The 57481-nt window shown below is 72.3% G+C and carries 49 protein-coding genes (2 of these 49 running past the window's edge); 18 read left to right on the forward strand and 31 right to left on the reverse strand.

What is annotated here, in order from left to right; genetic code table 11:
• From MNZ27_RS23825 to MNZ27_RS00285, 5 genes are all read left to right on the forward strand, one after another.
• Positions 1–586, forward strand: partial view of a two-component system sensor histidine kinase NtrB gene (locus MNZ27_RS23825; protein ID WP_242392008.1) — the 3' portion only. The gene continues 473 nt to the left of window position 1, outside the view; only the last 586 of its 1059 coding nucleotides appear in the window; its start codon lies beyond the left edge, outside the window; it ends in the stop codon at positions 584–586.
• A 126-nt stretch (positions 587–712) separates the two neighbouring features.
• Positions 713–2182 carry a sigma-54-dependent transcriptional regulator gene (locus tag MNZ27_RS00270; protein WP_242392009.1) on the forward strand — a complete coding sequence of 490 codons (1470 nt, stop codon included), beginning with the start codon at positions 713–715 and terminating at the stop codon, positions 2180–2182.
• 547 nt (positions 2183–2729) lie between these two features.
• On the forward strand, positions 2730–4154 hold the full coding sequence (glnA, locus tag MNZ27_RS00275; RefSeq protein WP_242392010.1) for a type I glutamate--ammonia ligase: 1425 nt from the start codon (positions 2730–2732) through the stop codon (positions 4152–4154).
• Positions 4155–4315: 161 nt separating this feature from the next.
• On the forward strand, positions 4316–5608 hold the full coding sequence (locus MNZ27_RS00280; RefSeq protein WP_242392011.1) for an MDR family MFS transporter: 1293 nt from the start codon (positions 4316–4318) through the stop codon (positions 5606–5608).
• A 227-nt stretch (positions 5609–5835) separates the two neighbouring features.
• Positions 5836–6945, forward strand: coding sequence for a DUF2332 family protein (locus MNZ27_RS00285; protein ID WP_242392012.1), 1110 nt, complete (start codon positions 5836–5838; stop codon positions 6943–6945).
• A 243-nt stretch (positions 6946–7188) separates the two neighbouring features.
• On the opposite strand, the gene MNZ27_RS00290 is transcribed toward MNZ27_RS00285, so the two are convergent.
• A complete protein-coding gene (locus tag MNZ27_RS00290; RefSeq protein WP_242392013.1) occupies positions 7189–7935 on the reverse strand; it encodes an SDR family oxidoreductase in 747 nt (248 codons plus the stop codon).
• 409 nt (positions 7936–8344) lie between these two features.
• Here MNZ27_RS00290 and MNZ27_RS00295 point away from each other — a divergent pair, with 409 nt between their 5' ends.
• Positions 8345–9685, forward strand: coding sequence for a response regulator (locus tag MNZ27_RS00295; RefSeq protein ID WP_242392014.1), 1341 nt, complete (start codon positions 8345–8347; stop codon positions 9683–9685).
• A 289-nt stretch (positions 9686–9974) separates the two neighbouring features.
• On the opposite strand, the gene MNZ27_RS00300 is transcribed toward MNZ27_RS00295, so the two are convergent.
• From MNZ27_RS00300 to MNZ27_RS00335, 8 genes are all read right to left on the reverse strand, one after another.
• Positions 9975–10274 carry a hypothetical protein gene (locus MNZ27_RS00300; RefSeq protein WP_242392015.1) on the reverse strand — a complete coding sequence of 100 codons (300 nt, stop codon included), beginning with the start codon at positions 10272–10274 and terminating at the stop codon, positions 9975–9977.
• 85 nt (positions 10275–10359) lie between these two features.
• Entirely contained in the window at positions 10360–11460 is a 1101-nt protein-coding gene (gene nagZ, locus MNZ27_RS00305) for a beta-N-acetylhexosaminidase (RefSeq protein ID WP_242392016.1), read from the reverse strand.
• 66 nt (positions 11461–11526) lie between these two features.
• A complete protein-coding gene (locus tag MNZ27_RS00310; RefSeq protein ID WP_242392017.1) occupies positions 11527–13674 on the reverse strand; it encodes a BatA domain-containing protein in 2148 nt (715 codons plus the stop codon).
• A gap of 43 nt (positions 13675–13717) precedes the next feature.
• A complete protein-coding gene (locus MNZ27_RS00315) occupies positions 13718–14623 on the reverse strand; it encodes a DUF58 domain-containing protein (RefSeq protein WP_242392018.1) in 906 nt (301 codons plus the stop codon).
• Positions 14616–15266 carry a GIY-YIG nuclease family protein gene (locus MNZ27_RS00320; RefSeq protein ID WP_242392019.1) on the reverse strand — a complete coding sequence of 217 codons (651 nt, stop codon included), beginning with the start codon at positions 15264–15266 and terminating at the stop codon, positions 14616–14618. Before MNZ27_RS00320 ends, MNZ27_RS00315 begins: the two co-directional genes overlap by 8 nt.
• A 210-nt stretch (positions 15267–15476) precedes the next feature.
• Positions 15477–16502 carry an AAA family ATPase gene (locus MNZ27_RS00325; protein ID WP_242392020.1) on the reverse strand — a complete coding sequence of 342 codons (1026 nt, stop codon included), beginning with the start codon at positions 16500–16502 and terminating at the stop codon, positions 15477–15479.
• 19 nt (positions 16503–16521) lie between these two features.
• Complete coding sequence (locus MNZ27_RS00330; protein ID WP_242392021.1) at positions 16522–18105, reverse strand: peptidase MA family metallohydrolase; 1584 nt, start codon at positions 18103–18105, stop codon at positions 16522–16524.
• 164 nt (positions 18106–18269) lie between these two features.
• Positions 18270–21770 carry a DUF4175 family protein gene (locus MNZ27_RS00335; protein WP_242392022.1) on the reverse strand — a complete coding sequence of 1167 codons (3501 nt, stop codon included), beginning with the start codon at positions 21768–21770 and terminating at the stop codon, positions 18270–18272.
• 193 nt (positions 21771–21963) lie between these two features.
• On the opposite strand from MNZ27_RS00335, the gene MNZ27_RS00340 reads away from it, so the two are divergent.
• The 3 genes from MNZ27_RS00340 to MNZ27_RS00350 are packed head-to-tail and all read left to right on the forward strand — an operon-like array spanning position 21964 to position 23505.
• Positions 21964–22581: a sigma-70 family RNA polymerase sigma factor gene (locus tag MNZ27_RS00340; protein ID WP_242392023.1), complete on the forward strand. Its 618-nt coding sequence runs from the start codon at positions 21964–21966 to the stop codon at positions 22579–22581.
• The gene (locus MNZ27_RS00345) at positions 22578–23051 is read left to right on the forward strand and encodes an anti-sigma factor family protein (protein ID WP_242392024.1); all 474 of its coding nucleotides are present in this window, start codon (positions 22578–22580) and stop codon (positions 23049–23051) included. The genes MNZ27_RS00340 and MNZ27_RS00345 overlap by 4 nt, the downstream gene beginning before the upstream one ends.
• Positions 23052–23067: 16 nt before the next feature.
• On the forward strand, positions 23068–23505 hold the full coding sequence (locus tag MNZ27_RS00350) for a hypothetical protein (RefSeq protein WP_242392025.1): 438 nt from the start codon (positions 23068–23070) through the stop codon (positions 23503–23505).
• A gap of 75 nt (positions 23506–23580) precedes the next feature.
• Here MNZ27_RS00350 and MNZ27_RS00355 read toward each other — a convergent pair whose 3' ends face one another.
• A complete protein-coding gene (locus MNZ27_RS00355; protein WP_242392026.1) occupies positions 23581–24210 on the reverse strand; it encodes a TetR/AcrR family transcriptional regulator in 630 nt (209 codons plus the stop codon).
• Positions 24211–24316: 106 nt separating this feature from the next.
• On the opposite strand from MNZ27_RS00355, the gene MNZ27_RS00360 reads away from it, so the two are divergent.
• The 4 genes from MNZ27_RS00360 to MNZ27_RS00375 all read left to right on the forward strand — a co-directional run bounded on the left by MNZ27_RS00360 (position 24317) and on the right by MNZ27_RS00375 (position 26888).
• A complete protein-coding gene (locus tag MNZ27_RS00360) occupies positions 24317–25009 on the forward strand; it encodes a haloacid dehalogenase type II (RefSeq protein ID WP_242392027.1) in 693 nt (230 codons plus the stop codon).
• Positions 25009–25683 (forward strand): RNA polymerase sigma factor, encoded by a 675-nt coding sequence (locus tag MNZ27_RS00365; RefSeq protein ID WP_242392028.1) that lies wholly within the window; start codon positions 25009–25011, stop codon positions 25681–25683. Before MNZ27_RS00360 ends, MNZ27_RS00365 begins: the two co-directional genes overlap by 1 nt.
• A gap of 69 nt (positions 25684–25752) precedes the next feature.
• On the forward strand, positions 25753–26109 hold the full coding sequence (locus MNZ27_RS00370; RefSeq protein ID WP_242392029.1) for a hypothetical protein: 357 nt from the start codon (positions 25753–25755) through the stop codon (positions 26107–26109).
• 29 nt (positions 26110–26138) lie between these two features.
• Positions 26139–26888 carry a peroxiredoxin-like family protein gene (locus tag MNZ27_RS00375; protein WP_242392030.1) on the forward strand — a complete coding sequence of 250 codons (750 nt, stop codon included), beginning with the start codon at positions 26139–26141 and terminating at the stop codon, positions 26886–26888.
• Between the two features lie 45 nt (positions 26889–26933).
• Here the strand turns inward: MNZ27_RS00375 and MNZ27_RS00380 are convergent, their stop codons facing one another.
• From MNZ27_RS00380 to MNZ27_RS00415, 8 genes are all read right to left on the reverse strand, one after another.
• Positions 26934–27968 carry an SDR family oxidoreductase gene (locus tag MNZ27_RS00380; RefSeq protein ID WP_242392031.1) on the reverse strand — a complete coding sequence of 345 codons (1035 nt, stop codon included), beginning with the start codon at positions 27966–27968 and terminating at the stop codon, positions 26934–26936.
• On the reverse strand, positions 27965–28978 hold the full coding sequence (gene rfbB / locus MNZ27_RS00385) for a dTDP-glucose 4,6-dehydratase (protein ID WP_242392032.1): 1014 nt from the start codon (positions 28976–28978) through the stop codon (positions 27965–27967). The genes MNZ27_RS00380 and rfbB overlap by 4 nt, the downstream gene beginning before the upstream one ends.
• On the reverse strand, positions 28975–29541 hold the full coding sequence (gene rfbC, locus MNZ27_RS00390) for a dTDP-4-dehydrorhamnose 3,5-epimerase (RefSeq protein WP_242392033.1): 567 nt from the start codon (positions 29539–29541) through the stop codon (positions 28975–28977). Before rfbC ends, rfbB begins: the two co-directional genes overlap by 4 nt.
• Positions 29542–30438 carry a glucose-1-phosphate thymidylyltransferase RfbA gene (rfbA, locus tag MNZ27_RS00395; protein ID WP_242392034.1) on the reverse strand — a complete coding sequence of 299 codons (897 nt, stop codon included), beginning with the start codon at positions 30436–30438 and terminating at the stop codon, positions 29542–29544. It abuts the gene before it with no gap.
• Between the two features lie 213 nt (positions 30439–30651).
• Positions 30652–31212 (reverse strand): hypothetical protein, encoded by a 561-nt coding sequence (locus MNZ27_RS00400; RefSeq protein ID WP_242392035.1) that lies wholly within the window; start codon positions 31210–31212, stop codon positions 30652–30654.
• A 499-nt stretch (positions 31213–31711) separates the two neighbouring features.
• Entirely contained in the window at positions 31712–32158 is a 447-nt protein-coding gene (locus MNZ27_RS00405; protein WP_242392036.1) for a low molecular weight protein-tyrosine-phosphatase, read from the reverse strand.
• A gap of 466 nt (positions 32159–32624) precedes the next feature.
• The gene (locus MNZ27_RS00410; RefSeq protein ID WP_242392037.1) at positions 32625–34478 is read right to left on the reverse strand and encodes a polysaccharide biosynthesis protein; all 1854 of its coding nucleotides are present in this window, start codon (positions 34476–34478) and stop codon (positions 32625–32627) included.
• Positions 34479–34602: 124 nt separating this feature from the next.
• A complete protein-coding gene (locus MNZ27_RS00415; RefSeq protein ID WP_242392038.1) occupies positions 34603–35643 on the reverse strand; it encodes an MraY family glycosyltransferase in 1041 nt (346 codons plus the stop codon).
• A gap of 167 nt (positions 35644–35810) precedes the next feature.
• On the opposite strand from MNZ27_RS00415, the gene MNZ27_RS00420 reads away from it, so the two are divergent.
• On the forward strand, positions 35811–37061 hold the full coding sequence (locus tag MNZ27_RS00420; protein ID WP_242392039.1) for a glycosyltransferase family 4 protein: 1251 nt from the start codon (positions 35811–35813) through the stop codon (positions 37059–37061).
• A gap of 41 nt (positions 37062–37102) precedes the next feature.
• On the opposite strand, the gene wecB is transcribed toward MNZ27_RS00420, so the two are convergent.
• From wecB to MNZ27_RS00460, 8 genes are all read right to left on the reverse strand, one after another.
• Positions 37103–38224, reverse strand: coding sequence for a non-hydrolyzing UDP-N-acetylglucosamine 2-epimerase (gene wecB / locus MNZ27_RS00425; protein ID WP_242392040.1), 1122 nt, complete (start codon positions 38222–38224; stop codon positions 37103–37105).
• Entirely contained in the window at positions 38221–39354 is a 1134-nt protein-coding gene (locus MNZ27_RS00430) for a polysaccharide biosynthesis C-terminal domain-containing protein (RefSeq protein WP_242392097.1), read from the reverse strand. Before MNZ27_RS00430 ends, wecB begins: the two co-directional genes overlap by 4 nt.
• Before the next feature lie 2 nt (positions 39355–39356).
• Positions 39357–40379, reverse strand: coding sequence for a polysaccharide biosynthesis protein (locus MNZ27_RS00435; protein ID WP_242392041.1), 1023 nt, complete (start codon positions 40377–40379; stop codon positions 39357–39359).
• A gap of 229 nt (positions 40380–40608) precedes the next feature.
• Entirely contained in the window at positions 40609–40803 is a 195-nt protein-coding gene (locus MNZ27_RS00440; RefSeq protein ID WP_242392042.1) for a hypothetical protein, read from the reverse strand.
• Between the two features lie 133 nt (positions 40804–40936).
• The gene (locus MNZ27_RS00445) at positions 40937–41644 is read right to left on the reverse strand and encodes a CatB-related O-acetyltransferase (RefSeq protein WP_242392043.1); all 708 of its coding nucleotides are present in this window, start codon (positions 41642–41644) and stop codon (positions 40937–40939) included.
• Positions 41644–42819: a glycosyltransferase family protein gene (locus tag MNZ27_RS00450; RefSeq protein ID WP_242392044.1), complete on the reverse strand. Its 1176-nt coding sequence runs from the start codon at positions 42817–42819 to the stop codon at positions 41644–41646. Before MNZ27_RS00450 ends, MNZ27_RS00445 begins: the two co-directional genes overlap by 1 nt.
• A complete protein-coding gene (locus MNZ27_RS00455; protein WP_242392045.1) occupies positions 42803–44254 on the reverse strand; it encodes an O-antigen ligase family protein in 1452 nt (483 codons plus the stop codon). Before MNZ27_RS00455 ends, MNZ27_RS00450 begins: the two co-directional genes overlap by 17 nt.
• Positions 44251–45570, reverse strand: coding sequence for a lipopolysaccharide biosynthesis protein (locus MNZ27_RS00460; protein WP_242392046.1), 1320 nt, complete (start codon positions 45568–45570; stop codon positions 44251–44253). The genes MNZ27_RS00455 and MNZ27_RS00460 overlap by 4 nt, the downstream gene beginning before the upstream one ends.
• Positions 45571–45776: 206 nt before the next feature.
• Here MNZ27_RS00460 and MNZ27_RS23830 point away from each other — a divergent pair, with 206 nt between their 5' ends.
• The gene (locus MNZ27_RS23830; protein ID WP_242392047.1) at positions 45777–47033 is read left to right on the forward strand and encodes a glycosyltransferase; all 1257 of its coding nucleotides are present in this window, start codon (positions 45777–45779) and stop codon (positions 47031–47033) included.
• 52 nt (positions 47034–47085) lie between these two features.
• Here the strand turns inward: MNZ27_RS23830 and MNZ27_RS00470 are convergent, their stop codons facing one another.
• From MNZ27_RS00470 to MNZ27_RS00480, 3 genes are all read right to left on the reverse strand, one after another.
• Positions 47086–47301, reverse strand: a complete 216-nt coding sequence (locus MNZ27_RS00470) for a hypothetical protein (RefSeq protein WP_242392048.1) — start codon at positions 47299–47301, stop codon at positions 47086–47088.
• A 257-nt stretch (positions 47302–47558) separates the two neighbouring features.
• Positions 47559–50069 (reverse strand): hypothetical protein, encoded by a 2511-nt coding sequence (locus MNZ27_RS00475; protein WP_242392049.1) that lies wholly within the window; start codon positions 50067–50069, stop codon positions 47559–47561.
• A gap of 67 nt (positions 50070–50136) precedes the next feature.
• Positions 50137–52329 carry a GumC family protein gene (locus MNZ27_RS00480; RefSeq protein WP_242392050.1) on the reverse strand — a complete coding sequence of 731 codons (2193 nt, stop codon included), beginning with the start codon at positions 52327–52329 and terminating at the stop codon, positions 50137–50139.
• Positions 52330–52461: 132 nt separating this feature from the next.
• On the opposite strand from MNZ27_RS00480, the gene MNZ27_RS00485 reads away from it, so the two are divergent.
• Positions 52462–55026: a tetratricopeptide repeat protein gene (locus tag MNZ27_RS00485; RefSeq protein ID WP_242392051.1), complete on the forward strand. Its 2565-nt coding sequence runs from the start codon at positions 52462–52464 to the stop codon at positions 55024–55026.
• A gap of 100 nt (positions 55027–55126) precedes the next feature.
• Here the strand turns inward: MNZ27_RS00485 and MNZ27_RS00490 are convergent, their stop codons facing one another.
• Positions 55127–56014, reverse strand: coding sequence for an SDR family oxidoreductase (locus tag MNZ27_RS00490; protein WP_242392052.1), 888 nt, complete (start codon positions 56012–56014; stop codon positions 55127–55129).
• Between the two features lie 153 nt (positions 56015–56167).
• Here MNZ27_RS00490 and MNZ27_RS00495 point away from each other — a divergent pair, with 153 nt between their 5' ends.
• Positions 56168–56734, forward strand: a complete 567-nt coding sequence (locus tag MNZ27_RS00495) for a TetR family transcriptional regulator (protein ID WP_308197883.1) — start codon at positions 56168–56170, stop codon at positions 56732–56734.
• 280 nt (positions 56735–57014) lie between these two features.
• Here MNZ27_RS00495 and MNZ27_RS00500 read toward each other — a convergent pair whose 3' ends face one another.
• The gene (locus tag MNZ27_RS00500; protein WP_242392054.1) at positions 57015–57266 is read right to left on the reverse strand and encodes a PIN domain-containing protein; all 252 of its coding nucleotides are present in this window, start codon (positions 57264–57266) and stop codon (positions 57015–57017) included.
• A 176-nt stretch (positions 57267–57442) separates the two neighbouring features.
• Here MNZ27_RS00500 and MNZ27_RS00505 point away from each other — a divergent pair, with 176 nt between their 5' ends.
• A protein-coding gene (locus MNZ27_RS00505; RefSeq protein ID WP_242392055.1) for a hypothetical protein crosses the window boundary here: on the forward strand, positions 57443–57481 show its 5' end (the start). It continues 108 nt past the right edge of the window; the window shows 39 of its 147 coding nt (coding positions 1–39); it begins with the start codon at positions 57443–57445; the stop codon falls past the right edge of the window.

Raw genomic sequence — 57481 nt, forward strand, 5'->3', positions numbered from 1 at the left:
GCCAGCCCGGGAGTACGCGCAGGTGATCGCCCGCGAGGCGAAGCGGGTGGACGGCCTGGTCCGCGAGCTGCTCGACCTCGCCCGGCCGGCGGCGCTCCAGGTCGGGCCGGTGAACCTGCACAACGTCCTCGACGACGTGCTGGTGCTCGCCCGCGGCGTGCCGAACGGCGACCGGATCAAGTTCCAGGAGCGCTACGACCCCTCGCTCCCGTCGGTGCAGGGCGACGCCGAGAAGCTCACGCAGGTGGTCCTCAACCTGATCCGGAACGCGGTGGACGCCGTGATGGGCCGGCCCAACCCGGTCATCACCCTCGAGACCGGCGTGGCCGGGCTTCGGCTCCGCTCCGCGAGCGGCCGGACCCGGCCCCTCGCCCGCATCTCGGTCCAGGACACCGGCCCCGGCATCCCCGAGGGGATGATCCCCCGCCTGTTCACGCCCTTCGCGACCTCGAAGCCGCACGGCACCGGGCTCGGCCTCGCCATCAGCCGGCGGATCGTCGAGGCCCATGGCGGCCGGATCGAGGTGAAGAACCGGGCCGCGGGCGGCGCCGAGGCGAACGTGTACCTTCCCCTCGACGTGCCGTAGCCAGGTCTCCTGGCCGCCCGCTCGACGCGCGGCCGGGCGGGTGCGCTGGCGCCGCGCTGCCCTGGCGGGTGGCGCGCTGGCCCCGTCCTTGCTTAGAGCAGCCTTCGGCTTGGAGAGGAGGCACGCTTGCGGAAGGTCCTGATCGTCGACGACGAACCCTCGGTGCGCTTCGTCCTCGCGCGGACCTGCGAGCGCGCGGGGGTGCCATTCGAGGAGGCGGGCAGCGCGGAGGAGGCGCGGGTGAAGCTGCGCGCCTCCGGCGGAGGCCAGGACGGGATCGGCCTCGTCCTCCTCGACGTCCGCCTCCCCGGCGACGACGGCTTCAAGCTCCTCGGCGAGATCGGCGGCCGGACCGACTCGCCGTTCATCGTGGTGATGACCGCCGAGGACACCATGCGCTCCGCCGTCGAGGCGATGAAGCGCGGCGCGGCGGACTACCTCGGCAAGCCCTTCGACCTCCCCCGCGTCGAGCGGATCGTGCGGGACCTCGCCGCCGTCAGCGCGGCGCCGGTGGACGGCCACGAGCCCGGCGCCGAGGCGGAGGCGCCGGGAGACTCGGTCGAGGCGCGGATCGACCCGAACGCCGAGCCCCGCCGCTATCGTGACGTGGCGCTCCCCGAGACCCTGATCGGCCGCTCCGCCGCGATGGTCGAGGTCTACAAGGAGATCGGGCGGGTGGCGCGGACCGAGATGACCGTGCTGCTCATGGGCGAGTCCGGGACCGGCAAGGAGCTGGTCGCCCGGGCGGTCCACGCGAACTCGACCCGCTCGCGCGGCCCCTTCGTCACCGTCAACATGGCGGCGATCCCTCGGGATCTCATCGAGAGCGAGCTCTACGGGCACGAGAAGGGCTCCTTCACCGGCGCGGTCGAGCGCCGCCCGGGCAAGTTCGAGCTCGCGAGCGGCGGGACGCTCTTCCTCGACGAGATCGGCGAGATGCCGATCGAGCTGCAGGCGAAGCTCCTCCGCGTGCTGCAGGAGCGCGAGGTGGACCGGGTGGGCGGCTCGCGCCCGCTCCCCGTGGACGTCCGGATCGTCGCCGCGACGAACGCCGATCTGGCCCGCTCGGTCGAGGAGGGCCGCTTCCGGCGCGACCTGTACTACCGGCTCGCGGTGGTCCCGATCCGCCTGCCGCCGCTGCGCGAGCGCGAGGGCGACGTGGTCCTGCTCGCGCGCCACTTCATCGCGAAGTACGGCGAGCAGCTCAAGGGGCGCGCCGTCGCCCTCGCGAAGGACGCCGAGCCGGTGCTGCTCTCCCACGCCTGGCCCGGCAACGTCCGCGAGCTCCAGAACGTGCTGCAGCGGGCGCTCCTCAAGGTCGCGGGCCAGCGGATCGGCGCGAGCGACCTCATCGGCCTGCTGCCCGCGGCGACGACGCAGGAGCGCGGCGTGCGCGGGCTGGTCGAGTCGGTGCTCGATGCCGCCGCGCCGGAGCACGGCCGCTATCAGGCCGCCCTCGCCGCGGTCGAGGGGCCGCTCATCGCCGCGGCGCTCGCACGCACGAAGGGGAACCAGCTCCGCGCCGCCGAGCTCCTCGGCATGAACCGGAACACGCTCCGCGAGCGCATGCGCGCGCTCGGGATGAAGCCGCGATAGCGGCTCCCACTGCCCGCACTTCGCGCAGGGCTCTGCCTGGATCTTGGGCAGCGGCGGGCGCTCGGTCCTGCGCCGCGGTCGGCGCTGGCGAGCGCGAGCGCCCGTCAGCCTCGCAGCGCCGGGCCAGATCCCGTAGCAGCTAGTCGCGCCAGCGCGTCGGTGTCGGGTCGAGTCCGCACCGTGGCCCCGGTGCGTCTGGGCGCCGCTTCGAAACCTCCCTCGGTTGGTCGGCGCTGGCCCGGCGGCACCGCGCGGTCGCTGCAGCGCGGGCGCGGGCTCGCCCGGCTCGCCCGACCGAGAGAAGTGCACGCTGCGGCGGCGGCGCGCAGGCTGGGCGGGGCAGGAAAACTTCTCTCGGTCGGGTTCGAGCATCGACCCGCGTGGTCCACGCTGCCCGGAAATCGAGCACCCCGTGATACGGGACGAGGCAGCAACCCCTCGTATCGCCGTGGATTTGCAGGGTGGCGGGGGTTTCGCGGGTGGCATGTGGCGTGCTATCTCGACCGGCACCAACCGCTCCGATTTCGGACACTGGAGACACCGCGCGATGGCGAATCTGACCCCGAAGCAGGTCCTCGACATGGCCAAGGAGAAGAAGGCCACCTACGTCGACCTGAAGTTCATGGACTTCGTCGGCATCTGGCAGCACTTCTCGATCCCGCTCTACGAGCTCACGGAGGACGTGTTCGAGGCCGGGCTCGGGTTCGACGGTTCGTCGATCCGCGGCTGGCAGGCGATCAACGCGTCCGACATGCTCGTGGTCCCGGACCCGACCACGGCGACGATCGACCCGTTCATGGCGGAGCCGACGCTCTCGCTCATCTGCAACGTCACCGACCCGATCACGAAGGAGCCGTACTCCCGCGATCCGCGCAACATCGCGATCAAGGCGGAGAAGTACCTCAAGTCCACCGGCATCGGCGACGCCGCCTTCTTCGGCCCCGAGGCCGAGTTCTTCATCTTCGACGAGGTCCGCTACGAGTCTGGCGTCAACCAGGCCTTCTACAAGGTGGACTCGGTCGAAGGGCAGTGGAACACCGGCCGCGAGGAGGCGGGCGGGAACCTCGGCTACAAGCCCCGCTACAAGGAGGGCTACTTCCCGGTCGGCCCGACCGACTCGCAGCAGGACATCCGCACCGAGATGTGCCGGGTGATGGAGCAGGTCGGCATCCACGTGGAGCGGCAGCACCACGAGGTCGCCACCGCCGGCCAGGCCGAGATCGACATCCGGTTCGAGTCGCTGGTGAAGAGCGCCGACAACCTCCAGTGGTTCAAGTACGCGATCAAGAACGTCGCGCGCCGCCACGGGAAGACCGTCACGTTCATGCCGAAGCCGCTCTACGGCGACAACGGCTCGGGCATGCACGTCCACCAGTCGATCTGGAAGACCGGCAAGCCGCTCTTCGCGGGTGACGGCTACGCGGGCCTCTCCGAGCTCGCGATGCACTACATCGGCGGCATCCTGAAGCACGGCCCGGCCCTCGCCGCGCTCTGCAACCCGACCACGAACTCGTACAAGCGGCTCGTGCCGGGCTTCGAGGCGCCGGTGAACCTCGCCTACTCCGCCCGCAACCGGTCGGCGTCGATCCGCATCCCGATGTACTCGCCGTCGCCGAAGGCGAAGCGCGTCGAGTTCCGCTCGCCGGATCCGTCCTGCAACGGCTACCTCGCGTTCTCGGCGATGCTCATGGCCGGCCTCGACGGCATCGAGAACAAGCTCAGCCCGGGCCAGCCGCTCGACAAGGACATCTACGGCATGTCGCCGGAGGAGCTGAAGGACATCCCGAAGATGCCGGGCTCCCTCGACGAGGCGCTCGAGTGCCTCCGCAAGGACCACAAGTTCCTGCTCAAGGGCGACGTCTTCACCGAGGACGTGATCGAGACCTGGATCCAGTACAAGTACGACAAGGAAGTGAACCCGGTCCGGATGCGCCCGAACCCGCTCGAGTTCGCGCTCTACTTCGACATCTAGTCGAAGCGTTCGGCAGACCGTCTCACCGGCGGCCGCCCGCGAGGGCGGCCGTCGTCGTTTCGGCGATCGCGACGCCCCCGCCGCGGAGCCATGACGACGACCGCCGCGACGCGAGGCCTGCCCGCCTTCCCCGTCGCCCGCCCCTCTGGTATTCCGGGCCCGTGCCGACCCTCCGGGACCGATACCGCGCCACGGTGGGCGGGCTGCCGCCGGTCTTCTGGACCCTCTGGACCGGCATGCTCCTGAACCGGCTCGGGAGCTTCGTCGGGACCTTCCTCGCCATCTACCTGACGCGGGACTGCGGCTTCACCGTCGCCGAGGCTGGGCGCGTGGTCGCCCTCTACGGCGTCGGGATCACCGCCGCCGGCCCGGTGGGCGGCTCGCTCGCGGACCGGGTCGGCCGCCGCTTCACGATGCTGCTCGGGCTCGTCCTCGGGTCCGCCTCCGTGGTCGCGCTCGGCTTCGTGCGGGATCCGACCGGCCTCGCGGTCCTCGCCTTCCTCGCCGCGGCCACGGGCGAGCTGTACCGACCCGCGGTCAACGCGGCGGTCGCCGACGTGGTCGCGCCGGAGGACCGGCCGCGCGCGTACGGCCTCGTCTACTGGGCGGTGAACCTCGGGTGGGCCCTCGGCCTCGCCTTCGCCGGCGTGGTCGCGGACCGCTCCCTGGTCGCGCTCTTCTTCCTCGACGCGGCCACCACGCTCGCGTTCGCGGTGGCCATCGCGCTGCGCGTGCCGGAGACGCGACCGCGGGGGCTGGTGCGCCAGCCGCCGCTCGCCGGGCTGCGCCGGGTCCTCGCCGACGGGCCGTACGTCGCCTTCCTCGCCCTGAACCTCGCGGCGCTGGTGGTGTTCACCCAGTTCCAGCTCGCCGCGCCGCTCGACATGGGCGCGCACGGGATCGGGCCGGGCGCGTTCTCCCTGCTGATGGCGCTGAACGGCGTCGGGGTCGTCCTGCTCCAGCCCACGCTCGCGCCCCAGCTCCGGCGGTTCGACGGCGCGCACCTCCTCGCCGCCTCCGCGCTGCTCATCGGCCTCGGCTTCGGCGTGAACGCCTTCGGCGGGTCGTTCCCGGTCTACGCCCTCGGCGTGGTGCTCTGGACGATCGGCGAGGTGGTCGGGTTCCCCGTGGCGTCCGCGCTCGTCTCGGACCTCGCGCCGGCGGAGCTCCGCGGCCGCTACCAGGGCGCGTTCTCCATGACCTGGGGGCTCGCCTTCACGCTGTCGCCCGTCTTCGGCGGCGAGCTGCTCGAGCGCTTCGGGGGCCGGACGCTCTGGCTCGCCTGCCTCGTGGTCGGCGCCGCCGTGGCGCTCGGCCACCTCGCCGCCGCGGGTCCGCGCCGCCGTCACCTCGCGAGGCTCGGCGTCCAGGCGGCCCCCGAAGCGGGCGTCCGAGGCCGGCTCTGCCAGGGGCTGGCGCAGGGTGCCGCGCCGGGCGGCGCGCGCCTGCGCTGATTCGCCACCGTCGAAACTTCTCTCGGTTCGGTTTGGGCGCCCCCCTGCGGGCCCCCGCGCGGTCCGGCGCGCGCGCGGTCGCGCGGGAAAACTTCTCTCGGTCGGGAGCGGCGGCGGGGAACGGCCGCAAACTTCTCTCGGTCGGGAGCGAGGGACCCGGGCGGGCGCCCCCGCGCCGGCGGCAGCGCGCGCCGCCCGTTGGCAGGATGGTCCTGAGGGAGGCTCCCATGACCACGCCCCGCAGCGGGATGGCCCGACTCGCCGAGGAGCTGGCGCTCGAGCGCGCGAAGGTGGCGGACCGATCGCCGCCCTACGAGCGGGCGCTCGAGCACTTGCCCACCGTGCTGGAGGGTGCCGAGGGGCGCTACGTCGCCGCCGCGTGGGAGCACCGGACGTTCATCGTGCCGGGGGAGCGCGCGCAGCTGCTGCTCGCCGCCCTCCGCGCCGACGCGCGGGCGGAGGGGCCGGGGCACCCGCTCTACGAGGGGTTCGGCGCGCCGGCGCCACGCGCCGGGGCGGTGACGGAGGCCGCGATCCGGGCGGGGCTCTCCCCGGACCGGGAGCGCGTGTACGACGCGCTCGCCCAGCGCTGGGTCGCGATCGAGGAGCCGGCGCGCGCCGTGGCGTGGCTCTGGCCGGCGGCGCTCGCCGGGGCGTCTCGCGGGGCGCGGCCGCTCGCCATTGCCGAGGTGGGCGCGCGCGCCGGGCTGAACCTCGTCGCGGACTCCCTCCCGCACGGCTGGACCTTCACCGACGGCGAGGAGGTCGAGGCCGCGCGCGGCGTGCGGACCATCGCCCGGCTCGGCCTCGACCCGGCGCCCCTCGACGCGCTCCGGCCCGGGGACGCGGAGTGGCTCCGCTCCTGCGTCTGGCCATGCGACGCGGAGCGGGCGGCGCGCCTCGAGCAGGCGCTCGCAGCGTTCGTCGCGGCGCGCGCGCGGCCGGACGCGCCGGTGCTGCTCCCGATCGCGGCGCGGAACGCGCCCGCCCGCCTGGACCTCCTCTCGGGCCGCGTGCCGGACGCGCTCGTCCTCGCGTACCAGACGCACCTGCGCGAGCGGCTCGCCCAGGACGAGCGCGCCGAGTACGAGGCCGGGATGATCGCCTGGCTCGCGACCCACCCGCCCGGCCGGGCGCTCTGGGTCGAGCTCGAGCCGGCGCGGACCGGCGAGTCGTCGATGATCGTCGCCCACGCCCGCGAGGTGGACGGCCGCGTCCGCACGTTCGAGCTGGCGCGGTGCGAGCCGCACCTCTGCGAGCTGGCGCGGGACCGTGAGGCGGTGGAGGCGCTCCGCGCGCTGCTCGCGCCGCAGGGCGCGGCGGCGCTGCCCGCGTAGGCGCGCCGGATGCGCGCCGTCCGCCGCTCAGCGCCCGTGACGGTCCCCGTATCCGTGCCCGTGACCGTGACCGTCCGTCTCCGTGCCCGCCTCCCGCGTCCCGCATCCCGTGGCCCGTGTCTCCGACGGATCGCGGGATCGGGCCACGGGCCACGGGAACGGGTTCACGGGTCACGCAAAGCCGGTCACGGTGACGGGCACGGCCACGAAGACACGCGGCGGTGTTCCCGCGCCTCTGGGCGGCTACAGGGAGAGCCCCCCGTCCACGTCCACGCAGCGGCCGTCGAAGTAGTCGCACTCGAAGACGAACCGGACCGCGCGCCAGACGTCCTCCGGCACGCCCGCCCGCCCCACCGGCACCCTCCCCACGATCGCGGCGCGCACCTTCTGGTTCATGCCTTGCGTCATCGGGGTGTCGATGAGCCCGGGCGCGACCGCGCCGACGCGGATCCCGAGCGGCGCGAGCTCGCGCGCCCAGGTGACCGTGTTCGCGGCGAGCGCCGCCTTCGCGGCGACGTAGGCCGACTGCCCGCGGTTCCCGTGACGGGCGAGCGACGAGAGGTTCACGATGACGCCCGGGCGCGTCCCGGCGCGGGCGAGGTACGCCGCGACCTCGCGGACCATCCGCGTCGCGCCGGTGAGGTTCACGGCGATCACCGCGTCGAACTCGGCCTCGGGGAGCGTCGTCACCTCGCCGGTCGTCTCGTCTCGCTTCACGAGGAGGCCGTCGCGGATGATCCCCGCGTTGTTCACGAGGGCGTTCAGCCCGCCCATCGCCCCCGCCGCCCAGCCGACGAAGGCCCGCGCGTCCTCCGGGCTCGTCACCTCGAGCCGCCGCCGGTGGATCCCCTCCGGCAGCGCGGCGAGCCCCGCGTCGTTCACGTCTCCCGCCGCGACCCGCGCGCCCGCCTCGAGGAGGCGCCGCGCGAAGTGGGCCCCCATCCCCTGGGCGGCGCCGGTCACGATCACCTTCAGCTCTCGCAGCTCCATGGCTCCTCCTCGCGAGGACCCCGCCTCCGGATGATGCGCGCGCGCGCCACCCTCCGGCGCTCCCGGAAGGGGTCCCGGGCCGAGTCCGTACCCGTGACCGTACCCGTGACCGTCCCCGTATCCGTGCCCGCCTCCCGCGTCCCGTCGCCCGTGGCCCGTGTCTCCGTCGGATTACGGACCCGCATCGCGGCGACCGATCCCCACCGCGAGCGCTCCGGCGAACGGGATCGGGCGACGGGCCACGGGAACCGGTTCACGGGTCACGCAAAGCCGGTCACGGTGACGGGCACGGTCACGGTGACGGCCCTGGTGCCCGATCGCCCCCGCCGACCCGATCACCGCCGGGCGATACCGCCTCGTCCCCGGCGGCGTTGATCGGACCGGCTCCGCGCCGGTATCGTGGGTCGCGATGCCGAAGATCCTGCTCGTGGACGACAACCAGGAGCTCCTCACGCTCATCGCCCGGCTCATCGAGGCCGAGGGATGGACCGCGCTCCTCGCGCCGAGGGGGAAGGCGGCGATCGAGCTCGTCGCCAAGGAGCGGCCCGCGGCGGCGGTGGTGGACGTGCTGCTGCCGGACATGATGGGCTACGACGTCGCCCACGCGCTCCGGAACGCGCAGATCCCCTTCGTGTTCGTGACCGGCGTCTTCAAGGGCGGCCGGGCGGCCATGGACGCGCGGAACCAGCACGGCGCGGCCGGCTACTTCGAGAAGCCGTTCGAGGCGAAGAAGCTCGTGGACGCGCTCCGCGGCCTCGTCCCGCCGGCGCCGCCGACCCGCGCCCCCGCCCCGGGCGCCACGCCGCCCCCGCTCAAGGCGGAGCTCACCGACTTCGACGTCGAGGTCGCGGTCGAGGCCGACGAGCCGGTGGACGCGATGGAGCTCACCGGGCGTGTGGTCCTCACCGAGGACGGCAAGGTCTCGGCGGAGATCCGCGGCGAGAACATCACCGCCGCGCCGGTGGGCGCGCCCGCCCGGCCGCCGCCCCTCCGCGCCGCGCCGCCCCCCTCCCGCGCCGACGTCCGGACCCAGGCGACGCGGCACGATCTCTCCCGGACCGAGGGGAAGCTCGAGGAGAACCTCCCGGACCTCATCACCGCCTTCTACCTCGCGCAGCAGACCGGCGAGCTCACGGTGCAGCGCGGGAAGGTGAAGAAGACCATCTACTTCGAGAAGGGGCGCCCCTGCTTCGCCATCTCGAACCTGGTCACCGACCGGTTCGCCCCGTTCCTCGTGCGGGTGGGCAAGATCACCACCGCCCAGCTCGAGCTCTGCAAGGCCACCGCCGAGAAGACCGGCCGGCGCACCGGCGACGTGCTCGTCGAGATGGGGGTCCTCAAGGAGACGGAGAAGCTCTACTACGTCGCCCAGCAGGTGAAGGCGATCGTCTACTCCGTCTTCGGCTGGGAGGAGGGCGAGTACCGGATCCACTTCGTGGATCGGGCGGCGAAGGAGACGATCAAGATCGACCTCCACCCCGCGAACCTCATCACCCGCGGCGTGAAGAAGCTCTACAAGCCGGAGCGGCTCTACCGGCTGCTCTCGCCGGAGGACCGGCTGGTCCCGTCGCAGCAGCCGGCGTACGGGCTGCACGAGGTCGAGCTCGACCGCTGGGAGGCGGAGCTGCTCCCGAAGGTGGACGGGACCCGGAGCATCGCCGAGCTCATCCAGCTCGTGCAGCGGCCGGAGCACGTCGTCTACGGCTTCCTGTACGGGATGGTCGCGCTCAAGATCCTCGAGCGCACCTGACGCACCGCTAAACGAGGGTTCGCGATTCGCGAACACCTTCGGTGTCGCGCCTCGCGCCCTCGTTTAGCCAGGTTATACGGGGGCTGCGCCCCCGCCCCGTCGAGCGAAGCTCGCCGGGGCCCCACCCCTGGCTACGCGGGGCCACGCGCGCGGGCGCGCGCTGTCCCGCGGGGAGGGGCGCTGCCCCTCCCCACCTGCGGTGGGGCCCCTCCCCGCTGTCCGTTCGCGAATCATGACCGGCCGTTTAGAGCTGCTGCGGCGCGCGCGGCGCCGTGCCGCCGGTCCTACGTCAGGTCGCCGGCTCGACGAGGCGGACGGGGTACCGCCGGTACCGGCCCCCGTGCCAGCAGTCGAGCCAGCTGCGGTCCGGCCTCACCGACAGCTCCGGATCGCGCGCCCGCGGGAACCGGGCGGGATCCCCGTTCGCCGGCCCGATCGCGAGCTCGCCGTCGGCGAGGTGCGCCCAGGCGGTCGCGTCGCAGCGCGGGCACTGGAAGAGGACCACCGGCGCACCCGGGAGCGCCACCGTGCCCGCGTCGAGCACGTCGGGCGTGGCGAGCGAGGCGTGACAGTGGGGGCAGGCGATCACGATCGGACTCGACCGCGCAGTGTAGCCGCCGCCCGGTGCGGACGCGAGCCGCCGCCCGAACCATGGTCGAGCGACACGCCCCTGGTCAGGAGCACGCCGTCGTCGGATCGCGCCCGGTGGTGAGGGCGGGGATGCGTGCGGCGAGGGCGAGGTGGTCGGGGGTGCGCAAGCAGGCGCGGACCTGCGCCGGATCCGGCGCCGGCCCCGCGAACCGGAGCAGCCGCTCGACCCGCCCGCGCGCCTCGGCGAGCCGGGCGCGCGGGAGGTCGCCGCGCTCCACCGCGCCCCGCACGAGGTCGATGGCGCGGTGCTGGACGGCGGCGGTGTGGCAGACGAGGAGCGCGTCCACCCCGGCGGCGATCGCGCCCGGCGCGGCCTGCTCGAGCGGGAAGTGCTCCGCCACCGCCTTCATCTCCAGGTCGTCGGAGATCGCGCAGCCGTCGTAGCCCACCTCCTCGCGGAGGAGGCGCATCACCGAGGGCGCGAGCGTCGCCGGCCTGGCCGAGTCGAGCGGCTCGAAGATCACGTGCGCGGTCATCACCGAGGCGACCCCGGCGCGGGCGAGGGCCCGGAAGGGTTGGAGCTCCACGCGATCGAGGCGCTCCCGCGCGTGAGGCAGGCGAGGCAGGTCGTGGTGCGAGTCCTGGCTGGTGTCGCCGTGGCCGGGGAAGTGCTTCGCGCAGGCGGCGACGCCCTCCCCCTGCAGGCCGAGGGCGAGCGCCGCCCCGAGCCGGCCCACCACCTCGGGATCGCGGGAGAAGGACCGATCGCCGATGACGGGGTTCGCCGGGTTCGTGTCCACGTCCACCACGGGCGCGTAGTCCTGGTCGATCCCGACCGCCCGGAGCTCGCGCCCGAGGAGCGCCCCGACGTCGCGGGCGATCGCCGCGTCGCCCAGCTCGCCGACGGCGCGCATGGGGGGGAGCTCGGTGAAGCCCTGCGGCTCGCGCAGGCGGGCGACCCGGCCGCCCTCCTGGTCCACCGACACGAGGAGCGGCCGCCCGGCGGCGCGCTTCAGCGCCGCGGTGAGCTCCGCCACCTGCTCGGCGCTCTCCACGTTCCGGGCGAAGAGCACGACGCCGTACACGCCCCGCCGGATCAGCTCGAGGACCTCGGGCGAGGGGGTCTTCCCGTGAAAGCCGACGCAGAGCAGGCCGGCGACTTCGGTGTCGAGGGAGGGCGCCATGGCGGGCACAGGGTAACCGAGCGGCCGGGACTTCGCACCGGCGCGCGCGGGCCGGGGGTCATCCCGTCAGGCGAGGAGCAGCCCCTCGAGGAAGAACGCGGCGACGCCGAGGGCGAGGAGCACCGACCAGAGCGGGACCTCGCGGCCGCCCGCGACGGCGCGCCCGCCGCCCTCGACCCGGGCGTGGCCCTCGCCGCCGAACCAGGCGGTGAGCTCGGCCGGCGCGAGCCGGCGGGTGTCCGACTCGCGCGGCTCGGGCGTCACCGCGAAGGCGAGCCGCGGCTCGACCCGCTCCTCCCCGCGGCTGCGCACCTTCACCTGCCACAGCCCGGGCTCGCGCGGGGTCCACTCCACCAGGCCCGCCGACGGCTCCGCGAGCCCGGACCGCTCGAGCTCGGCCCGCCCCAGCTCGCGCCCGCCGGGATCGACGAGCGCGACGAGCGCCTCGCCGTCGTCGAGCCGGATCGTGCGGCGCGCGCCGACGGGGGCCGGCGGCTCGCGCCGCTCCTCGAGCGCGCCGGCGAGGAACCCGGCGAAGCGCTGCATCGCCGGGAGGAAGCTCGTGCGGATGGGCCAGTCGGTCCAGTCGTGGTCGGCGGTCGAGGTGAAGAGCAGCACCCGCCCCCGGCCGCGCCGGGCCTCGACCAGCGCGGGCGCGCCATCGTCGAACCGCGCCAGCACCCGCGCCCCGCCCCCGCCCGGCCGCGGCTTCGCGAGGAGGTAGCGCGAGGTCCGGACGCCGAGGAGCCCCTCGCGCGCGTCGCCCTGGAAGATCGAGAGCGCCGGGTGCTCGAAGTCCACCTCGGCGAAGCGGGCGGCGCGCGGCCCGCCCGCGGCGTCCGGCCCGGCGGCGCTCTTCTCGACGTGGAGCGACATGGGGAGCAGCTCGCCGAGCTCGCGCCCGTAGAGCTCCGGGTCCACCTGGTCGCCCACCGCGACGAAGAGCCCGCCGCCGCCCTCGACGAAGCGGGCGAGCTCCGCGGCCCGCGCGCCCACCGAGCGGACGTTGAGCAGGAGGACCACGTCCACCTTCGAGAGGTCCTCCTGCGGGAAGGCCTCGGCGTCCACGAGCCGCGGCCGGACGGGCGACGCGGGCGAGGCGAGGGCCGACTCCACGAAGTACGCCTCGTCGCGGTACTTCACCGGCGAGGGCGCGCCGTCCACGACGAGCGCCCGGATCTCGCGCGGCACCACGATCGCGAGCGCCCGCGCGTCGTCGTCCGCGAGCGCGTCCTGCGGCAGCGCCACCTTCACCGCCGCCGGGCCGCCCTGGGGGAACGCGTGGAGCAGCGTCTTGCGGCTCGTGCCGTTCGCCGGCACCTCGGCGAAGGCGCGGATCGCGGTCCGGGCCGAGGGGCCCGTGCCGACCACGAGCGAGAGCGGCACGTCCGCGAGGGGCTCCTTCGCGTGGTTCGAGAGGAGCGCGGTGAAGCGGTAGCCGCGCGGCCCCGCGGCGGGATCGGGCTCCGCGTCGAGCCCGACCACGGCGTGGTTCGGGAGGTCCGCCCCGCGGGCGGCGTCGAGGATGGTCACCTCCGGCCGGACCGGGCCCTTCGGGCCGTCCACCGCCGGGGCGGGGACGTCGAGGCGCCAGGCGCTCGCGGCGAGGTCGGTCGCGACGACGAGCCGCTTCGGGAGGCCGTCCTGCGCCCGCGCCGCGGCGAGGGCCCGGACCGCGGCCGTGACGCACGCGGTGAGGTCGCCGTAGCCCGCGGTCGCCTGCGCCGACTCGAGCACGCGCCGGACCGCGGCGCGGTCGAACGACGGCGGCTCCACCTGGACCGGATCCATCCCGCAGACCACGGCGGTGGCGGGCTCCTCGGGGGCGAGCTCGGCGAGGGCGCGGAGCGCGTCCTGGCGGGCGCGGTCGAAGAGCGGGCGCCCCCCGAGCCGGTAGCGCATCGAGCCGGAGGCGTCGAGCACGACGGCGGTCGCCCGCGGCCCGCGCGCGACCGCGGCCGCGGCGCCACCGCCGCGCTGGGCCTGGGGGCGGGCGATCGCGAACGCCACCGCGCCGAGGAGGAGGGTCCGGGCCGTGAAGAGGAGGACCTTCTTCAGGCGGAGGCGGCGCTGCGTCTCGCGCCGCGCGCGGAGGACGAACTCGATCGCGGGGAACGGCGTCGGGCGCGGGCGGCGGCGGAAGAAGAGGTGGACGGCGAGCGGGATGCCCGCGGCGAGGAGGCCCCAGAGGAGCGCCGGGTGCACGAAGCTCATGGCCGCTCGCCTCGCGAGCTCGGGGCGGTGATCGCGGTCCCCGTCACGCCGCGCTCCGCTCGCGCCGGGCGAGGAACGGGAGGAGCACCTCGTCGAGGGGGCGGTCGGTGCGGCAGAGGGCGTAGTCCACGTCGGCCTCGGCCGCGGTCCGCCTCACCTCGTCGAGCCAGCGGTGCAGCACCTCGAGGTAGCCCTTCCGCACGTCGCGCCCGTGCGCCTCGACCTGGCGGTCGTCCTCCATCGACAGGAAGAGGGTCGGGTCGTCGAAGGGGAACTCCAGCTCCGCCGGATCGAGGACGTGGAAGAGCGTCACCTCGTGCTTGCGGCGGCCGAGCTGGGCGAGCTTCTTCAGGATCCGCTCCTCGGGGTCGAACAGGTCGGAGAAGACCAGCACCGAGGAGCGGCGCTGGGCGTGCTCGATGATCCAGTCCACCGCGGCGGAGAGCCGGGTGGTCCCGCCCGCCTTCGCGCCCTCGAGGGCGTCGAGGATGGGGGCGAGGTGGTTCGCGGTGGCGCGCGGCGGGACCGAGGCCGCCACCCGATCCTGGACGAGGACGAGCCCGGCGGCGTCCTGCTGGCGGACGAGGAGGTAGGCGAGGGAGGCGGCGAGGGCGCTCGCGTACTCGAGCTTGGTGAGCCGCCCCGGGTCGGCGCGGTAGCCCATCGAGCCGGAGGCGTCCACGACCAGGTAGGCGCGGAGGTTGGTCTCCTGCTCGAACTGCTTCACGTAGTACTTGTCGAACTTGCCGTAGGCCTTCCAGTCGATGTGCCGGATCTCGTCGCCCGGCGCGTACTCCTTGTGCTCCGCGAACTCGACCGACTGCCCGTGGTGCGGCGACTTGTGGAGCCCCGTGAGCACGCCCTCCGTGATCGCGCGCACCCGGAGCTTCAGGCTGTCGAGCTTCGCGAGCACCGCGGGATCGAGGAGGGGACGCTTCGGCTCAGGCATGGCTCCTCCCCTCGCCGGTGCGTTCGTCTCGAGCTGCCCGACCATCGTCCGGTCTTTCCTGGGCCCCTCGGCCACGCTCGGGGTCCCGTTCGCCCTGAGCCCTTCGGCTACGCTCGGGGCAGGCTCCGCGAACTCGCTCGACCTCGGCATCGCACTTCTTTGAGCGGTCGGGCCCGGAGTCGAAGGGCGCGGCGCCATTGGCGGGTGCGGCGGCCTTCGACTCCGCGGTCGCTTCGCGCCCGCTACGCTCAGGCCGAACGGGGCCCTGACGGGAGCCGCCGAAGGCGGCGGAGTCGAAGGGCTCAGGCCGAACGGGGATAACGGCGGGCAGCACGCCGAACATTCGCAGCCGCTCCACCCGGTTCGGCCCTCGCGCGAGCTCCTTCAGCCGCGCCCAGTCCTCGCGCACCAGCGCCTCCTTCTTGGCGCGCGTCCATTTCTTGAGCTGCCACTCCCGGGCGAGCGCCTCGTCCCGCGTGTCGCACTCGGCGGACCAGACGAGCTTCACCGGCAGCTGCCTGGACGTATGGCCGCCGTACGTCCCCTCGACGTGCTCGGCAACCCGCTTCTCCAGGTCCTCGGTATGTCCCACGTAGTAGCTGCCGTTCCTGCAACGAAGCATGTAGACGACGAAGGGTTTCACCAGAGCGCCCCTCGACCCCGCGCGGAGCCTGCCCTGGGCGTGGCCGTCGCCGACCGACGGGCGCGAAGGGCTCGGGCGAGCGCACTGCATCCGGCACGCCGGCCACTCGGTGGCGCACGGCGCCATCATCGCGATCTCCCGCCACGCCTCATTGACTGGCTCCGTCCAGGACGCGCCCCACGCAAACCCGAAGCGCGACGCTCCTCGTCCCTACCGCTCCAGCAGCCGCTCGACGATCTGCGCCGAGGTGATCCCCTCCGACTCGGCGCGGAAGTTCGTGATCACCCGGTGCACGAGGACGTTCTTCGCGAGGGCGCGGACGTCCTCCTCCGAGGCGGCCATCCTGCCGTCGAGGATCGCCCGGCTCTTCGCGCCGAGGATGAGGTACTGGCTCGCGCGCGGGCCGGCGCCCCAGGAGACGTTGTCCTTCACGAAGTCGGGCGCGCCCGGCTCGCCGGGGCGCGTCCGGCGCGCGAGCTCGACGGCGTACCGGATCACGTGGTCGGCGGCGGGGACGCGGAGCACCAGGTCCTGGAGCTCGCGGATCTTGTGCGGCGAGAGGACCCGCCGCAGGGGGGCCCGGGTCGCCACCGTAGTGGAGCGGACGATCTGGAGCTCCTCGTCGGCGGTCGGGTACGAGACCTTCACGTAGAACATGAAGCGGTCGAGCTGCGCCTCGGGCAGCGGGTAGGTGCCCTCCTGCTCGATGGGGTTCTGGGTCGCGAAGACCAGGAACGGCAGCTCGAGCGGGTAGGTCTCGCCGCCGGCGGTGACGCGGTACTCCTGCATCGCCTGGAGGAGCGCGGCCTGGGTCTTCGGCGGGGTGCGGTTGATCTCGTCGGCGAGGAGCAGGTTCGCGAAGATCGGCCCGGCCACGAAGCGGAAGGCGCGCCGGCCGGTGGTGTGGTCCTCCTCGAGGACGTCGGTGCCGGTGATGTCCGACGGCATCAGGTCCGGCGTGAACTGGATCCGGTTGAAGGACAGGTCCAGGACGTCGGCGACCGTGGAGATGAGGAGCGTCTTCGCGAGGCCGGGGACGCCCACGAACAGGCAGTGGCCGCGGGCGAACAGCGCGATCAGGAGGGCGTCCACGACGTCCTTCTGCCCGACGATGCGCTTCTCGATCTCGCCGAGCAGGAGGCGGCGGGCGTCGTGCAGCTCCTGCACCGCCCGGAGGTCCTGCTCGAGGTCCGGCTGCTGCGGCAGGGGTGGGATGGTGGGCGTCTCGGGGGTCATGGGAGCTCCGGATCCGCGCTCAGGGTGAATGGCCGTCTCTCGCGGAGAGTATCGTCGCGAACCGCGCCTCGCGCGAGGCCGCGCCCGGATCGCCGAGGCCACCGTACGCCTTCGCGAGGCCCGCGTGGATCTCGGGATCGAACGGATCCTGCCGGTTCGCGACGAGGAGGCGATCCCTCGCCCGGGCGAGGTCCTGCCGCTCGAGGAGGAGCCGTGCGAGCTGCACGTTCAGGGCGGGGTAGTCCGGGTTCCACCCGAGCGCCTCGGTGAGCACCCGGGAGGCCTCGTCGCGCTGCCCCGCCATCGCGGCGGCGAGCGCGTACTGCCCGGAGAGGTTCGCGACCCGCCCGCCCACGCGCCGGTAGGCCTTCCCGTACTCGATCCGCGCCGCGTTCCAGCGGCCGCGGATCCGGTAGATCTCCCCGAGCCGGGCGAAGCCCCGCGCGGTCGGGTCGGCGAGCTCCCCCCACTCGGCGTGATCGGCACGCTGGCGCGGGTCGTCCCGGAAGGTGAGGCGGCGCAGCTCGTGCGCGCCGCCCCGCGGGAGCGGGCGGGAGGCGAGGTAGCCCTTCCACTGCCCGAGGAAGCGCTCGAACGGGACGCCGAGGGCGTCGGCCACCGCCTGCTCCGCGGTCCGCCCGCCGCCCACCGCCGCCGTGACCCGCGCGATCGCGGCGGGGCCGGCGCGGTTCACGAGGTACTCGACCGCGAGCACGACCTGCGCGTAGGCGAGCGCCGCCCGCTCCTGCGAGGGCAGCTTCGCGAGCGACGGGTGCATCTCCTGGAAGGTGACGAGGTTCCCCTTCCCCACCGCGTCGCGGACGAGCGCCGCCGAGAACGGGGTGAGCGGCTCGGCCCGGCCGCGCCAGGCGGTCTCGAACCACTTCGCGAGCCCCTCCTGCAGCCAGATGGGGGCGCGGTTGTGGGTCTTCAGGGTGACGACGACGTGCGTGTACTCGTGGGCGGCGGTGTCGAGCCAGTCGTAGCCCTTCAGGAGCGCCTTCGGCGAGAGCATCATCAGCTTGCCGAACTTCGCCACCGCCACGGTGCCGCTCGTCCGCACCTCGGCCTCGGTGAGCGTCGAGATCCGCGCGAGCGCCCGCACGTCGGGGACGATCTCGACGGTGAGCCGGCCGGCCGGGACGACGCCCACCGCGGCCTGGAGCGCCGCGCGCTGCCGCTCGAGGGCCTCCACGAGGTACGGCACGAGCACCTCGTCCTTGCCCTTCGGGTACGAGACGACGAAGTGCTCGGCCTCGAACCGGACGAAGTCCTTCGTCACCTCGCGCGCCGCCTTCGCGAGGGCGAGGTAGCCGCCGGCGTCGCCTGCCCCGGACGCCTCGATGAGCCGCACCGCCGCGCCGTAGTCCTGCTCGAAGAAGCGGAGCACGCCGGCGGCGAGCTTCACCTCGTCGGAGGCCCGGTCGAAGGGCTGGTACGGGGCGAGGGTCCGGCGCGCCGCGTCCACGTCCTCCTCGGAGAGCCGCCGGAGCGCAGCGATCGCGGCCTTGTCGGCGGCGCCGGCGGCGAGCGCCGGGGCGGGGGCCGCGGCGGCGAGGGCAGCACCGAGGAGGACGGCGGCGAGGGCGCGGCGCGCAGGCATGGCGGCACCCGCTCGCATTGCTGCGGCGCACGCTGCCTGCCTGCGCGGGGCAGACTCCTCCCTGCGCTGCTCGCCCTTCGACTCCGGCGCGCTCCGCGCGCCTACGCTCAGGGCGAACGGAGCATCGTGTTCCTCGCGACGCTCGACGCAAGCAGGTGGCGCCATCACTTCACCAGCTCCTCGTAGTAGCGCTGCACCTCGCCCCGGTACCGCTCCGGCGCGCCCTGCTTCATCGCCTCCAGGAGGTCCTTGCGGAACTCCTCCGGCACCTTGTGCGCCTCCGCGCCCGGGATCTTCACCTTCTCGCGGGACGGCTCGTAGCCGTCGCCCTCGCGCTCGCCGCCCGCCTCGGCGAACGGGAACGGGAAGCCCTGCCCGCCGCCGCCCTGCCCCTTCTTCGCCGCCTCCTCGAGCCCCTTGCGGAACCGCTCGAGGGCGTCGAGGGCGAGCTGCTGCTCACCGTGGCCGCGCTGCGGGTTCTTCGCCCCGAGCTCGGCGCCGGCCTGGCCCATGTGCCGGCGCCCCTCCCCGAGCTGGCCCTCCGCCGACGGCGGGAACACCGGGGCCTGCTGGGCGAGCTCGCGGAGCCGCTGCTGGAGCTGCCCAGCCTGCCGCTCGAGGTCCCCCTGGCGGCGCGCGAGCCCCTCGAGCTTGCGCTGCTGCTCCGACCCGAGCACGGAGCGCGGGTCGGGGAAGAGCCGGGAGAGCGCGTCGCGGATCTCGCGGACCTTCGGCGCGGCCCGGTCCACCTGGCGGCGCGCGTCGTCGATCTGCTGCGGGTCCTTGCCGGTCAGGGCGCGGCTCCGGTCCGCGAGCTGCGCGTCCTCCTGGAGCAGCATCGAGAGCCGGTCCACCGACGGCCCGGCGCGGAGCGCCGCGTCCGCCGCCCCCTCGAGCTCGCGCGCGACGAGGGCGCGCTCGAGGTCGCGGAGCGCCTCGCGCGACAGCTCGAGCTCCGGCTCGGCCCGCATCGAGACCCCCGGCTGCGCGCGCTCCACGTCCTGCCGCGCCTCCCGCGCCTTGCGCTCGAGCTCCCGGAGCTGCCGCTCCGCGCCCCGGAGCCGGTCGGCCACCTTCCGCCGGTAGTCGGCGCGGATCCGCTCGGTCTCGTCCGCGGCCCGCCGCTGCTCGGCCTGGACCTGCTCGAGGTCCTGCTTGAACGCGAGCATCTCCTTCATGAGCGCGCTCGCCTTCTCGTCCGGGCGCCCCGCGGTGCGCTTCAGGCCGGAGAGCATCCGGTCCATCGCGCTCGCCATCCGGTCGAGGGCCTTCATCGCGCCCTCCACGTCCCCCTGCGCGAACCTGCGCTCCGCGTCGTCGAGGCCCGCCATCAGGTCGTCGGAGCGGGCCAGCTCCGCGAGCGCCTCCTCGTTCATGTGCTCGTCGTTGAAGCCCTTCGACAGCTCCGCCATCTGCCGGAGCAGGTCCTGGACCCGCTCCCGCATCCGCCCGATCTGGGCGACGAGCTCCTTCTTCCGCTCCTCCGAGGGGGCGGAGCGGTACTTCTCGAGGAGGCCGGCGAGATCGCGCCGCTGGCGCTGGAGGTCCTTCGCGAGCCGGACCAGGTCCTCGGCGCGGCGCTTGTCGAGGAGCTGCTCGAGGTAGAGGATCCCGCGCTCCATCGTCTGATCCAGCGCGGCGTCGGCGGTCGCCATCGTGCGCACGATCGAGCCGTCCGGCCGGACGTGCGCGAGGAGGCTGCGCGCGACCAGGCTCCGGTACTGCGTCACCCGCTGCTCGGCGTTCCGGAGGTGGCCCGAGACGTTCACGATCGCCTGGGCGACCTCGCGCGGGCCGGCGCGGTCGCGGCGGATGTCGGCGGCGGCGTCGAGCATCCCGTCGGCGAGCGCGCGGGTCCTCCCGTCGAGGGCCTGGGCCGCCGGGAGCCGCTCCGCGTTCGCCACCGGGCCGGCGGCGAACGCGTCGAGGCGATCCCCGAGCAGCGCCACCAGCTCCTCGTACACCTGCCGCGCGCGCTCGAGCACCCGCCGGCGGTGCTCGGCCTCGGAGTAGATCTTCACCCGCTGGGCCTCGGAGACGCTCCGCTTCGGACCGGAGACGGTGTCCGTGTCGAGGGCCTCCATCCAGTAGGCGAGCTCGTCGCCCTCGGCGAGGCCGAGCGGGACGAGGGCGAGGTCCACCGTCCCGCCGTCGTGGCGGAGCCCCTCGCCGCGGCGCAGGATCCGGCGCTCCTCCTTGCCGCTCGGCGGCTTCAGGACGAGGGCCACCTCGGAGAGGCCGAAGTCGTCCTGGGCGTCCCACGCGATCCCGAGCACCTCGTTGCCGGAGATCTCGAGCTCGCGCTCGGGGGCGGTGATCCGGATCTGCGGGAAGGCGTCCGGCTCGATCACGATCGGGATGGGCGGCCCCTCCGCGACGGTGCGCCCCTTCGCGTCGAGGAAGCGGAAGCGGTAGCTGCCGCCCTCCTGCACCAAAAAGCGGCCGCGGAGGTCGCGATCGCCGGTCACGGTGAGGGCGAAGCGCTGGACGGCCTTGGATCCGGGGGCGGCCTTCGGGTCGGGGGCGGCCTTCGGGTCGGGGGCGGCCTTCGACTCCGCGCTCGCCTTGCTCGCGCTACGCTCAGGCCGAGCGGGAATAATGGAGCCGCCGGAGGCGGCGGAGCCGAAGGGCTCGGGGTGAGCTGCGGACCCAGGCACCTCGCCTCGCTCCCGTTCGCCCTGAGCGTAGGGCCCGCGAGCTCGCTCGGCGCCGTCCTCGCGCTTCGTCGAGCCTCCGGGCGCGGGCCCGGAGTCGAAGGGCGCGGCGGCCTTCGACTCCGCGCTCGCTTCACTCCCGCGGAGCCTGCCCTGAGCGGAGCCGCCGGAGGCGGCGGAGCCGAAGGGCTCAGGCCGAACGGGGATGGCGGAGCCGAAGGGCTCAGGCCGAACGGAACTAGGCGCCTCGAACGTGACCTCGAGCTCCGCGGCCTTCACCGGCCGGTCGGCGCGCGTGCGGAGCGTCACCTCGGTCCCCTTCGGCGCGCGGATCTCGCCGCCGGTGCCGGAGAGGGTCCGGGGCTCCCGCTTCATGTAGGCGGGGTACGCGTAGACGAGCTCGATGTCTCCGGTGATCGGGTCCACCACCGGCGGCGGCGCGCCGGGCGGGTCGCCGCGGAGCACGCGAGCGTACGCCCTGCCGAGATCGGCCCCGCCCACGAGGAACGCCAGCGCGTACGCGGCGAGGACGCCGGCGAGGAGGAGCCCCGCCTGCCGGGCCCGCCGGTCGGGGATCGCGCGGGCGAGATCCACGGCGCGGGCGTCCGCCGCGGTCCGCTCGAGGTGCGCGTCGAGCAGCGCCAGGGAGAGCTGGCCGCTCGCGGCGATCTCCTCGCGCGCCCGCGCCAGCTCCACCGAGGAGAGGAGCGCCGAGCGCAGCGCCGGCTGCCCGCCGGCGAGCGTCCGGGCGGTGGCCGCGTCCCCACGGGCGGTCCGGAGGAGCGCGCGCGCCGCGACCGCGAAGGCGGCGACCACCGCGAGCGCCGCCAGCGCGAGGGCGATCCCCCGGTACCCCGTCCGGGCCCCCGCCGCGAGGGCGACGGCGCCGCCGAGGACGCACAGCAGGGCTGCCGCCAGGCCCGCCCCGCCCGCCACGCAGAGGACGATCCGGACCTGCCGACGCCGCGCCCCCTGGAGGACGCGCGCGATCTCGGAGTACGCGCCGGGCATGTGGTCCTGGTTCGAGAAGCGACCTCTCCACCGCGCTCCGGCGGTTTCGGCAAGGATAACGCGGCGCGACCCGGGGGGCACCCGTCCAAGAGGCGGCCCGCGCCGACGCCGTCGAAGCTCGCCCGGGGCGCGACCCCCCGTGCTACCTTGCCGCGTCCGGTGAATTCCGCCGGGGGAGACCGCGTCAAGACCGATGGAAGCAGACGACCTCGCGCTCGTCGAGCGGGCCCGCGCAGGCGAGAGAGACGCCTTCCGCGCCCTGGTCGTCCGTTTCCAGAGGAAGGTCTACGCCGTGGCGCTCGGCATCGTGAAGGACCCGGATCTCGCATGGGACGTCGCCCAGGAGACGTTCGTGCGCGTCCACCGGGGCCTCGGCGACTTCAAAGGAGACTCGGCCTTCTCGACCTGGCTCTTCCGGATCGCGACGCACCTCTCCATCGACGCGGTGCGCCGGGAGCGGAGCGCCCGCAAGGAGGACGTGGACGAGGTGCGCGAGTCGGACCTCGAGGACGGCGGTGAGGGGATCCTCGCGACGCCGCTCGGGACCGATCCCCGCCAGAACGCGCTCCGGCGCGAGCTCGGGGAGAAGATCGAGGAGGCGCTCGCGACGCTCCCGGAGAAGCACCGGACGATCCTGGTCCTCCGCGAGCTCGAGGGGCTCTCCTACGAGGAGCTGGCCGAGCGGCTCGGGATCCACAAGGGCACGGTGATGAGCCGGCTCTTCCACGCGCGGAAGAAGATGCAGGCCGCGCTGCGGGAATACGCCGGGATCCGTGGGGACGCGGACCGCGACGGGGAGGACGAGACGTGACGAAGAAGGACTGCGTGCGCTTCGCTCCGATGATCGGGGCTCGCGAGGGCGAGCTGTCCGAGGTCGAGGCGCGGGCGCTCGCGGCGCACCTCGCGATGTGCCGGCGGTGCCAGGAGCTCGCCGCCCGGTTCGCGAGGACCGACGGGCTGGTGGCCGAGGCGCTCCTCGCGCGCGCGAACGCGCGGGACTTCGCGCCGTTCGTCGATCAGGTGATGGACCGCATCGGCACCGGCGCCCCCCAGGGTGCGCGCTCCGGCCGCGGACTGCTCGGCTGGGTGGGGCGTCACTGGAAGGGAACGCTCTCCGTCACGGCGCCGGCGCTGGCAGCCCTCGCGGTGTTCATGTACGTTCACTTCGGCGGCCCCGGGCAGGTGGCGTCGCTCGAGATCTCCAGCCAGGGTGTCTCGACCGTGCTCCAGACATCCGACGGCCCGGTGGTGCTCCTCCCACCCGAGGAGCACCCGTCGTGAGCCGCCTGGAGGGTAGATGACCCGCCGCTCGTTCATCCTCGCCGCCGCCGCCGCGGTCCTCTTCTCCGCCGTCCCGATCGCCGCCCGCGCCGACGTGCCGGTGCACGTCCGCGTGATCAAGGGCTCGCGCCGCGGCCCGAAGCAGGTGGACCCGCGCCTCGACGCGCTGAGGCGCCAGCTCTCGGCCCTCGCCTACGTGAACTGGCAGGAGACCCAGGAGCGGCGGGTCACGCTGGTGAAGGGGCGCACGGAGTTCGTGCAGCTCCCCGACGGCGACATGGCCGGGATCACGCTCCAGGAGGAGCGCGGGACCATCGCGACCATCGAGGTCGCCCTCGCCTCCCGGAACACGCAGAGCCGGCTCACCATCGAGAAGGGCCAGCGGATCGTCCACCAGGTCACCGGCGAGCGGGACGGGGCGGCCTTCTTCCTGACCATCGCGGTCTGGCCGTAACGGCGGCGCGGCGCCGCGCCGTGCCCCGCCTCGAACGCCCGGGCGTCCCCGGCAGCCCCCTCCTCCGCGTCGCCGTCAGGCCGGCGAGTTCGCTTCGGGTGAACTGGCGCGCTCCAGCCCGGCCAGGAACGTCCGGATCCCGCCCAGATAGTTCCGGACGACGCTCCGGGGCGCCGGCGAGCGCGCCAGCGTCATGAGCCCGAGGACGGCGCCCGCCAGATAGTCCGCCGTCGCCGCGCAGTCCACGCGCGGGGAGAGCTCGTCCCGGCGCCGGGCGTTCTCGAGGGCGCGGGCGAGCCGCCCCCGGAGGTCGTCGAGGTACGCCTCGACGACGCGGGCGACCGAGGCCTCGCGCGGCGCGGTCTCCGCCGCGGACAGGACGAGCAGGCAGCCGCGCCGCCCCTCCGGCCGACCCGCCAGCTCGCCGAGGCCGCGGAAGAAGCGCTCGACCTCCGCGAGGGAGGCGTCCGCGGGAGCGAGGGGCGCCATGAAGGCGCCGGCGACCCGCTCCCGGTACCGCTGGAGCAGCGCGGTGAAGAGCCTGCGCTTGCTCCCGAACTCGCCGTAGATCGCCGCCCGGTGCAGGCCCGTCCGGTCGGCCAGATCCGCGACCGTGGTCGCCTCGTACCCCTTCTCCCAGAAGAGGCGCGTCGCCCGCTCCAGCGTCTCCTCGGACAGCGCCCCCACGGCCTTGCCGACTCCCATCCCGCCCCCCTCAGAGAACGATCGTTCTTGACCGCAGAATATTCGTTCTGCATGCTGCTCCGCAAGCGGTCGCGCCCTCGCGGCCGCCGCCACCCGGGAGCGTCACGTGCCGACCCCTCACCTCCCCGACGTCCAGGCCTGCGTCTTCGACGCGTACGGCACCCTCTTCGACGTGAACAGCGCCGCCGAGCGCGCGAAGGGGGCCCTCGGCGCGCGCTGGCAGCCCCTCGCGGACACCTGGCGCGCCAAGCAGCTCCAGTACACCTGGCTCCGCAGCCTCGCGGGACAGCACGTCGACTTCTGGCAGGTCACCGGCGACGCCCTCGACTTCGCGCTCGAGAGCGTGAAGATCGCCGATCCCGCGCTCCGCGCCGAGCTGATGACGCTCTACCTCTCGCTGGCGGCGTACCCGGACGTGCGGGCCGCGCTCGAGCGGCTGAAGGCGCGGGGGTTCCGGCTGGCGGTGCTCTCCAACGGCTCGCCGCGGATGCTCGCCGCCGCGGTGGAGAACGCCGGCCTCGCGGACCTCCTCGACGCGGTGCTCTCGGTCGAGGAGGTCGGGATCTACAAGCCCCACCCGTCCGTCTACCAGCTCCCGGTCGACCGCCTCGGCCTCGCCGCCGGCCGGATGTGCTTCGTCTCGTCGAACGGCTGGGACGCGTTCTGCGCGCAGGCGTTCGGCTATCGCGCGGTCTGGTGCAACCGCTTCGGCCAGGCTCCCGAGCGCATCCCGGCGCAGCCAGCGGCCGAGGTCGCCGCCCTCGCGGCGCTGCCCGACCTCCTCGCGCGGGGGGCTTGATGACGGGCAGCGCCACGGGAGCGCGGTCCGCCGGGACCGACCCGATCCCGGCCGCGCCGACCCACTCGCCGCGCCCGCGCGCGACCCCGATCGACGCGCACGGTGCGTCCCCGCTTCCGGCGCCGGAGGCGCAGCCCCGGGCCCCGGGCGAGGCGCGCCCGCGGAGCGCGTTCCTGGGCTGGGTCTCGGACCTCGCCCGCGGCCACTCCGCCGCGCTCGCGCACGCCGCTCGGCGCGAAGGGCTCGGCCCGGAGGACGCCCTCGACGCCGCCCAGGAGGCCTTCTGCACGTTCCTCGCCCTGCCGCGGGCGCGCGCGCTCACCGCCCACGACGGCGAGGCCCGGGGGCTCCTGCTCGCGATGGTCCGCAACGTGGCCCGGAACATGCGCCGGCGCCACCACCGGGCGGTCCACCACGACGGCCTCGACGAGGCCTCGGAGCTGCCCGACGACGGCCCCTCCGCGGACGAGCTCGTCGCCCGCGCCGAGGAGCACGCGCGCTTCGGGGGCTGCGTCCGCCGGCTCGCCGCGCTCCGGCGGAAGGTGGTGACCCTGCGGATGATCGACCAGCTCTCCGGTCTCGAGACGGCGCGGGCGCTGGGGCTGGAGCCGGGGCGCGTGGCGGTCCTCTTGCACCGCGCCAGGAAGGATCTCCTCGCCTGCCTGACGGCGTGAGGCCGCCGGCGGCGAGCGCCGTGAAATGTCCCGGCGGCCCGGCACCTCCAGATCCTGAAAGGAGCCGAAATGGCCAAGGTCGCGATCGTGGTGCTGGCGGGGACGGAGACGCACGAGGGGCTGGGGCGCGTGGTGAACGCGCTCGAGGCGGTGAAGGAGCTCAAGGACGGCGGACACGACGTGAAGCTCATCTTCGATGGGGCGGGCACCGCGTGGGTGCCGGAGCTCGCCCGGCCCGAGCACCGGGCGCACGCGCTCTACCGCGCCGTCAGCGACAAGATCACCGGCGTCTGCGACTTCTGCGCGGGCGCGTTCGGCGTGAAGAGCGCAGTGGCGGCGCAGGGCGTGCCGCTCGCGTGCGAGTACGAGGGGCACCCGAGCATCCTCGCGCTGGTGACCGGCGGCTACCAGGTCATCACCTTCTAGGCCGGATCCGGCGACAGGGGAGCGACACCGTGGCGAGGACGAAGCTCTGGAAGGCGGTGCTGATCATGGCGCTGGGAGGATCCGGGGGCGCCCTGGCGGCCGGAGCGCCCGCCCCGGGGCGCCCGGTCGAGGCCGAGCTGCGCGCCGCGGCCGAGGCCTCGGCGAGGAAGGCGCCCCCCGAGGCGCTCGCCGCGAGCCAGCAGGGCATCGACGCGGTGGCCGCCTCCGGGATCCTGAAGACCGCCCTCGGCGTCGGCGGGTCCATGCCTGCGTTCACGCTGCGCGACGGCCGAGGCGTGCCAGTGAGGAGCGCGGACCTGCTCGCCCGCGGACCGCTGGTCGTCGTCTTCTACCGCGGCGCCTGGTGCCCCTACTGCAACATCTACCTGCACCGCTGGCAGGAGGAGCTGCCCGCCTTGGCGCAGCGCGGGGCGACGCTCGTCGCCATCTCCGGCGAGAAGCCGGACGGCACGGCGGCCATCGTGAAGAAGCTGCAGGCGACGTTCGTCGTGCTGAGCGATCCCCGGTACGCCGTCTCGCGGCGCTTCGGGGTCGTGTACGAGGTCCCGCGGGTGGCGGCGGACGCGCTGCGCAAGCACGGGCTCGACCTCGCGGCGTACTACGGCACCCCCAGGGACGAGCTGCCGCTCTCCGCGACCTACGTCGTCGGGCAGGACGGGAAGGTCACCTACGCCTTCCTCGACGCCGACTACAAGAAGCGCGCGGAGCCGGCGGACGTGCTCGCGACCCTCGACCGGATGCGGGCGGCGAGGCGGTGAGGCGAGTGGCCGCCCCGGTCGCGGCGCGCGGGACGGGGCCCGCGCTCACCGGGCGATCGCGCGCGCCTGCCATTCCTGGTGGAAGCGCTCCAGCGCCTCGTCGATCGGGAGCGGCTTCGAGCGCAGCAGCTTCGCGGCCCGCTCGACCCGGAGGCCGCCCTGGAGCGGGCGCGGGGCGAGGAGCTTCACGTCGGCGGTCTTCACCGGGACGATCTCGCCGGCGAGGCCGAAGCGGCGGGCGATGCGGCGGGCGAAGTCCACCCGGTCGAGCACGGTGGCGTCGCTCGTGTGCAGGACGCCGCGGTAGTCCGTCTCGAGGAGCAGCTCGAGGCACATCGCGGCGCCGCTCGCCGCGAGGGTGGTCGAGACGAGCTGGTCGGCGAAGGCCTTCACGACCTCGCCGCGGGAGAGCTTCTCGACGACCTGGGTCGCGAAGGTGTTCTTCGCCCCCGGGCGTCCGCTATAGACCACCGCGACCCGCGCCACGGCGCAGTCGGGCGCGAGGAGGAGCGCGGCCTCCTCGCCGCACCGCTTGGTGCGGGCGTAGGCGCCCCGCGGGTTCGGGACGTCGTCCTCGGCGTACGGGCCGGCGGTGCCGTCGAAGACGTAGTCCGTCGAGACGGCCACGAGGCGCGCCCCGAGCGCCCGGCAGGCCCGGGCGACCTGCTCGGTGCCGCCGACGTTCACGCGCCACGCCTGCTCGGGGTCGCGCTCGCAGCCGTCCACGTCGGTCGCCGCGCCGGCGTGGAGGACCGCCTCGGGGCGGAAGGCGCGGAGGGCGGCCTCGACGGAGCGGCCGTCGCCGAGGTCGGCGTCGGCGTAGGTGAACGGGGGCGTGCCCTTCGACTCCGCGGCCGCGTCGCGGCCGCGGATCCAGCCCTGGGCGGATCCGCCGAAGGCGGCGGAGTCGAAGGGCTCAGGGCGAACGGAGTCAGGGGGCTCGGGGCGAACGGACGACTCCAGCCGCGCCTCCAGCCGGCACGGGCCGCGGCCGAGGGCGAGCACCTCGTGTCGGCCGAGGAGCTGGGCGACGGCCTCGCCGCCGAGGAGCCCGTTCGCGCCGGTGACGGCGACCCTCACGACCGCGCTCCGTACTGGCGCTCGTAATACCGGAGGTACTCGCCGGAGATGATCCGCTCCCACCACGGCCGGTGCTCGACGTACCAGCGCACGGTCTCGCCGAGGGCGTCCTCGAAGCGATGCCGGGGCGCCCAGCCGAGCTTCGTCCGGGCCTTCGTCGCGTCGATGGCGTAGCGCCGGTCGTGGCCGAGCCGGTCCTTCACGTACGCGACGAGCGACTCGGGCTTGCCGAGGTGGCGGAGCACCTGCTTCACGATCTCGAGGTTGGTCCGCTCGCTCGACGCGCCGAAGTTGTAGACCTGCCCGTCCTCGCCGCGCTCGAAGGCGGCGAGCAGGCCGCGGGCGTGGTCCTCGACGTGGATCCAGTCCCGCACGTTGAGGCCGTCGCCGTACACCGGCAGCGGGCGGTCCCGGAGCGCGTTCGCGATCATGAGCGGGATGAGCTTCTCGGGGAACTGGTAAGGCCCGTAGTTGTTCGAGCAGCGGGTCACCACCACCGGCAGCCCGAACGTCCGCGCGTAGGCGAGCGCGAGGAGATCGCTCGACGCCTTCGAGGCCGAGTACGGCGACGAGGGATCGAGGGGCGTCGTCTCGGTGAAGACGCCGGTCGCGCCGAGCGAGCCGTACACCTCGTCGGTGGAGACGTGCAGGAAGCGCTTCACCCCGACCTCGCGCGCGACCTCGAGAAGGACCTGGGTCCCGCGCACGTTCGTGTCGATGAAGACCGACGGCGCGAGGATCGAGCGATCCACGTGGCTCTCGGCGGCGAGGTGCATCACCGCGTCGATCCCCTCGCGCCGGCAGAGCTCCGCGACCAGCTCGCCGTTGCAGATGTCCCCCCGGACGAACCGGTAGCGCGGGCTCCCCTCCAGGTCGGCGAGGTTCTCGGCGTTCCCCGCGTAGGTGAGCTTGTCGAGGACGACGACGCGCCAGTCCGACCGCTCGAGGAGGAGCAGCCGGACCAGGTTCGAGCCGATGAAGCCGGCGCCGCCGGTGAGGAGGACGTTCATCTCGCGAGGTCCTTGGGGTCGAAGAGGACCGCGTCCTGGAACCGCACGCCGGCGGCGTCCTTCGCGGACACGGTGGGGGCGGCCACGCGGGTCGGCCAGTCGATCGCCAGGGAGGGATCATCCCAGCGGATGCAGCGCTCGGCCTCCGGGTGCCAGTAGTCGGTGGTCTTGTAGAGGAACTCGGCCTCGTCCGAGAGGACGACGAAGCCGTGGGCGAAGCCCTCGGGGATCCAGAGCTCGCGCTTGTTCTCCGCCGAGAGCACCTCGGCCACCCAGCGGCCGAGGGTCGGCGAGCCGCGGCGGAGGTCCACCGCCACGTCGAGCACCTCGCCCCGCACCGCCCGCACGAGCTTCCCCTGCGGGTGCGGGTGCTGGTAGTGCAGCCCGCGGAGGACGCCTCGCACCGAGCGGCTGTGGTTGTCCTGCACGAAGTCGAGGGGGCGCCCCAGGGCGGCCTCGAGCCCCTTGCGGTTGAAGCTCTCGAAGAAGAAGCCGCGCGCGTCGCCGAAGACCTTCGGCTCGACGACGACGACGTCGGGGATGGCGGTGGGACGGACGTTCATTCAGTACACCTTGTTTCCGAGGAGACCGCGGACGTACTCGCCGTAGCTCGACTTCCCGAGGGCGGCGCCGCACTGCTCGAGCTGGCGGTCGTCGATCCAGCCCTGGCGCCAGGCGACCTCCTCCGGACACGCGACCTTGAGCCCCTGCCGCTTCTCGATGGTGGCGATGAACTGCCCCGCCTCGAGGAGCGAGTCGTGGGTGCCGGTGTCGAGCCAGGCGTAGCCGCGCCCCATGATCTCCACCGCGAGCTTCTTCTCCTCGAGGTACAGGCGGTTCAGGTCGGTGATCTCGAGCTCGCCGCGGGCGGACGGCTTCACCGCCCGCGCGTGCTCCACCACCTGCTCGTCGTAGAAGTAGAGGCCGGTGACCGCGTAGCGCGACCTCGGCCGCGCCGGCTTCTCCTCGAGGCTCACCGCGCGCCGCTTCGCGTCGAACTCCACCACGCCGTAGCGCTCCGGGTCGTTCACCGCGTAGGCGAACACCGTCGCGCCCTCGGGGCGCTCGCTCGCGGCGCCGAGGAGCTGCTGCAGCTCGTGGCCGTAGAAGATGTTGTCGCCGAGCACCAGCGCCGACGGGCGGTCGCGCACGAAGTCGGCGCCGATGAGGAACGCCTGGGCGAGCCCCTCGGGGCGCGGCTGGACCTTGTACTCGAGGTTCATGCCCCAGGCGCTGCCGTCGCCGAGCAGGTTCGCGAAGCGCGGCGTGTCCTGCGGGGTCGAGATGACGAGGACCTCCCGGATCCCGGCGAGCATCAGCGCCGAGAGCGGGTAGTAGATCATCGGCTTGTCGTAGACCGGCAGGAGCTGCTTCGACACCGAGAGCGTCGCGGGGTAGAGCCGGGTGCCGGCCCCTCCCGCGAGGACGATGCCCCGGCGTCGGGGGTTCGGTTGGGTCATGACGATGGCGGTCCGGGCTCGACGAGGGAAGCCGGACTCTACGACGGGCGGCGGGGGCGATCCAGCCGCGCGCGCCCCATCTGGCGCGGTCGCTCGCGAGCGTCATCACGGGCGCAGCCGCGAGCCGACCTGGCGCCGCGGTACTGCGCTCACCGATCAATCCGGCTCGATGCGGACGAGACGCGGACCGGCGTCGCGCCCTTCACGCGCCCTTCACGCTGCCGCGAGCTGCGCGGTACCTTCGAGCCGCTTCCGTGCTTCGACCATGGGCCTCATCCGCTGCAGCTTGGCACGCGCCGCGATCATCTCGATCCACAAGGGCGGCCTCGACTGGGGACCCGTGAGCCGATCCAGGATCCAGGCGCTTGCCACGTAAACCTTGCTGTAATCCCGGCACAGCATGTCGATGCGGCGCGCGAAGTCCTGGGCGACTTCACCCTCTGCGCGAGTGGGTCGGGTTCCGCGCCCCCGCTGCTGCTCCGGCGCCGGGATCTGGAGGATCGCCTGCGCTGCCGCCTCGAGGGCGTACGGATTGCGCATGAGGCTGGTGGTGCCCCTGTAGATGCTCTCGAAGATCTGCGAGCGCGGGTTCAGCTCGCCTGCCGCAGCCTGCCTCACCAGCTCCGTCCGCAGCTCCCCGAACCGGTTTCGATTCCTCTCTCGCATGAGGCGCTTCCGGAGGCCGTACATGCGGGGGGCGCGCAGCAGGTCGCGGACGACCACGTAGCAGACCGCGCAGAGGAGCAGAAACGCGACAGAGGTCGTGGCGGTCATCGTGCCTCCTTGTCCCGACCCGAGAGAAGCGGCGTGGGCTGGCCATCGCTGATCAGCTTCTCGGCCTCGGCCGTCGAGAAGCCCATGACCTTCTCCATCAACACGCGACGCATCCAGCGGTTGTCATCCGCGAGCCGCTGGATCTGCGCCTCCTTCTCGTCTGCGATGCTGCGCTCCAGCTTGTCCTTCCGATAAATCCCTGTACGCGTTGTAGGCGGCTACCCCGACCAAGATCGTGATCGTCCACCCGGCTCCAAGGGCCGTGACGAGCTTCGCGAGCGCTTCCAAGAGTCCTTGGAGTTCTTGCACGTCCGTCCTCTCGGCGGCCGAATGTAACTCTCGGGTCTGATGGGTGTCACCCGTTCGCGCGTCGCACCATCAGCGCAGCCTAGCGTATTCATGGCACTTTCCCGAACAGAAAAAGTCCTGGTTCGCCGCTCGGTCCGGGCCGGCCGGATGCCACGCGCAGTGCGCCGTGAACGCGCGGGCCGAGCCGCGTTCACCGCCGGCTCCAGACCTCGCGCAGGTTTTCCTCGAGGCCGCGCTCGATGAGCGCGAGCGCCTCCTCGAAGGCGGCCCGGCCGCGTCGGTACGGATCCGGCACGTCGAAGCCGCCGTAGCGGCCGAGGCGCTGGACCCGGCCGCGGACGGCGGGCGCGAGCGCCTCCACCGCGCGGCGGTGCGCGTCCTCCATCACCAGCACCAGGTCGAACTTCTTCGCGAGGGCCGCGGTGAGCTGGCGGGCCCGGTGCCTGGAGAGGTCCACGCCGCGCGTGGCCAGGAGGGCGATCGCCTCCGGCTCCGCCCCGCGCCCTTCGAGGGCGGCGAGCCCCGCCGAGGCGACCACGCCGCGGCCGCTCGCCTCGAAGCGGACGCGCAGCAGCGCCTCCGCCATCGGGCTCCGGCAGACGTTCCCCACGCAGACCATCAGGACGCGATCGAGCACGGCCGGGCACCTCGAGCGACCGTCGCCTTCCTCCACCGCCCGCGGTTCGGGCCGAGCCCTGCCCGGCCTCCACCACGAGCGGATTCTACTACGAGCGCCGGGGCGACCGGTCGAGAGCCCCACGCCTCGCGGGGCCCCGGCGGCTCGCGCCCCGGGCGTGGCGTGCGGCGCGGCTCGCTCCCGTTCGGCCGAGAGCGCCGCTCGATTGGGCTGAGCCCTGCTGCGGCGCACGCTGCCTGCCTGCGCCGGGCAGACTCCTCCGTCCGCTGCTCGACGTGCCTTCCAGGCACGCCTGCGCTGCTCCGTCGTCGTGTGCCCCGGCTCGGCGACGGCATCGTGTGCCTCGCGACGGGCTCGACCCAACCGAGAGGCGCTAAGAGCCCTTCGACTACGCCGGCTGCGCCGGCTCCGCTCAGAGCAGGCTCCGCGCGAGCGAAGCGAGCGCGGAGTCGAAGGCCGCGCGCGGCTACGCGCTCAGCTTCTCGACCGCGGCCGCCGGCGCCTGCGGCTCGGGCACGTGCTGCGGCCGGTACTCCGGCACCGCCTCGGCGAACCTGCGGCGGATCTCCGCCGGCTGGCCGTCGGAGACCTTGGCGAGCTCTTCGAGGTGGCGCTTCACCTGCTCCCACGGGTGCGGGCGGAAGCGGCCGACGAAGATCTTCGGGTGCCCGGTCTTGTCGGCGTTCTCCGCGTCCACCGACAGCTCCTCGAAGAGCTTCTCGCCGGGGCGGACGCCCGTGTAGCGGACCTCGATGTCCACGTCCGGGGTGAAGCCCGAGAGCGTGATGAGGTCGCGGGCGAGGTCGGCGATCTTCACCGGCTCGCCCATGTCGAGGATGAAGATCTCGCCGCCGTTCCCCATGGTCCCGGCCTCGAGCACGAGCTGGCTCGCCTCCGGGATGGTCATGAAGTACCGGCGCATGTCCGGGTGCGTGACCGTGACCGGCCCGCCGGCGGCGATCTGCTCCTTGAAGATCGGGATCACGCTGCCGGCGGAGCCGAGGACGTTGCCGAAGCGGACCGTGACGAACCGCGTGCGGCTGCGCTGGGAGAGCGCCTGGACGTAGATCTCCGCGACGCGCTTCGAGACGCCCATCACCGAGGTCGGGTTCACCGCCTTGTCGGTGGAGATCATCACGAAGCGCTCGACGCCGAAGCGGTCGGAGAGGTCGGCGAGCGTCTTCGTCCCGAAGACGTTGTTCTTCACCGCCTCGCCCGGGTTCCACTCCATCATCGGCACGTGCTTGTGGGCGGCGGCGTGGAATACCACCGAAGGCCGGTGCCGACCGAGCAGCTCCGAGATGCGCCGCGCGTCCGCCACGTCGGCGATGCACGGGACGAGGTGCACCTCGGGGAACCGCGCGACGAGCTCGCGGTGGATGTTGAAGAGGGCGTTCTCGGTCCGCTCGACGAGGAGCAGGGACGCCGGCCCGAAGCGGCACACCTGGCGGCACAGCTCGGAGCCGATGGAGCCACCCGCGCCGGAGACCAGCACGACCCGCCCGCGCATGACCGCCGAGATGGCGTTCATGTCCAGCTTCACCGGGGCGCGGCCGAGGAGGTCGTCGATGGCGACGTCCCGGAGCTGGCTGACGTTCACGGTGCCGTCGATGAGGTCGCCCATCCCCGGGATGGTCCGGAAGCGGACGCGGACCGCCTTGCAGTGCTCGACGATGGCGCGCATCTCGGCGCCGGTCGCGGAGGGGATGGCGATGAGGACCTCGTCGATCTTCCTCGCGGCCGCGACCGCCTCGAGGTCGGCGATGGCCCCGAGGACCCGCACGCCGTGGATGTGCTCGCCGAGCTTGCGGCGATCGTCGTCCAGGAACCCGACGGGCTCCCACCGGGCGGCGTGGCTCCGGAGGATCTCCCGGAGCAGCATCTCGCCGGCGTCGCCGGCGCCCACGATCAGGACCCGCTGTCTGCGGGCCTCCGGCGCGACCGGCGCAGGCGGCGCGAGGCGGTGCCGCAGCAGGCGGATCGAGAAGCGGGCGCCGCCCACCAGCATGGTCGCGGTGAGCCACTCGATCGCGATCACCGAGCGGGGGAAGCCGTGGAAGCCGTAGACGACGAAGACCGTGGTGAGGCCGGTCGAGAGCGTGTTCGCGACGACGATGCTCGCGAGATCGCGCGCGCCGGTGTAGCGCCACAATCCCCTGAACAGCCCGCACTGGTAATAGGTGGCCGTGCGCGCCGCGAGCAGGACCGGCAGCCAGATCGGGATGAGCTGCGCATGCTCGCGCGGGACGTGGAAGTCGAAGCGGAGCTGGAAGGCGGCGAGGAGCGACGCGGCCCACAACGCGAGGTGGACCGCGATCACGATCGCGCGGCGAGCTGCGGTATTGAGAAGGACCCCCGTCCCCGGCACGGCCACGTAGGCTATCAAACGCCACCGGGGATGACGAGCCCCGAGATCCACCTACAAAGGCGACGTCTGGCGGCGTTCACGGATGGTTGCTTGGCTCGCCCGCCGCGGCGCTTCGGCGCTCGAGCGACGTGACCACGCCCACGTACCCCAGGAACACTCCCACAGCGGCGACGATCAGCATCGCGCGCCCGCCCCGGCCCGCCGCGCCGTACGCGAGCGCGAAGGCGGCGACCGCGGCCATCCCCGGGTAAGCGGCGAGCGTGATCGTCGCGTGCGGGACGCCCAGCGCGAGCGGGCGCTGGTACAGGTGCGTCCGGTGGGCCTCGAAGAAGCGCTCGCCGCGCGAGAGCCGGCGGACGAGCGTGGTCGTCGCGTCCAGCACGAACAGGCCGATGGCGAGCCCGATCACCTCCACCGGAAGCGCCGCGCTGCCCGGCAGGAACGGCATGGAGGCGAGGAAGAAGCCGATCGCGGTGGAGCCGACGTCGCCCATGAAAATCGACGCCGGCGGGAAATTGAGGAGCAGGAAGCCCAGCGCCGCCGCGACCAGGGCGAGCGCGAGCCCCGCCTGCATCCCCGCCCCGTTGCCGGCCGCCACCGCGGTGATCGCCGCGCCGGCGATCACCGCCTGGCCGCCGGCGAACCCGTCGATGCCGTCCATGAAGTTGTAGAGGTTCGTCACCCACACGATCCAGAGGACGGACATCGGGACGAGCAGCCACACCGGCAAAGGCACCAGGGTCCAGGCGGCGCGCACGGTCTCGAGGTTCACGCCGACGACCACCGACGCCGCGGCGAGCTGCACGCCGAAGCGCCAGCGCGCGGGCAGCGGGTGGAGATCGTCCACCAGGCCGAGCGCCGAGATCACCGTGGTCGCCGCGACGACGACGAGCGCCCGAGCACCGCCGCCGGAGAGCAGCACGATCGCGGTCGCGGCGGGGAGGAACGCGGCCATGATGCCGATGCCGCCGAGGCGCGGCGTCGGGCGGACGTGCGCGCTCCGCTCGTTGGGACGATCGAGGAGCTGTCGGCGGAGCGCGACCTCGCGAACGAGCCACGTGATCGCGAACGACGCAACCAGGACGGCCCCCGCGATCCCGAGATCCCAGCTCCTCATCGACGTCGTCCTCCGGCCCGGCTGCCACCGTGGCGGCGGGACCCGAACGCTACCAGATGGCGACCCGGAGTTGAACGACCGCGCCGCGTGCGCGGACGCTTCGGGCGCGCGGCGCGTGCGACCGCGAATTGACTGCTTTCCGGCCGGTGCCCTACCGTACCCACGGCATGCGGATCCTGCTCGTCTGCCCCTACTACTGGCCGGAGCCGTTCCGCGTCGCGCGCGTCGCCGCCGATCTGAAGGCGCGCGGGCACGAGGTCGAGGTCCTCACCGGCCTCCCGAACTACCCCGCCGGCCGGTTCTACGCGGGATACGGCGCCCGCGGTCCCTTCCACGAGGAGCACGAGGGGATCGCGATCACGCGCGTCCCGCTCGTTCCCCGGGGCGCGGGCGGCGCGATCCGCCTGCTCCTCAACTACCTCTCGTTCGCCGTCACCGCGTCCTGGAAGGCGCTCTCTCTCGGCCGCAGGCGCTGGGACGTCGTGTTCGTGTTCCAGCTCAGCCCCGTGACGGCGATCCTGCCGGCCGTCGTGATGCGGGCCCTCTACGGCACCCCGGTCGCGATCTGGGTGCAGGACCTGTGGCCGGAGAGCGTCGCGTCCACCGGCTTCGGCCGCTCCCGCCTGCTCTACGCGGCGGCGCGGGCGATCTCCGCCTGGCTCTACCGCCGCTGCGATCGGATCGCGGGCACGAGCCGCGCGTTCCGTGCGCGGCTCGAGGCGCTCGGCGTGCCGGGCTGGCGGTTCAGCTACCTCCCGCAGTGGGCGGAGGACTTCTTCGGCGAGCGGGCGAAGGGCCCCGCGCTCGCGGCGCCCCGGTGGGCCTCCGGCTTCCCGATCATGTTCGCGGGGAACCTCGGGCGCGTGCAGGCGCTCGAGACGGTCGTCGCGGCCGCGGAGCAGGTGCGGGACGACCCCGAGATCCGGTGGGTCTTCGTCGGCGACGGCTCGCAGCGCGAGTGGCTCGAGACGGAGGTGTCGCGGCGCGGCCTGCAGGATCGGATCTTCCTGCTCGGGCGGCACCCTGCCGAGGAGATGCCCGCGTTCTTCGCGAAGGCCGGGGCGATGCTGGTGAGCCTGAAGCGCGACGACACGATGGCGCTCACCATCCCGGCGAAGGTCCAGTCCTACCTCGCCGCGGGCCGCCCGATCCTCGGGTCGATCGACGGCGAGGGGGCCCGGGTCATCGAGGAGGCCGGCGCCGGGCTCACCGCGCCGGCGGGCGATCCCGCCGCCCTCGCGGAGCTCGCGCGGCGGATGAAGAGCCTGCCCGCCGCGGAGCGCGCCGCGATGGGCGAGCGTGGGCGCGCCTACTCGGCGCGACACTTCTCGCGCGAGCGCTGCGTGGACGAGCTCGAGCGGCTGCTCCACGACGCGCTCCAGGTCGGCGCGGCCGACCCCGCGATCGGGCCGACCTGACGAAGACGGCACATCGCGTCCCGGCGCCGGGCCCGGAACGCCTACGCCTTGCGCCAGACGACCCGGTTCACGTACGCGGTGTAGCTCAGGATGATCCGGACGACCTTGTCGCTCACGTTCGTGGGAGCGTAGTCGGCGATCATCCGCAGCAGCCGCTCGTCGCCGCGCGGCTGGCCTTCGAGCACGCCGAGCGCATCGCGGATCACCGGCCACTCGAGCCCGGTCATCATCACCGCGCCCTCCTCGAACCCCTCCGGCCGCTCGTGGGCGTTCCGGATGTTGAGGGCGGGGAAGTTCAGGATCGAGCTCTCCTCGGTGATGGTCCCGCTGTCGGAGAGCACCGCCTTCGCGTGCGTCTGGAGGTGGACGTAGTCCGAGAAGCCGAGCGGCTTCTGCAGCTCGACGAGCGGATCGAGCGTCACCTTCTCGGCGTCCATGCGCTTGCGCGTGCGCGGGTGCGTCGAGACGACGACCCGGAGCTTGTACGTCGAGGCGAGGCCGTTCAGCACCTCGACGAGCTTCCGGAACTGCTCGGGCGAGTCGATGTTCTCCTCGCGGTGGGCGCTCATCACGAAGTACTGGCCCGCGGCGAGCCCGAGCCGCGCGAGGACGTCCGACCGCTGGATCTTGGGGGCGTAGTGCTCGAGCACCTCGCGCATCGGGCTGCCCGTCTTGATCACCCGGTCCGGCGGCAGCCCCTCCGCGAGCAGGTACTCGCGGCTGATGCTGCTGTACGGCATGTTCACGTCGCTGATGTGATCGACGATCTTCCGGTTGATCTCCTCGGGGACGCGCTGGTCGAAGCAGCGGTTCCCCGCCTCCATGTGGAAGACCGGGATCTTCCGGCGCTTCGCCGGGTAGGCCGCGAGGCAGCTGTTCGTGTCGCCGAGGATGAGGAGCGCGTCCGGCTTCACCTCCGCCAGCACCGCGTCCACCTTCGCGATGACGTTCCCCACCGTCTCGGCGCCGCTCGCGCCCGCGGCGGCGAGGAAGTGATCGGGCTTCCGGAGCTCCAGGTCGTCGAAGAAGATCTGGTTCAGCTCGTAGTCGTAGTTCTGCCCGGTGTGGACGATCACGTGCTCGACGTGGCGGTCCAGCGCCGCCATGACGCGCGAGAGCCGGATGATCTCCGGCCGCGTCCCCACCACCGTCATCACCTTCATCGCGACTCCCTCGCCGGCGGCAGGACGGGGTCGAAGATCGTGTCGGCCCTCGCCGGGTCGAACACCTCGCTCGACCAGAAGAGCGTCACCATCTCCCCCGCGCCGACGTTCTCGATCGAGTGGGTGTAGCCCGGCGGGATGTCCACCACGCGGTAGTCCTCGCCACGCACTGGGAACTCGACGACATCCGTGCCGTTGATCTGGCGGAGCCGGATCAGCCCCTCGCCCTGCACCACCAGGAACTTCTCGGTCTTGGTGTGGTGGTAATGGTTCCCGCGCGTGATGCCGGGCTTCGTGCGCGAGATGAAGATCTGGCCGAAGTGCGGCGACTTGATGAACTCCGCGAGGCTGCCGCGGGCGTCCGCCTTGATGTCGAGCTGGTACCCGTGCTCGCCCGGCTCGACGTACGAGAGGTACGTCGCGTAGAGCGCCCGCACGAACGGGCTCGAGTAGTCGGGGAGGCGGAGGGTCTTCCGGTGTGCGCGGAAGCCGCTGATCGTCTCGGCGAGTTCGCCGAGCGAAACCTCGTGCGAGGCGAGCGGCTCGGCGAAGCGGAACCCGGGGCGTGGCGGCGGGTCAAGCTCGCCCAGGAACGCCTGCACCACGTCGTCCACGTAGGTGAGGTCCACCACCGCGGCCGGATCCGAGATCCGGATCGGAAGGTCGTGCGCGAGGTTGTGGCAGAAGGTGGCCGTCACCGAGTTGTAGTTGGGGCGGCACCACTTCCCGAAGAGGTTCTTGAGCCGGTAGACCACCGCCTCCGCGCCGGTGCGGTCGCCGAAGCGCTGGAGCACCAGCTCCGCGGCGCGCTTGCTCTGACCGTACGGGTTGTCGCGCTCCGCCTGGATCGACGAGGAGAGGACGAGCTTCGGCCGGCGCCCCTTGCGCTCCAGCGCCGCGCAGAGCTCCTCGGTGAGCCCCGCGTTGCCCGTCGCGAACTCCTCCACCTTCTCCGGGCGGTTCACGCCGGCGAGGTGGAAGACGACGTCCGCCTTGTCGAGGGCCGCGTCCAGCACGCCCGCGGGCGTACCCACGTCCACCTCGACCAGCTCGACGTCCTTCCTCGCCCCGAGCGCGGCGACCAGGTTCTTGCCGAGGAAGCCGGCGGCCCCCGTCACGAGCACGTTCACGGTCAAGCCTCGACCTTCTCGCCGCGCATCGCCCGCTGGACGCAGTCGAGCTTGAGGAGCAGGTCGCACATGAGGCTCACGTCGGCGAGCGGCACGTTGTGAGAGTTGTAGTCTTCCTTCCGGGAGACGTCCTGCTTCCCCTCGCTGAAGTAGAGCGCGTAGTTCAGGTCGCGGTTGTCCGCGGGGACGCGGAAGTAGCCGCCGAGGTCCTCGGCGCGGATCCGCTCCTCGCGCGTGAGGAGCGTCTCGTACAGCTTCTCGCCGTGGCGCGTGCCGATGACGTCCACCGGGTTGTCGGCCTTGAGGAGCTTCTTCACCGCGAGGGCCAGCGTCTCGATGGTGGCGGAGGCGGCCTTCTGGACGAAGATGTCGCCGGCCTCGCCGTGCCGGAAGGCGTAGAGCACCAGATCGACGGCGTCGTCGATGCTCATCATGAAGCGGGTCATCGCCGGGTCGGTGACGGTGAGCGGCTTCCCGGACTGGATCTGCTGGATGAAGAGCGGGATGACCGACCCGCGGCTCGCCATGACGTTGCCGTAGCGGGTGACGCAGATGGTCGGGCTCCCACTCGCGACGCGCGCCTTCGCGATCGCGAGCTTCTCCATCATGGCCTTGGAGATCCCCATCGCGTTGATGGGGTAGACCGCCTTGTCCGTGCTGAGGACGATCACCCGCTGGACGCCCGCGTGGATCGCCTCGTTCAGCACGTTCTCGGTGCCGAGGGAGTTCGTGCGGAGCGCCTCGAGCGGGAAGAACTCGCAGGACGGCACCTGTTTCAGCGCCGCCGCGTGGAAGACGTAGTCCACGCCCGCCATCGCGTCGCGGAGGCTGCTCTCGTTCCGCACGTCCCCGATGTAGAAGCGCAGCTTCGGGTTCGCGTACGCCTTCCGCATGTCGTCCTGCTTCTTCTCGTCGCGGCTGAAGACCCGGATCTCCTTGATCTCGGTCGCGAGGAAGCGGCGCAGGACGGCGTTGCCGAAGGTGCCGGTGCCGCCGGTGATGAGGAGGGTCTTGCCGGTGAACATGTGGGAGCCGTGTTCGTTGACGACATACAGGAGGGATAAGCTGACCGCCGCTGCGCGTTGCCCGACGCTAGCCCGCTCCGCAGCCGGCAGTCAACGTCCCGATCCCTACAGACGCTGGACTTCCCTCGCAGGGCTGGACGCGGATTGACAGCGTGTACTCCTCCCCAGACCGCTCGATCTCCTCAACTCGATATCCCGCAGGCCTACCACGTCGCCTTGACTCCCTCGATTAGCTGGTCACAACAACATCATCGGGCGAGCGACGAGCGCGCGCGCGGACAAGGTGACGGAACGTGCGCTGTACGATTCCGTTCATCAGCGGTCCGGTCCACACCCCGCGGTACAGGTGCATCACCCAGTCATCGACCACGTCGAAGTGAATGGGCGTGCCGTAGGTGGCGCGAATCATCATCGGGAGCCGCATGCAGGAGAAGCCGCACCCCCGGACGAACAGGGCCTCGTGTTTGAAGTCCTCGATCCACGTCCGCAGCCGAGGAGACAGCCCAACGCGGCCGGGGGGCGCACCCGCGCTAGCCCGTGCCCTAGCTGCGCCCCACCTAGGAACCGCCCGTCTTCGCGACGGGTACCTCGGCCTCGCAGGCCGCGAGAAACCGCTCGACGTCCGTGAAGAGCGGCGCATGGCCCTCAATCCACTCCGGACCCCGGTCCCACCACCGGGATTCCAGGAGACGTCGAACGATCTCGCGGTCGAAACGCTGCCCGATCTTCCTCGCGGGGACCCCGGCGTAGATTGCGTAGGGCTCGACGTCCGACGTCACGAGTGCGCCTGCGCCGAGCACGGCGCCGTGGCCCACCGTGACGCCTTCGAGGAGCTTCACCCCGAAGCTGATGAGCACGTCGCTTCCGACGACGACTCCGAACCGCTCCGCCGCGTCGGCAAACCGGCGCTCCTCGAAGAGCTGGGCCCGCGCGTAGGTGAAACCAGACTGCCGGAGGAGCGAATAGAAGGCCGGGTGCGTCGAGACGAACCGCGAAGTCGGGTGCCTGCCAGGGATCGTCACCACCTCGGACGAGATCGAGCAGAAGCGACCGATCGAACCGTCGATCTGGCAGTTCCGACCCAGGTACGTCGCGTACCCGAGACGCCCGTTGAACGCCGTCCCCTCAAGGATCGTGTTCCGGCCTTCCAGCTCGCTTCGGAAGCCGATCTGGCAGTTCCGTCCGATCCGGATCCCGCGCCCGCGGCCGAGGACGGAGAACTTGGCCCACTTCACGAGGCGCTTCCCGATCTGCGGAAGCCCCATCACTTCCTCCTCGTCAGCTTCGCCCAGGCCCGCTTCGCCGCGAGGCGCACGGAGTACCTCAGGAGGAGGCGATAGGAGAGGTTTCGAACGTCGTACTTCACCCGTGCGTCCCGAAGGTCGCCGGCCCCTGCGATCGGGAACGCAGCCCGGCGCGCGGTATCGTAGAGCCGGATCTCCGCACCCGGGACCTCGTGAAGGACGTTGGCCTCGTGCGGCCGCATCGCGAGGCCGAACGACCGCACGATCTCGTGCTCAGCCGCCTCCTGCGTCAACCAGTACCTCCGCCCCTCGAGGTTCCCCTTGAGGCCATAGAGGTCGATGCAGAGCTCCTCCGGCTTCAACTTCAGGGCGTCAGCCATCCCGACCGGCTCGAAAAACGCGTCATAGACCGCGCTCGACTCCTCCAGGGACGGGAAGCGATAGGCCTTCTCGTACGGCTCCTGGAGCGGCACCTGGTACCCGTTCTCCCCGCCGCCGCTGTGCTGCCCCGCGTCGCTGAAGTTGGTCGCGAGGGCCACCCGCGGATACGCGAAGTACCGGCCTGTCTCGGCGCAGAAGCGGATGTGGTGCTTCAGCCAGGAGCGATCCGACCACCGAGCGACGTAGCGCGGCACGCGGGGGCCGGGATCCGGGTCGTCGCCCCGGCGGCCATACCATTCGCGGAACTCGGCCCACCGCTCCCGAGACCAGATCTGCCCCCACGAGCACGCGTACTGCATGAAGTAGGCGTCGAATGGATCGTCCAGCGGGAGAAACGGCCGGTGGCACCCGACGTGCCACAGGTGGCTGTAGAGCGCGATTCCCGCGACGCGAGCGTCGTTCCGGTAGAAAGCGATCGCCTGCCGCGCGAACCGGTGAAGGTTCCGGGAGACGTAGAGATCGTCCTCGAGGACGATCAGGTGCTCGTGATCGCGGGTCAGGTCGCCGCACGCGAGGACGTGCTGCTTCAGTCCGAGCCGCTCGGGGAAGGTCCGGACGATCTTCTCCCCGTGCTCCCAGCTGAAGGCGTCCGCCACGCGCTGCACGGCGTCGGACCCCGAGCGATCGATGCTGATGATGAGCGGAACGCGGGCGCCGTCGAATGCGACCCGGGCGAGGGATCCGAGGAGGCGTGACAATGCGTTAGGACGATCGTAACCGATGACGACCAGCGCGAGATCACTCACGAAGCCCACCCCCTTCGTACCCGAAGCCGCGCGCCACGGAGCTTTCGGGGGCACGGGGCTGGCTCGCGAAGTAGCAGTACCAGATCACCGACCAGACCACGTTGAAATACCATCGGTTGGCCGTCAGGTGGTCCGACATCGAGTTGACGAGGAGGACCGAGACGGCGCCCAGTCCGGCCAGGCCGAGGGCGAAGCGAGATCGGTCCCAGGCCTTCCGTGGTCCCCACGCGAACCGCCACCAGAGGCGGCATACCACGAACAGGTAGACGGCCCCTGCCAGCAGCCCGTATCCGATCGAGTAGGCGAGGAAGTCGTTGTGCGGATAGGTGCCGATCGGCTCGACGTAGAGGGACCAGCCCACGCCGGTGGGATTGGCTAGGGCGTAGCTCGCCGCGAGGGACCACCGTTCGGTGCGATCCGACGCGCCGATTCCCGCGCTCTCGCCGAAGCGCTCTTCGTAGCGCGAACCGAGGTACTCCGTCAGCGTGTTCGGGACCAGCCGCCACCCCGCCGCCACGACCGCGCCGATGAGCAGGCCCGTGGTCACGTACTCACCTATTCCGACCTTCCGCCTCGCGACGACCACGATGGCCAGGAGCCCGAGAAACGCCGCGATGGCACTGCCGACGCTGCCGGTCACGAGGATCATGGCGCCCGCGGCCGACGCAATGCCCATCGCCCCCCAGCGCACCCAACCCCGACCGGCCAAGACGATCACGGCGATCGCCGCGCACAGGATCACCGCCAGGATGATCCCGACCTGCGTCCGCGTCAGCGTGACCTCCACGTTCCAGAGCCGGTAGACCCACGAGATTCGGTACTCGACCTCCAGCGCGACCGGATCTGCGACGGGGTTTCCGACAACGCGCGCGAGCACGACAAGAACGATCGACGGCAGCAAGAGCCACAGGAGGAGACCCCGGATCCGGTACGCTCCGTCCTCCTCGGAGGCGATCCTCGAATAGAGAACCGGGAGCAGGAGCAGCGGTCCGAGGACGTAGTTGGCGATGGCCGCGACCTGCGTGAAGACCGCGTCGAGCCCGGGCGCCAGCTCCCAGGAGAAGACGCTGAAGACGACCGCGAGCAGCGCGAGGACGATCGCCGCCAGGTTCCACCGCGGCAGCCTCAGCAACTGCGGCATGTCGAGCAGGAACACGGCCGCGGCGACGAGGAGGTTGCAGGCGATGGAGGCCGAGAGGTTCACCGGGTTGGCGGCCAATGCCGACGCGAGCGCGATCCACGCCAGCCGCCGGTTGCGCCAGCGCACGACGGCGAACCCGACGACGATGGCCGTCAGCGCGTCGACAACGTACGGATTCGCCACGAAGAGCGACGCGGCGTCGAAGGCGAGCCCGACGGCCAGCGCGGCCTGCGCCGCGGTTCGCTCGGCCCTGTGCGCCGCGATTGCCCGCGCCTCGGGCGGCGCGCCGATCGCCGTCGTCATCGCCCCTCCTCGAGCACCAGCCGGCGCAGGTCGAAATACCCCACCGCGGCGCGCACCGCCTTCCCGGCGAGCGATCCGGCCGCGACGGCCACGACGCCACCCGTGACGTGGACGAGCGCGAGCGTCACGAGGGGAAAGACGGCCATGCCCGCGAGGACGCCCCGTCCGACGCTCCAACTCCTGCCCGAAGCGATGAGGGCGTTGGCGGGTACGGCCACCGCCTGGACTACGCCGAACCAGAGCGACACCTTCATGAGGGGGAGGCCGTCCGCATACGTCGGAATAAACGTCGGCACGAACGCATCGAGAACCCATGAGACGCCGAATACGACGACGACCATCCCCAGCGCGAGCGGCGGGACGACGCGGTATGCGATCTGGCTCGCGGAGCCGAGGTGCCCTTCCCGCCCGTACTTCTGGACGATGCGAGGAGTCAGGACCTGGCTGACGGCTTGGGGAAGGATGCAGATCCCCTCGCGCATCATCACGGCCACAGTGAAGAGCCCCAGCCCCCGGGTTCCCCCGAGGGCGAGCATCAGCGTGTTCTCCACGGCGTTCCACAGCGAGGTGTAGAGCGATCCCCATAAGCAGAACGGCAGGCCGACGCGGACGAGATCCCGGAAGTGATTCAGCCGAAGAGCGAGCCGGATCCTCAGCGGCCGCTCTCGGTGAAGAAGCCACGTCCCACAGATCGAGGGGACGGCCGAACGCAGGCAGAGTCCGCCGAAGCCGAGCACTGGCAGCGTGAACACGAACCCGAAGGAGAGCAGAGCCTGCGTGGTCTGGATACGCGCCATCCCCACGAAGTGGTCGATGGTCCTGTAGGTGGCCGACAGGTACCCACCGTAGAACACCCACCAGACCACGAGCGCTTGAGACGCCCAGCCGAGCGCCCCGAAGACGTCGCGCCGAACGAGGCACCACGCGGACAGAACCAGGAAGTTGCCGCTGACGAACACCGAGAGCAGGACGTTCCACGCACCGGCCACGGACGCCGCGGTGTCCACCTCGTCCCGTCGCTCCTGCCCCAGGTAGAACGGGATCTGCCGGCTGAGCCCGTCGAAGGTCCCGAGATGAAGAAACGTCAGGTACATGAGCGGGATCGTGTAGAAGCGGAAGCGTCCCGCCGTCTCCGGGTCCACGAAGCGCGCGGCCAGGACTCCGCCGATCGCCCCCAGCACCGCGGCGGTGGAGTTGCCGCCCACGATGGCGACGATCGAGCGGATCGCGCCACGGTGCTGAGCCGCCCGCGCCCGGAACGAAGACGCGACCGCGGAGATCGACATGTGCTCGGTCCCTGGCGACCCGTCAGTCACCTGTCCCACCTCCCGCGCGGAGCGCACCGGCGGCGATGCGCGTCGCGCCCGACCGCGCACACGGGCCCGGCGGACCTGCGCTCCGGGCCGGCGTGAGATGGTAGGCTGTTCACGATCACGGAAGGAAGCCCGAGGGTACCGTCGACGGGACTCACCTCGCTTCGGTCCCTTGCATGTAACACGCCTACCCCGGCTACGGAATACGCGTGCAGACGCCCGGCAAACGCTCCCCCATCGACATCCTCTTTCTCGGCGGCGTCTTCACGAAGGCGGAGGAACCGGACGTCCTCGCGAACAGCCGCGGGAACGTGCAGTTTGCCGCGAATGCGCTCCAGTGGAACCTGATCTCCGGGCTCGAGGCGGCGAATGGGCGTCCCCTCGCGCTGGGCAACGCGGTCTTCGTCGGCTCCTGGCCGCGCCTCTATCGCGACTTCTGGATCCGCGGCCGCCGGTGGAGCCACGCGCCCGGAGCGAGCGACGTCAACGTACCGTTCCCGAACGTCTTCGGCGTCAAGCACGTGTGGCGCACAGTGGCGCTCGCGACGCACGCCGGCCGGTGGGCGAGGCGACGGACGGCGGCGGGAGCGCGACACGTCGTCGTCTACTCGATGCACACGCCGTTCATCGTCGCGGCGGCGCTCGCGAAGCGGATCGACCCGTCGGTGAGAGTCTGCCTGGTGGTGCCGGACCTTCCCCAACACATGAACCTCTCCGCCGACAACCAGCGGCACGTCACGTTCCTGAAGAAGATCGACACTCGCTTCATGGGGCTCTTCATGAGCTCGGTGGACAGCTTCGTCCTGCTCACGCGCCATATGGTGGCGCCGCTCGCGGTGGGGTCTCGCCCCTGGATCGTGGTCGAGGGCGTCGTGAACCCAGCGGAGGCGCAGCCGTTGGACGCCCGGCCCGACGCCGCTGGGGACGGGAAGGTCGTCCTGTATACCGGGACCCTGCAACGTGCCTATGGCATCCTCCATCTGCTCCAGGCGTTCGAATCGATCGACGACCCCGAGCTGCGCCTCTGGATCTGCGGCGCGGGGGAGGCCGAAGCCGAGGTGCGCGAGGCCGCCCGCCGAGACCGGCGGATCCGCGCGTTCGGGCTGGTTTCGCGGGACGAGGCGCTCCGGCTGCAGCGACGGGCGACCGTCCTCGTGAACCCGCGGGGCGACGAAGGGGAGTTCACGCGCTACTCCTTTCCCTCGAAGATCATGGAGTACCTCCTCTCGAGCACCCCGACGATCGTCCGTCGCCTTCCCGGCATGCCGGAGGAGTACTTCGAACACCTCTTCGTGGTCGACGGAGCCTCGCCGTCCGACCTCGCGCGGAAGATCGTGGAGGTGTGTGCCATGTCTTCCGGCGATCGGCGCCGCTTCGGCGAAGCCGCGAGGCGCTTCGTGATCGAGCAGAAGAATGCCCACGCGCAGGGCTCCCGCATCTTGGACCTCATGACCGCCGGACGCTGACCAACCGTCCACCGGCGCCCCCGCTCCCGCGCCGTCGTGCGCGGGCGCCCGCCTACTCACTGGCGACCGGGTCGGCGTTGTCGGACGCCGAGCCGTAGTACCCGTAGTACTGGCCGTAGCATTTGGTCGCTCGGGTCGAGGTCGTTGAGCACGGCGCCGAAGATGCGCCCTTTACGTCGGAGATCGATCGGGTGGCGCGGACGGCCGCGTCGCGCGACGTCTGGCCCGCCTTCAGCACCATCAGCGTCCCCACTTGTGTGGAGATCACGACTGCGTGGCCACCTGAGTTGCGCGAGCTCGCCCGCCAGGTGGGGCGAGGTCGGCGTGCCGCATCGCCTCGAGTCCCCGGAGCGAGACGCCTCCTCCGGATAGGATAGGAGACGATGCGAGTCCTCAAGGCACACGTCAGGGACGGGAAGCTCGTGGTCGACGAGCCGACAGACCTCCCCGAAGGCGTCGCCGACGGCCTACTCGACGTGAGTTGAGGTCGCTTCGGCGGAATGGCGCTCATCGTCGCGGCGATGCTCAAGGTGACTCCGGTCGATCGGCCGCGAGTCGCCGGACCTCCTCCACGACCTCGATCCGAGCAGCATCTGCGACTGATCGATCCTTCGGCGAGGTCCACGTGTAGGCGTCGACCCGGGAGGCTTCCAGGACGCGGTGAACCACGGACGCCAGCACCGCCCGCGCCCGGGCGAGGGCCGGATCGTCGGCTCCTCTCCTCGCTGCCGCTGCCGCGATCGCGTCGCGCAGCATCGCCAGGTACTCGTAGTCCTCCACGCCCTCGCGGATCGCCGCGAGGTGCTTGCTCGGCGTCACGGACCTCCCATCGAGGAAGAGGGGGGAGTAGACGGCACCGGGAGCGATGTACTCGCGCCACGCGCTGCCCTGGCCTGCGTCCGTGAAGCTCCAGAAACCGACGGCAGTCGCACCGAGGTCGAAGGCCCACCAGGCCTGCAGCCGGAAGTACACGTACGGATCCAACCCCGACGCAGGCCCATCCGTCCCATAGACCTCGAGGGTCTTCCCGGCGGCCAGCACGACGCTCGCGAGCGCCCGGTACGGCGCGCCGGTTCGATCGGCGAGCCCGCGGTTTACGCATACGACGTCCGCGGTGCCTACGAGCTCCGCGGGGGTCCGGGCGGCGTCGGCGTAGACGGGATCGACCCAGCTCCGAAGACCGCTGCTGGACGCCCCGAGCGCGCGCGCCCAGGCGATCTGCCGCTCGGCCAGCTCCCGCCCGTTCGGCTCGTCCACGAACAGCAAATCCACCCGACCGGGGTCGATGCCCTTCCCGGCGACATGCGCCGCCCAGAACTGGGCCCACTCCTTTACGGCTTCGCTGAACGCTGGCGTCCCTAGACCGAGGCCGGCCAGCCGGTCACAGGCCGAGATGAACACGCGGTAGCGAGCCGCGCTCGGCCAGAGCGTCAGCCATTCGTCGAAGGTGGACGTGTCCGGTGCCTCGATCATCCGGCCGTGGGCGTCGTACCGTCCGAACGCCATCGCGCTCGCGGTCGCCCAGGGCAGGTCCACGCCGTACGCGTCTAGCGTCGTCGCGATCTGGCGGAGATAGTCGGGGCTGCCCGGCGTCCCGCCGTTCTGGTTCAGGTAGTCCCAGCCACCGACGTGGAGCCGACGCCGGGCCGGCATGCGACCGGGAAGGATCTCGACCTGGAGCGGAACGCTCACGACGGCGCCTGCTCGCGTGGACAGGCGCACCATTCCACGGTGAGGACCGGTGGCGAGGTCGGCCGGAGCGAGGTTCAGCCACAGCTGGCTGGTCGTGCCCGCTGGGATGCTGATCGCGTAGCCCTGACCTGGGTCGATGGGCTGCAAGGCTGCGGCGACGGGCTTGCCCTCCGCGTCCCCCGTCCACGCGACCTTGCGCAGCTCGATCCAGGCCGGCGGTGAGACTTCGTCCACGCTCACGTCGATGCGAGCCTGGAGCGGCTCGCCCGACGAGTTGCGCACGTCGACGGCGGCCGAGCGCACCTCGCCGTCCATCATCGCCACGGTGATCGCCGAACTGGCCGCGGGCCCGACGGACGGCTCCGTGGTCATGGCGAGCGGATCCCACGGGTTGGCAGCCCACGCGCGAAGGGCAGGCGCACCAGCGAGCTGCTCCACGGAGCCGATGACCGCGAGGACTCCCGCGTGCAGGTCGTTGACCGGGTAGGTGGCGCTGGCGGTCCACCACTCGTTTGGGCCCGCAGCGGCGATCTTTCGCGCCAGCTCGTCTAGCCGAGCTGCGGCCGAGACACGGGCTGCGGCCTGGATGTTCGCGGTGGCCAGACGAGCCCGGGCGTCGGTCAACAGATCGCCGACCATGGAGCGGAGCCGGCGCGCTGAATGTCGCTTCCAGTAGAGGGTCCCGTCGTCAGGCTCGCTCATCGCCGGCGCCTGTGCTGCTCCTGCGCTGCCTCCGAACACCTCGACTTCGTCCACGAACACGTAAGGACCCATGGCGTCCACCATGATCCTCACGAAGCGGCACTGTGCGTTCAGGGCATGCGTTTCGAACCGGTATCGCGTAAAGCCATTCGCCGGCGGAACGCCTCCCCTGGCTCGATCGAGGACGACGAGATCCCCCAGATAGCCGAAGTTCTTGCCGTCGGCGCTGCAGAACAGGTACAGCCCGCCGGGCCACTGCACGTCGGCTTTCCCCGCCGCGGTACTGAACGCGGCGCCGCCGATGGCGGTCGGCTTTCCGAGATCGATGGTGATCGACGCAGGCCGCGCGGAGATCCAGCCCACCGCGCCCTTCTCCGTCCAGAACCCGCCGCCCACGTACTTCCCATCGGTCAGATCGGTGGAGTCGCCGGCGTCGGTCGTAAGCGGGTAAGTCGGCGCGGGGCTCAACGTGTAAGGCCGGCCGAGCGCCACGTTTCGGAGCCCACAATCGTCTGCTGCGCGGGGCGCCAAGCGCATCGGCGCTGCTGCTCCCTCGATGACGCCGAGCACGACCAATATGATCGAGGCGGAGGAGGGCGACATGGCGTGCGCAATTCGTGACATGCCCAGCAATTTCGCCATCGGATCGACCGCTCCCGATCGGCACTCGCGGCAGCACCGCGCTGGAGCCGGAGGAGGGGGCGGGCGTTCACGCCACCTTGGATTCGCCCCCTGGCTTCGCCTCTCCGTAGTACCCGGACGAATACGAGTAGTACTGCGCATACCTCCGGTCGCTCAGGTCGAGCTCGTTCAGCACGGTGCCGAGCACGCGGGCCTGCACGTTGGCGAGGTTCCGCACCGTCCGAGCGGCCATGTCGCGGGAGGTCTGGCCGGCCTTCACCACCACGAGGGTGCCGTCCACCTTGGTGGCGACGACGATGGCATCCGAGACGACGCCGGCGGGCGGGGAATCGATCACCACGCGGTCGTAGCGGCGGGAGAGCTGCTCGAGGAGCTTCGCGAAGCTCTGGGTGTGGAGCAGCTCGGCGGGGTTCGGGGGGACTGGTCCGCAGGGGAGGACGTCGAGGTTCGGCACCTCGGTCCGGACGACGGCGGCCTCGAGGGCGCCGTCCCCGAGGATGAGCGAGGACAGGCCGGCGCCGGGGGCGAGGCCAAACACCTTGTGCACGCGCGGGCGGCGCATGTCGGCGTCCACGAGGAGGACGCGGTTGCCGCTGTTCGCCATGGTGGCGGCGAGCGAGGCCGCGGTGGTGGTCTTCCCCTCGCCGGGGCCGCTCGAGGTCACCAGGATGGTCTTGAGCGGCTTCTCGGGGGACATGAAGAGGACGTTGGTCCGGATCGAGCGGAGGCACTCGGACGCGGCGGAGGTGGGCGCCGAGTGGATCGCCAGCTCGGGGCTGTGGCCGTCGGCCTTGTCGATCCGGGGGATGACCCCCAGGAACGGGAGGCCGAGCCGCTCCTCGATCTGCTCGCGCGTGGTGATGGTCGTGTCGAGCGTCTCGAGCAGGAAGGCGAGCCCGACGCCGCCGGCGAGGCCGAGGAGGATCGCGAGCGCCAGGTTCCGGACCGGCTGCGGGCGGACGGGCTTCTCCGGCGGCTCGGCCCGGTCGAGCACCCGCACGTTCGACATCTGGAGCATGCCGGTGACGCCGGTGTCCTTGAGCCGCGCGAGCACCATCTCGTAGAGGCGCTGGTTGTTGTCGTGGGCGCGCTTCAGCTCGAGGTACTCCTTCTCGTACTGGTTCAGCCCGAACGACTCGCCCTTCGCCTTCTCGAGGAGCTGCGAGAGCTTCTTCTCCGCCCCCACCGCCTCGTCGTACTCGCGCCGCGCCCCGCCGATGGTGTTCTGGATCTCGCGGTCGAGGTTCGTCCTGGCGGCGGCGACCTTGGCGTTGCAGCCCTCGACCTTGGGGTGGTTCGGGAGGTAGCGCGAGGCGAGGTCGGCGCACTCGACCTTGGCGTCGAGGTAGCGGACCTTCAGGTCCGGGATCGCCATGTTCTGCGCGGAGAGGAGCGTGGCGTCGGCCTGCGGGTCGTCCTTCAGCGCGTCGACCGACTTCGTGAGCAGCTCGTTGCGGGCCTCGAGCGTCGCGCGCTGGACCTGCGCCTTGGTGAGGGCGTCGTTGATCGCCGCGATCCGCTGGCTGACGACGTTCTGCCGGTCCTCCCAGCTCGTCGCCACGATGTCGTGGGCCTGCTTGAACTTGTAGAGCGCGTCGCCGCTCTGGGCGAGCTTCGCCTCGAGATCGGCGAGCTGCTGCTCGAGCCAGTCGGACGCGCTCTGGGTGGTGTTGGCGCGGACCGAGAGGCTCTCGGCAATGTAGGCGTCGGCCACGGCGTTCGCGATCGTCGCCGCCCACTTCGGATCGCGATCCTCGACCACCAGCTTGACCACCCGCGAGTCCTTCACGGGGACGACCGAGAGCCGGTCCTGGAGCACGGCGGGCGGATCGAGCTTCGCGAGGGCTTGCTCGAGCTTCGCCGTGTCCTTGATGCCCTCGAGGCCGAGGAAGCGCGGGTCGCGGGCGAGCTGGAGCTTCTCGATCACGCGCTGCGCGACGGCGCGGCTGGTGATGATCTTGTACTGGGTCTCGAAGTACTCCTTCGAGGAGTAGAGGCTGCTCGTGCCGGTCTCCACGACGTCCTGCACGTCCTTGTTGTTCAGGACCTTGGGCGCCTGGAGGTCGATGATGAGGGTCGCGGTCGCGGCGTAGACACGCGGCTGGCGGAGCGTCGCGACGAGCGTGAGGAGCACGACCGCGGCGAAGACGGCGAGGATCGTCCAGCGGCGCCGGACGAGCACGCGCCAATAGGCGCGCAGGTCGAGCTGGTCTTCCTCCTCGCGGAGGTCGGGGGCCTGCGGTTCGGTGATCGGGGGCATGTGCTCCTGCCGTTGGACGCGCGCGGCGCGCGCCGCGCAAAAGCTCCGAGAGTCTACGGGGATCGGCCCGGCGCGTCGAGCGAGGGGCCTCCCTTTTTCGCCGCGGGGTTCCGCTGGTAGCATCCGCCGCCCGTGCCGCATCGCTCGCCCTCCCCGCTCCGCTCACGCTCGGTGCTCCTCGTCTGCGCGCTCGTGGCGGGCAACGCCCTCGTCCGCGGGGGCGTGGACCTCCCCGCCATCGCCGCCTCCGCTCTGCTCGCCGCGGCCGCGCTCTTCCTCGCGGCGCGCCCCGGCCACCGCTCGCAGCGGCACCCGGAGCCGGCGCCGGACGGCGACGGGAGCGTCACCGTGCCGCTCCTCGTCGCGGGCGCGGCGCTCCTCACGCTCGCGGTGGCGCTCCAGCTCGTGCCGCTGCCGCTCGGCGTCCTCCGCGCGGTCTCGCGCGAGAGCGCCCTCCTCCTCGAGCGGAGCCTCGGCGGCGCGGGCGTGCTCGGGTGGGCCCGGCCGCTCTCGCTCGACCCCGGCGCGACCGCCCTCGAGCTCGCCAAGGTCGCGACCTGGACCGCCGTGGCGGCGGCGGTGGCGATCGTCGCGTCGGATCGGCGCCGCCGCGACGCCCTCCTCGCCGCGCTGGCGCTCGCGGGGCCGGCGGTGGTGGCGGCCGCCCTGGGCGCGTACCTCTTCGGCGCGCAGCCGCTCCTCGAGCCGCGCTTCCCGTTCGTGAACCCGAACCACCTCGCCGGCTTCCTCCAGCTCGCGGCGTGGCCGGCGCTCGGGTTCGCCCTCCGCGCCCGCGGGCCGGCGCGGGTGGGCTGGCTCGTCGCCTTCGTCTTCTCCGCGGCGGGCGTGTTCCTCTCCCTCTCACGCGGCGGCATCGGCGCGTTCGTGGTGGGGGCGGGGCTCTTCGTCGCCCTCTGGGCGCGGGCGGGCCGGCGGGAGCGCGTCGCCTCCGAGGGCGCCCCGGCGCCGGCGGTGGCGCCGCGCGGCTGGCGCGAGCTCCTGCGCGCGGGCCCGCGGGCGGTGACGCGCGCCCTGCTCCACCGCTCGGGCGCGGTCCTGCCGGTGGCGATCTCGGTCGCCGTCGGCCTCGCCGCGTTCCTCGCCTTCGACCGGATCGTCGCCGAGATGCGGACGGTGAGCGAGGCGACCACCACCGAGGTGAAGCTCGAGCTCTGGCCGTCGGCGCTCCAGGTGATCCGCGATCACCCGCTCCTCGGGATCGGACGCGGCGCCTTCGCGAACGTCTTCCCCGCGTACAAGTGGGAGCCGGTCCTCGCCACCTTCACCCACGTCGAGAACGAGTGGCTCCAGCTCCCGGTGGACCTCGGCCTCGTCCTGGGCCCGCTCGCGATCGGGCTCTTCGCCTGGGCATGGCTCGCGGCGGCCCGGCGCGCCGAGATCTCCCGGCCGCTCATCGGCGCGCTCGCGGGCGCCGGGGCGCTGGTCGCCCACAACCTCTTCGACTTCTCGCTCGAGATCTCCGGCGTCGCGATCCCGTTCGGCGTGGTGATGGCGATCGCGGCGCGGGACATGCCGGCGATCCGGGTGCCGCGCCTCGCGGTCCGCGCCGGCGCGGGCGTCGCGCTCGCGCTCGCGGCGCTGGGCGTGACGCTGCACGCGCTCCACCCGCCGGAGGCCGACGCGGAGCGGGTGGTCGCCGCGGAGACCCCGGACGACGCCATCGCGCGCGCCCGCGAGGTGCTCCCCTGGCACCCGGCGGACTGGGTGGTGCCCGCCGCGGTGGGGACGAAGCTCTCGGCGGTCTTCCGCTGCGACGAGGCGGAGCCGTGGCTGGCCCGGGCGACGGAGCGGAACCCGACCGCCTCGGCCCCGCACCGCGGCGCGGCCCAGTGCTACGCGTTCCGCGGCCGCGCGGCCCTCGCGAAGCGGGAGTACCGGCTGGCGTTCATCCTCGGCGATCCCGACGCGCTGAAGGAGGCCCACGCCTTCTTCCCCGAGCCGGGCGCGCTCCTCGACGTCGCGCCGGACACGCCGGACGGGCTCCTCGCCGCGGCCGCGCTCCTGCGCGACGACTGGGAGGAGGCGCGCGAGGCGTACCGGCGCGGCTGGGAGGGGTTCCGCGACGTCCGCGCCCTCGGCGGGCTCGCGGCGGTGACGCTCGACCTCGGCGACGCGGACGGGGCGCTCGCGCTGGCCCGGGCCCTCGAGGCGGCCGCGCCGCTCCTCCCCTCCGGCTTCGTCCTCGCCGCCCGCGCCCTCGACGCGGAGGGCGACGAGGAGGCGGCCATCCAGGAGCTGCAGGGGGCGGCGGCGCGCTTCCCGGGGCGGGTCGAGGTGCTCGCGCCGCTCGGGCAGCACCAGCTCCGCGCGCGGCGGTTCTCCCAGGCGCGCGCCACCTTCGAGCAGATCCTCGCGCGCGACGCCTCGACCACGCTCACGCGGAGCCTCCTCGTCGGGCAGGCCCTCGAGGGGCAGCAGCGCTACGGCGAGGCGCTCCGGGTCCTCGCCGACGCGCGCGACGCCGCGCCCGACAGCCCCCGCCCGCTCGAGGCGATCGCCCGCGTCTCCGTCGAGGCGGGGCGCTACGACGAGGCCATCGAGGCGCTCGAACTCGCCGCGCACAAGCCCGGCGTGCCCGCCGGCGCCTACGCCGAGCGGATCGACGCGCTGAAGACCGCGCGCGCCCGGCAGGCGGTGACGGCCGCGCCGGAGGAGGGCGCGAGCGGGGGGCGGTGAGCGTCGAACTGCACGGCCCTAGAGCGGCGATCGGCTTGGAAGGCCCATGATTCCCACCGCTTACGCGTGGAGGGAGCGATCCCCACTCGCGATGGCGCTTCTAGCTGAAGTAGTGCCCCTGCTCGAGGTCGTCGATCAGCCCCTCGTGCGTCGGGGTCCAGCCCATGCGCTCGCGGGTGATTGCGCTTGACGCCGGCTGGTCCATCGAGAAGGGGAAGCTGATCCAGCCGAAGTGCGCGGCCGCAGCCTGGGGGGAGACGGAGGCCACGGGCAGCCTGAGCTTCTTCCCGATGACTTCGGCGATCTGCCGGGTCGGCACCCCCTCCTCGGCGACCGCGTGAAGGATGGAGCCCGCGGGGGCCTTCTCCAGCGCCAGAAGAATGAGGCGCGCGGCATCCAACCGGTGGACGGCATTCCAGCGGTTGGCGCCGTCGCCGATGTAGCCCGAGACGCCCTTCTCGCGTGCCACGTCGACGAGCGTCTTCAGGAAGCCGTGGTCTCCCGTGCCGTGGACGGTTGGAGCAAGACGGACGGCTGACACCCGAACACCGCGCTCCGCCAACCCGATTGCCACCGCTCCGTTCGCCATCCGCGGATGAAATCTTGGATCGAAGGGCATCTCCTCGGTCACCACGCGGCCAGGCGCCAACCCTTGGGTTCCCGATGCGATCACGAACGGGCGGCCGGAGCCCTCGAGGACCTTGCCGATCGTCTCGATCGCACGCAGGTCGGTTCGCAGCGAAGCTTCAAAGTTGTTGAAGTCGTGGATGAACCCGAGGTGGATGACGCCGTCTGCCTCGGATGCACCGGCCCGCAGACTCTCAGGGTCGTTCAGATCGCCGCGGTGCACCTCGGCCCCGGCGGCGCTGAGGGCCATCGTCGAGGCATCCGAGCGGGCGAGCCCCAGGACCCGATGACCCGCGGAAAGAAGCTCGGGAACGACGGCTGAGCCGATGAAACCAGAAGCACCCGTGACAAACACGCGCATGACAGTCCTCCTTGGCGACCCCATGTCAGCCGCTGACATGCCAGGTAACACGCGATGTCAGGGACTGCAATAGCAAGATGGCAGCGACTGACGTAACCTGCTTTCATGGCCCGATGGGAACCAGGAACGCGCGGTCGGCTCGAGCAGGCGGCGATGGATCTCTACGCCGAGCGCGGATTCGACGGCACCACCGTCGCGGAAATTGCCGCCCGGGCGGGGCTCACCGAGCGGACGTTCTTCCGCTATTTTGCCGACAAGCGGGAGGTCCTGTTCTGGGGCGCGGGTGCGCTCCAGAATCTCGTCGTCGAGGGCATCGCGCAGGCTTCTCCGGAGACCACTCCCCTCAACGCCGTTACGGGAGCGCTCGAAGCCACCGAGCCTGTGTTCGAGGAACGCAGGCAATTCGCGCGCCAGCGTCAGACCCTCATCGCTGCCCACGCGGAGCTTCAAGAGCGAGAGGTGATGAAGCTTGCCTCGCTGGCGTCCGCCATCGCCGCAGCGCTGCGCGGGCGCGGCGTTGGCGAACCCGCTGCGAGCTTGACTGCTGAAATGGGGGTCGCCGTCTTCAGGATCGCGTTCGAGCGCTGGATCGACGACGCGCGACGACGGGACCTCAGGGAACATATCCGCGCGGCCCTTGCCGAGTTGAAAGCCGTTGCTGCGGCCGCGGTTACGGGGTCTTCGACCCCTCGGGCGAGGAAAGCCTCGCGACCCAAGTGATCACCTCGTCCCTCGGTGTGAGGACGGCCTCACGAAACAAGGTGGTGGGTGGGAAACTCCGCCCATTCGGTGCTCCAACGATTCGAATGCCCTGTCAGTTCCCTTGCCGGTCGCGCCGGGCGCGGCGCGCGCCGTCGTCTCCGGCGCTGCCTCTCGAGCTGGCTGGCTCGGCTGCTGGCGCGGCTTCAGCGCCTCCTCGAGCTCCCTTCGCTGATCCCGCCTGCGAAGGCGAGGCGGGCGAAGGCGACCACGACGGCGACGACGAGGATCCGGATCTGCTTCATGCCGATCTCTCCGAGAAGTTCCGCGGCAGGCTATCCGGGGCTCGAGCCGTGCGCCACGCCGGTAGCAGCAGCTTATCCCGCATCCAGTTCTCGACGGTGACGCCCGGGATGCACTCGTAGTGCCGCCGATTCCCGGTGACCACCGTCGCCTGCCGGACCACGGCGATCGCCGCGATGAAGAGATCGGCGTCCGCGAGCCGCTGTCCCCTGCGTTCGAGGAGCGCCTTGGCCTCGCCGAAGATCTGCACCGAGGTGTCGTCCAGGCCGAGGACGGACAGCGTCGCGAGGAAGCGCGTGACGAGCGCGCGGTTCTTCTCCGGGGATGGACTTGGCGGCGTTCGGACCCCACTTCCCGGCGAGCTTGCGCCAGGCCGCCAGCTGAGCGCCCACCCCGGACGGCCGCACAGGAGGCCGCTCGACGCGCTTGCCGAGGCGCAGACTCGGGGAGATCGCGATCCGGAAC

This window comes from Anaeromyxobacter oryzisoli, assembly GCF_022690765.1.
Lineage (GTDB): Bacteria > Myxococcota > Myxococcia > Myxococcales > Anaeromyxobacteraceae > Anaeromyxobacter > Anaeromyxobacter oryzisoli.

Bases quoted from the DNA above. Each gene is read 5' to 3' on its own strand.
- MNZ27_RS00315 (WP_242392018.1), bottom strand. From the start codon at position 14,623: ATGCCTGAGCCGAAGCGTCCCCTCCTCGATCCCGCGGTGCTCGCGAAG.
- MNZ27_RS00285 (WP_242392012.1), top strand. From the start codon at position 5,836: ATGACCACGCCCCGCAGCGGGATGGCCCGACTCGCCGAGGAGCTGGCG.
- MNZ27_RS00295 (WP_242392014.1), top strand. From the start codon at position 8,345: ATGCCGAAGATCCTGCTCGTGGACGACAACCAGGAGCTCCTCACGCTC.
- MNZ27_RS00435 (WP_242392041.1), bottom strand. From the start codon at position 40,379: ATGTTCACCGGCAAGACCCTCCTCATCACCGGCGGCACCGGCACCTTC.
- MNZ27_RS00350 (WP_242392025.1), top strand. From the start codon at position 23,068: ATGACCCGCCGCTCGTTCATCCTCGCCGCCGCCGCCGCGGTCCTCTTC.
- MNZ27_RS00330 (WP_242392021.1), bottom strand. From the start codon at position 18,105: ATGCCTGCGCGCCGCGCCCTCGCCGCCGTCCTCCTCGGTGCTGCCCTC.
- MNZ27_RS00340 (WP_242392023.1), top strand. From the start codon at position 21,964: ATGGAAGCAGACGACCTCGCGCTCGTCGAGCGGGCCCGCGCAGGCGAG.
- MNZ27_RS00335 (WP_242392022.1), bottom strand. From the start codon at position 21,770: ATGCCCGGCGCGTACTCCGAGATCGCGCGCGTCCTCCAGGGGGCGCGG.
- MNZ27_RS00415 (WP_242392038.1), bottom strand. From the start codon at position 35,643: ATGAGGAGCTGGGATCTCGGGATCGCGGGGGCCGTCCTGGTTGCGTCG.
- MNZ27_RS00475 (WP_242392049.1), bottom strand. From the start codon at position 50,069: ATGGCGAAATTGCTGGGCATGTCACGAATTGCGCACGCCATGTCGCCC.
- rfbB (WP_242392032.1), bottom strand. From the start codon at position 28,978: ATGAACGTCCTCCTCACCGGCGGCGCCGGCTTCATCGGCTCGAACCTG.
- MNZ27_RS00420 (WP_242392039.1), top strand. From the start codon at position 35,811: ATGCGGATCCTGCTCGTCTGCCCCTACTACTGGCCGGAGCCGTTCCGC.
- MNZ27_RS00495 (WP_308197883.1), top strand. From the start codon at position 56,168: ATGGATCTCTACGCCGAGCGCGGATTCGACGGCACCACCGTCGCGGAA.
- MNZ27_RS00480 (WP_242392050.1), bottom strand. From the start codon at position 52,329: ATGCCCCCGATCACCGAACCGCAGGCCCCCGACCTCCGCGAGGAGGAA.
- MNZ27_RS00455 (WP_242392045.1), bottom strand. From the start codon at position 44,254: ATGACGACGGCGATCGGCGCGCCGCCCGAGGCGCGGGCAATCGCGGCG.
- rfbC (WP_242392033.1), bottom strand. From the start codon at position 29,541: ATGAACGTCCGTCCCACCGCCATCCCCGACGTCGTCGTCGTCGAGCCG.
- MNZ27_RS00310 (WP_242392017.1), bottom strand. From the start codon at position 13,674: ATGAGCTTCGTGCACCCGGCGCTCCTCTGGGGCCTCCTCGCCGCGGGC.
- wecB (WP_242392040.1), bottom strand. From the start codon at position 38,224: ATGAAGGTGATGACGGTGGTGGGGACGCGGCCGGAGATCATCCGGCTC.
- glnA (WP_242392010.1), top strand. From the start codon at position 2,730: ATGGCGAATCTGACCCCGAAGCAGGTCCTCGACATGGCCAAGGAGAAG.
- MNZ27_RS00490 (WP_242392052.1), bottom strand. From the start codon at position 56,014: ATGCGCGTGTTTGTCACGGGTGCTTCTGGTTTCATCGGCTCAGCCGTC.
- MNZ27_RS00325 (WP_242392020.1), bottom strand. From the start codon at position 16,502: ATGACCCCCGAGACGCCCACCATCCCACCCCTGCCGCAGCAGCCGGAC.
- MNZ27_RS00440 (WP_242392042.1), bottom strand. From the start codon at position 40,803: ATGCGGCTCCCGATGATGATTCGCGCCACCTACGGCACGCCCATTCAC.
- rfbA (WP_242392034.1), bottom strand. From the start codon at position 30,438: ATGACCCAACCGAACCCCCGACGCCGGGGCATCGTCCTCGCGGGAGGG.
- MNZ27_RS00355 (WP_242392026.1), bottom strand. From the start codon at position 24,210: ATGGGAGTCGGCAAGGCCGTGGGGGCGCTGTCCGAGGAGACGCTGGAG.
- MNZ27_RS00290 (WP_242392013.1), bottom strand. From the start codon at position 7,935: ATGGAGCTGCGAGAGCTGAAGGTGATCGTGACCGGCGCCGCCCAGGGG.
- MNZ27_RS00365 (WP_242392028.1), top strand. From the start codon at position 25,009: ATGACGGGCAGCGCCACGGGAGCGCGGTCCGCCGGGACCGACCCGATC.
- MNZ27_RS00400 (WP_242392035.1), bottom strand. From the start codon at position 31,212: ATGACCGCCACGACCTCTGTCGCGTTTCTGCTCCTCTGCGCGGTCTGC.
- MNZ27_RS00370 (WP_242392029.1), top strand. From the start codon at position 25,753: ATGGCCAAGGTCGCGATCGTGGTGCTGGCGGGGACGGAGACGCACGAG.
- nagZ (WP_242392016.1), bottom strand. From the start codon at position 11,460: ATGGCGCCCTCCCTCGACACCGAAGTCGCCGGCCTGCTCTGCGTCGGC.
- MNZ27_RS00445 (WP_242392043.1), bottom strand. From the start codon at position 41,644: ATGGGGCTTCCGCAGATCGGGAAGCGCCTCGTGAAGTGGGCCAAGTTC.